Origin of the sequence: Novosphingobium sp. (genome assembly GCF_027486195.1) — a bacterium.
In the GTDB taxonomy this organism is placed as follows: domain Bacteria; phylum Pseudomonadota; class Alphaproteobacteria; order Sphingomonadales; family Sphingomonadaceae; genus Novosphingobium.
Map to the genome: position 1 here is coordinate 56250 of NZ_JAIXPP010000129.1, position 46411 is coordinate 102660.

General features: G+C 65.6%; 40 protein-coding genes, 3 tRNA genes and 1 pseudogene (1 of these 44 running past the window's edge). 13 read left to right on the top strand and 31 right to left on the bottom strand.

All coding sequences use genetic code 11. From position 1 onward, the window contains the following. The 6 genes from metG to Q0071_RS22305 form a co-directional block, all read right to left on the bottom strand. Window positions 1–1106, bottom strand: the 5' portion of a protein-coding gene (metG, locus tag Q0071_RS22280; protein ID WP_298174768.1) for a methionine--tRNA ligase. It extends 457 nt beyond the left edge of the window; only the first 1106 of its 1563 coding nucleotides appear in the window; it begins with the start codon at window positions 1104–1106; its stop codon lies beyond the left edge, outside the window. Between the two features lie 49 nt (window positions 1107–1155). Further along, window positions 1156–2112 (bottom strand): DNA polymerase III subunit delta', encoded by a 957-nt coding sequence (locus Q0071_RS22285; RefSeq protein WP_298174804.1) that lies wholly within the window; start codon window positions 2110–2112, stop codon window positions 1156–1158. Further along, a complete protein-coding gene (tmk, locus tag Q0071_RS22290) occupies window positions 2109–2735 on the bottom strand; it encodes a dTMP kinase (protein ID WP_298174769.1) in 627 nt (208 codons plus the stop codon). The genes Q0071_RS22285 and tmk overlap by 4 nt, the downstream gene beginning before the upstream one ends. 7 nt (window positions 2736–2742) lie before the next feature. Then, window positions 2743–3897, bottom strand: a complete 1155-nt coding sequence (locus Q0071_RS22295; RefSeq protein ID WP_366886988.1) for a D-alanyl-D-alanine carboxypeptidase family protein — start codon at window positions 3895–3897, stop codon at window positions 2743–2745. Between the two features lie 63 nt (window positions 3898–3960). Beyond that, window positions 3961–4962 carry an SPOR domain-containing protein gene (locus Q0071_RS22300; RefSeq protein ID WP_298174771.1) on the bottom strand — a complete coding sequence of 334 codons (1002 nt, stop codon included), beginning with the start codon at window positions 4960–4962 and terminating at the stop codon, window positions 3961–3963. Then, window positions 4946–5998 carry a lytic transglycosylase domain-containing protein gene (locus Q0071_RS22305; protein ID WP_298174772.1) on the bottom strand — a complete coding sequence of 351 codons (1053 nt, stop codon included), beginning with the start codon at window positions 5996–5998 and terminating at the stop codon, window positions 4946–4948. Before Q0071_RS22305 ends, Q0071_RS22300 begins: the two co-directional genes overlap by 17 nt. 166 nt (window positions 5999–6164) lie before the next feature. Here Q0071_RS22305 and Q0071_RS22310 point away from each other — a divergent pair. Further along, window positions 6165–6254, top strand: a tRNA-Ser gene (locus tag Q0071_RS22310). Between the two features lie 42 nt (window positions 6255–6296). Here Q0071_RS22310 and Q0071_RS22315 read toward each other — a convergent pair. Both Q0071_RS22315 and Q0071_RS22320 read right to left on the bottom strand, forming a co-directional pair. Beyond that, complete coding sequence (locus Q0071_RS22315) at window positions 6297–6938, bottom strand: 3-oxoacid CoA-transferase subunit B (protein WP_298174773.1); 642 nt, start codon at window positions 6936–6938, stop codon at window positions 6297–6299. Beyond that, a complete protein-coding gene (locus Q0071_RS22320; protein WP_298174805.1) occupies window positions 6935–7648 on the bottom strand; it encodes a CoA transferase subunit A in 714 nt (237 codons plus the stop codon). The genes Q0071_RS22315 and Q0071_RS22320 overlap by 4 nt, the downstream gene beginning before the upstream one ends. A 293-nt stretch (window positions 7649–7941) precedes the next feature. Between Q0071_RS22320 and Q0071_RS22325 the strand changes: the two are divergent. From Q0071_RS22325 to Q0071_RS22340, 4 genes and pseudogenes are all read left to right on the top strand, one after another. Then, window positions 7942–8055: pseudogene (locus tag Q0071_RS22325) on the top strand (LysR family transcriptional regulator); the annotation flags it as partial. Between the two features lie 208 nt (window positions 8056–8263). Then, window positions 8264–10570: a TonB-dependent receptor gene (locus Q0071_RS22330; protein ID WP_298174774.1), complete on the top strand. Its 2307-nt coding sequence runs from the start codon at window positions 8264–8266 to the stop codon at window positions 10568–10570. An 80-nt stretch (window positions 10571–10650) separates the two neighbouring features. Next, window positions 10651–12357, top strand: coding sequence for an amidohydrolase (locus tag Q0071_RS22335; protein ID WP_298174775.1), 1707 nt, complete (start codon window positions 10651–10653; stop codon window positions 12355–12357). 5 nt (window positions 12358–12362) lie between these two features. Next, on the top strand, window positions 12363–14306 hold the full coding sequence (locus tag Q0071_RS22340) for a pyrroloquinoline quinone-dependent dehydrogenase (protein ID WP_298174776.1): 1944 nt from the start codon (window positions 12363–12365) through the stop codon (window positions 14304–14306). On the opposite strand, the gene Q0071_RS22345 is transcribed toward Q0071_RS22340, so the two are convergent. Further along, on the bottom strand, window positions 14272–15318 hold the full coding sequence (locus tag Q0071_RS22345) for an AraC family transcriptional regulator (RefSeq protein WP_298174777.1): 1047 nt from the start codon (window positions 15316–15318) through the stop codon (window positions 14272–14274). The genes Q0071_RS22340 and Q0071_RS22345 overlap by 35 nt on opposite strands. Before the next feature lie 174 nt (window positions 15319–15492). Here Q0071_RS22345 and Q0071_RS22350 point away from each other — a divergent pair, with 174 nt between their 5' ends. Further along, on the top strand, window positions 15493–17220 hold the full coding sequence (locus Q0071_RS22350) for an amidohydrolase (protein ID WP_298174778.1): 1728 nt from the start codon (window positions 15493–15495) through the stop codon (window positions 17218–17220). Window positions 17221–17235: 15 nt separating this feature from the next. Here Q0071_RS22350 and Q0071_RS22355 read toward each other — a convergent pair whose 3' ends face one another. The 4 genes from Q0071_RS22355 to Q0071_RS22370 all read right to left on the bottom strand — a co-directional run bounded on the left by Q0071_RS22355 (window position 17236) and on the right by Q0071_RS22370 (window position 23495). Beyond that, complete coding sequence (locus tag Q0071_RS22355) at window positions 17236–19428, bottom strand: M10 family metallopeptidase (RefSeq protein ID WP_298174779.1); 2193 nt, start codon at window positions 19426–19428, stop codon at window positions 17236–17238. A 110-nt stretch (window positions 19429–19538) separates the two neighbouring features. Further along, on the bottom strand, window positions 19539–20732 hold the full coding sequence (locus tag Q0071_RS22360) for an NAD(P)/FAD-dependent oxidoreductase (protein WP_298174780.1): 1194 nt from the start codon (window positions 20730–20732) through the stop codon (window positions 19539–19541). A 4-nt stretch (window positions 20733–20736) separates the two neighbouring features. Then, entirely contained in the window at window positions 20737–22149 is a 1413-nt protein-coding gene (gene lpdA, locus Q0071_RS22365; protein WP_298174781.1) for a dihydrolipoyl dehydrogenase, read from the bottom strand. Window positions 22150–22229: 80 nt separating this feature from the next. After that, the gene (locus Q0071_RS22370; RefSeq protein WP_298174782.1) at window positions 22230–23495 is read right to left on the bottom strand and encodes a pyruvate dehydrogenase complex dihydrolipoamide acetyltransferase; all 1266 of its coding nucleotides are present in this window, start codon (window positions 23493–23495) and stop codon (window positions 22230–22232) included. Between the two features lie 245 nt (window positions 23496–23740). Between Q0071_RS22370 and Q0071_RS22375 the strand changes: the two genes are divergently transcribed. Next, window positions 23741–24250 (top strand): universal stress protein, encoded by a 510-nt coding sequence (locus tag Q0071_RS22375; RefSeq protein WP_298174783.1) that lies wholly within the window; start codon window positions 23741–23743, stop codon window positions 24248–24250. 118 nt (window positions 24251–24368) lie between these two features. Here the strand turns inward: Q0071_RS22375 and Q0071_RS22380 are convergent, their stop codons facing one another. The 12 genes from Q0071_RS22380 to efp all read right to left on the bottom strand — a co-directional run bounded on the left by Q0071_RS22380 (window position 24369) and on the right by efp (window position 37288). Continuing rightward, entirely contained in the window at window positions 24369–26666 is a 2298-nt protein-coding gene (locus Q0071_RS22380; RefSeq protein WP_298174784.1) for a VacB/RNase II family 3'-5' exoribonuclease, read from the bottom strand. Between the two features lie 37 nt (window positions 26667–26703). After that, the gene (locus Q0071_RS22385) at window positions 26704–28023 is read right to left on the bottom strand and encodes a M28 family peptidase (RefSeq protein WP_298174785.1); all 1320 of its coding nucleotides are present in this window, start codon (window positions 28021–28023) and stop codon (window positions 26704–26706) included. A 117-nt stretch (window positions 28024–28140) separates the two neighbouring features. Beyond that, complete coding sequence (locus tag Q0071_RS22390; protein WP_298174786.1) at window positions 28141–29691, bottom strand: aminoacyl--tRNA ligase-related protein; 1551 nt, start codon at window positions 29689–29691, stop codon at window positions 28141–28143. Window positions 29692–29756: 65 nt separating this feature from the next. After that, complete coding sequence (gene phaR, locus Q0071_RS22395; RefSeq protein WP_298174787.1) at window positions 29757–30317, bottom strand: polyhydroxyalkanoate synthesis repressor PhaR; 561 nt, start codon at window positions 30315–30317, stop codon at window positions 29757–29759. An 88-nt stretch (window positions 30318–30405) separates the two neighbouring features. After that, window positions 30406–31464, bottom strand: a complete 1059-nt coding sequence (gene alr / locus Q0071_RS22400; RefSeq protein WP_298174788.1) for an alanine racemase — start codon at window positions 31462–31464, stop codon at window positions 30406–30408. Then, window positions 31454–33079, bottom strand: a complete 1626-nt coding sequence (locus tag Q0071_RS22405; protein WP_298174789.1) for an MFS transporter — start codon at window positions 33077–33079, stop codon at window positions 31454–31456. The genes alr and Q0071_RS22405 overlap by 11 nt, the downstream gene beginning before the upstream one ends. A 198-nt stretch (window positions 33080–33277) precedes the next feature. Continuing rightward, on the bottom strand, window positions 33278–33709 hold the full coding sequence (locus tag Q0071_RS22410) for an iron-sulfur cluster assembly scaffold protein (protein ID WP_298174790.1): 432 nt from the start codon (window positions 33707–33709) through the stop codon (window positions 33278–33280). Beyond that, a complete protein-coding gene (locus Q0071_RS22415; RefSeq protein WP_366886979.1) occupies window positions 33706–34329 on the bottom strand; it encodes a CvpA family protein in 624 nt (207 codons plus the stop codon). The genes Q0071_RS22410 and Q0071_RS22415 overlap by 4 nt, the downstream gene beginning before the upstream one ends. A 12-nt stretch (window positions 34330–34341) precedes the next feature. After that, window positions 34342–35709, bottom strand: coding sequence for a DNA repair protein RadA (gene radA / locus Q0071_RS22420; protein WP_298174791.1), 1368 nt, complete (start codon window positions 35707–35709; stop codon window positions 34342–34344). 65 nt (window positions 35710–35774) lie between these two features. Next, window positions 35775–35858: transfer RNA gene (locus Q0071_RS22425), tRNA-Leu, on the bottom strand. A 35-nt stretch (window positions 35859–35893) separates the two neighbouring features. Further along, window positions 35894–36718, bottom strand: a complete 825-nt coding sequence (locus tag Q0071_RS22430; protein ID WP_298174792.1) for an inositol monophosphatase family protein — start codon at window positions 36716–36718, stop codon at window positions 35894–35896. A 6-nt stretch (window positions 36719–36724) separates the two neighbouring features. After that, window positions 36725–37288, bottom strand: coding sequence for an elongation factor P (gene efp, locus Q0071_RS22435; protein ID WP_298174793.1), 564 nt, complete (start codon window positions 37286–37288; stop codon window positions 36725–36727). A gap of 120 nt (window positions 37289–37408) precedes the next feature. Between efp and Q0071_RS22440 the strand changes: the two genes are divergently transcribed. Beyond that, window positions 37409–37810, top strand: a complete 402-nt coding sequence (locus Q0071_RS22440) for a hypothetical protein (RefSeq protein WP_298174794.1) — start codon at window positions 37409–37411, stop codon at window positions 37808–37810. Between the two features lie 5 nt (window positions 37811–37815). Here Q0071_RS22440 and thiE read toward each other — a convergent pair whose 3' ends face one another. From thiE to tkt, 6 genes are all read right to left on the bottom strand, one after another. After that, window positions 37816–38445, bottom strand: coding sequence for a thiamine phosphate synthase (thiE, locus tag Q0071_RS22445; protein WP_298174795.1), 630 nt, complete (start codon window positions 38443–38445; stop codon window positions 37816–37818). A gap of 166 nt (window positions 38446–38611) precedes the next feature. Next, entirely contained in the window at window positions 38612–39508 is an 897-nt protein-coding gene (locus Q0071_RS22450) for a fructose bisphosphate aldolase (RefSeq protein WP_298174796.1), read from the bottom strand. Between the two features lie 103 nt (window positions 39509–39611). Further along, entirely contained in the window at window positions 39612–40808 is a 1197-nt protein-coding gene (locus tag Q0071_RS22455) for a phosphoglycerate kinase (protein WP_298174797.1), read from the bottom strand. Then, entirely contained in the window at window positions 40805–41233 is a 429-nt protein-coding gene (locus Q0071_RS22460; protein WP_366886984.1) for an MOSC domain-containing protein, read from the bottom strand. Before Q0071_RS22460 ends, Q0071_RS22455 begins: the two co-directional genes overlap by 4 nt. A gap of 45 nt (window positions 41234–41278) precedes the next feature. Then, window positions 41279–42286 carry a type I glyceraldehyde-3-phosphate dehydrogenase gene (gene gap / locus Q0071_RS22465; protein ID WP_298174798.1) on the bottom strand — a complete coding sequence of 336 codons (1008 nt, stop codon included), beginning with the start codon at window positions 42284–42286 and terminating at the stop codon, window positions 41279–41281. A gap of 138 nt (window positions 42287–42424) precedes the next feature. Next, the gene (gene tkt, locus Q0071_RS22470; protein WP_298174799.1) at window positions 42425–44407 is read right to left on the bottom strand and encodes a transketolase; all 1983 of its coding nucleotides are present in this window, start codon (window positions 44405–44407) and stop codon (window positions 42425–42427) included. A gap of 181 nt (window positions 44408–44588) precedes the next feature. Between tkt and Q0071_RS22475 the strand changes: the two genes are divergently transcribed. The 5 genes from Q0071_RS22475 (at window position 44589) to Q0071_RS22495 (ending at window position 46402) form a co-directional block, all read left to right on the top strand. Further along, a complete protein-coding gene (locus Q0071_RS22475; RefSeq protein ID WP_298174800.1) occupies window positions 44589–44792 on the top strand; it encodes a hypothetical protein in 204 nt (67 codons plus the stop codon). A 10-nt stretch (window positions 44793–44802) separates the two neighbouring features. Further along, the gene (locus Q0071_RS22480) at window positions 44803–45144 is read left to right on the top strand and encodes a cell division protein ZapA (protein WP_298174801.1); all 342 of its coding nucleotides are present in this window, start codon (window positions 44803–44805) and stop codon (window positions 45142–45144) included. A 246-nt stretch (window positions 45145–45390) separates the two neighbouring features. After that, on the top strand, window positions 45391–45987 hold the full coding sequence (locus Q0071_RS22485; RefSeq protein ID WP_298174802.1) for a 5-formyltetrahydrofolate cyclo-ligase: 597 nt from the start codon (window positions 45391–45393) through the stop codon (window positions 45985–45987). Window positions 45988–45998: 11 nt separating this feature from the next. Next, on the top strand, window positions 45999–46223 hold the full coding sequence (locus tag Q0071_RS22490; RefSeq protein WP_298174803.1) for a DUF2842 domain-containing protein: 225 nt from the start codon (window positions 45999–46001) through the stop codon (window positions 46221–46223). 102 nt (window positions 46224–46325) lie between these two features. Further along, window positions 46326–46402, top strand: a tRNA-Asp gene (locus Q0071_RS22495). Window positions 46403–46411 lie beyond the last annotated feature (9 nt).

The following is a 46411-nucleotide window of genomic DNA, read 5'->3' on the forward strand; positions in this document are numbered from 1 at the left end:
TTCTTGAAAATCATGGAGAGCGTACGCTGCACCAGATTGCCGTAGCTGTTCGCCAATTCGGCGTTGCAGCGGGTCACGATCGCCTCGGGCGAATAGGAGCCGTCCTGCCCGAACACCACGTCGCGCATCAGGAAGTAGCGCAGGGAGTCGACGCCAAACCGCTCGGCCAGCGCCAGCGGATCGGTCACGTTGCCGAGCGACTTCGATTCCTTCTGCCCCCGGTTGAGCAGAAAGCCGTGCCCGAATACCTGCTTCGGCACCGCAAGGCCCGCACTCATCAGGAAGGCCGGCCAGTAGATCGTGTGGAAGCGGACGATATCCTTGCCGATGAGGTGGAGATCGGCCGGCCAGTACTTCGCGTAATCTCCTGATTCGTCGGGGAAACCGAGGCCGGTGATGTAGTTCGTCAGCGCATCGACCCACACGTACATGACATGGTTGTCGCTGCCCGGCACCTTGACGCCCCAATCAAAGCTGGTGCGCGAAACCGAGAGATCGCGCAGCCCCTGGCTGACGAACGCGATCATCTCGTTGCGCCGGCTTTCCGGGCGGATGAAATCGGCATTGTCGCGCATCAGCGCGAGCAGTGGCTCCTGATACTTCGACAGGCGGAAGAACCAGCTTTCCTCGACCGTCCACTCGACCGGCGTGCTCTGGGGCGAGAGCTTCTCCCCCCCTTCCCCGTCGATCAGCTCGCTCGCGTCGTAGTAGGCCTCGTCGCGCACCGAGTACCAGCCCTCATACCGATCGAGGTAGAGGTCGCCGTTCGCTTCCATGCGCCGCCACAGTTCCTGCGTCGCGGCATGGTGGCGCGGCTCGGTTGTCCGGATGAATATGTCGTAATCGACATTGAGAGCATCGGCCATCGCAATGAAATGACTGGTCATTTCATCTGCAAGCTCGGCCGGCGTCACGCCCATGTCGCGCGCCTTCTGCGCCATCTTCAGGCCATGCTCGTCGGTCCCGGTCTGGAAGCGCACGTCGCGCCCCATTGCCTTGTGGAAGCGCGCGATCACGTCGGCGGCGATCGCTTCATATGCATGGCCGATATGCGGCTTCCCGTTGGGATAGCTGATGGCGGTCGTGATGTAATAGGGCTCGCCCATGGGCTGCGACTGTCCTTGGCTGCGGGAGGGCTTGCGGGGTCGGAATCCCTCAGGCCGCGTTCTCCCTAGTGCGCACCACCGATGCCAGCAAGCCGCCGATTTCCAGAAGCAGCAGCGCGGGCTCGAAGTTGTAGGTCGGCGCCTGCGCTGCGAGCATCGCCAGTGCGGCATGCGCCTCGACGATCCGCAGACGCGTTGCGTCATCGCTGCCGGCCATCGCCGCCACCAGCACGCGCCGTGCCGCCTCGATCGCTGCCAGCAGGCGCTCGCGATCAGGCCGCTGGCCAAGTGCGGTTGAAAGCTCCCCCCGCAGCGAGAGATCGGGATCTCCTTCTGCGACAAGCCGGACCATGGTCTGCCAAGCCGCACCAAGCCCCATCTCGGCAAAGGCAAGCGCGGCACCGGGCGCGCCGCTTCCGGCGGAAATGGCGGCATCCAGCGCCGCTCCACTCAATTCCGGCGCGGCCCGGGTGAGCGCCCGCGCCATGTCGTCCGGCTCCAGCGGATGAAACCGCAGCACCGTACAGCGCGAGCGCACTGTAGGCAGCAGACGGCCGATCTGATGCGTCACCAGCAGGAAGAACGTGCCGGCGGGCGGCTCCTCAAGGCTCTTGAGCAGTGCGTTTACGGCGCCCTTTTCCAGATCATCTGCCGCATCGATGATGACCGCGCGCCGCGCCCCCAGCGTTGGGCGCGTCACCAACCGCCGCTGCACGCCGCGGATCTGGTCGACACTGATATTGCGCTTGCGGGTATAGGCCTTCCCGTCGTCGCGCTTTTTCACTTCGTCGTCATTGCTCGGCAGCGGCTCCAGCACGTGGATGTCCGGGTGCATTTCCGATGCGGGCTGCGGCACGCCCGGTTCGGCGACGAGTTCCGCCGCCGCCGCGCGGGCGAAGCTGGCCTTGCCCAGACCCTCGCGCCCCGCCAGAATCCAGCCGTGATGCATACGCTGCCCGGCCCGCGCTGCGCGCCAGACGCTCCAAGCCTCGTCGTGACCGATCAGGGACACAGGCTGTCCACCGCCGCCAGCACCCGCGCATGCACCGTCTCGGGCGCGCCGTTGGCCGCAATCACAGCAAAGCGCTCCGGTTCGGCCTCGGCGTAGCGACGGAAGGCATCGGCGACCCGCGCGTGATAGTCCGCCGCGCGCCCGCCGATCCGGTCGAGCTTGCCGGCATCGCGCTGCTCCACCCGCCTCGCGGCCTCGGCGGGATCGAGCGTCAGCAGCACCGTGCAATCGGGCAGCAGCCCCGCGCTGCCGATCCTGTGCAGCGTCAAGATATCGGAGTCATCCAGCCCGCTGCCGCCGCCCTGATAGGCGCGGCTGCTGTCCAGATAGCGATCGCACACCACCCAGGCCCCGCGTGCCAGTGCAGGTCGGATGAGCGTCTCGACATGGTCCGCGCGCGCCGCTGCAAATAGCAGCGCCTCGGCCCTGGTGCCCCAGCCAGGCCCGTCCTTGTCGAGCAGCAGCGCCCGGATCGCCTCCGCGCCCGGCGTCCCGCCCGGCTCGCGCGTGGTGACGATGTCCAGCCCCCGCGCGCACAGGGCCTCGGCCAGCAATCGGCTCTGCGTCGATTTGCCGACCCCTTCCCCGCCCTCAAAAACGATGAACCTGCCTGTCATTGGCCGGTCATTGCCCCAGCATCGCCAGCAGGCCGTTGCGCAGCCGCGCCAGCGTTCCTGCTTCGGGCACGGCTTCCGTCGCCACCAGCGGCAGGCGCGTCTCGCCCTCGCCCGGCACTCGCACGACGAGGGTGGCGACTTCATCGCCCTTGGCAATCGGTGCGCGCAGCGGCCCCTTGTAGCGCACGCTCAGCGCATAGCGCGCGCCAGCGCCCCTCGGCAGCGTCAGCGCCAGCGGGTGCGGCGCGGAGAGGCCGACACTGCGCACCTCGCCGCCCTGCACTTTTGCCGTGCCGATCCTGGCCCCTTGCGCGAACAGCGGATGCGCCTCGAACGCGGCAAAGCCCCATTCGAGAAATGCGCGGGATTCTCTGGTGCGGTCGGCCGGTCGGTCATAGCCACCAACCACCATCATCAGCCGCCGTCCGTCACGGATCGCCGAGCCGACAAGGCCATAGCCCGCTTCGTTGGTGAACCCCGTCTTCACCCCGTCCGCGCCATCGACATGGCCATAGAGCGGGTTGTGGTTTGGCTGTTCGATCCCGCGAAAGGAGAGCCTCTCGTGCCCGTAGAAGCGTGCATAGAGATCGGGATGCCGCGTGATCAGGGCGGTGCTCAGAATGGCAAGATCGGCGGCAGAGACATACGTCTCCCCCTCATCCATCCAGCCATTGGCGGTGTTGTAGTGAGTGTCCTTCATGCCGAGCTTCTTTGCTTCGGCATTCATCATCTCGGTAAACGCGCCGACATTTCCCGCGACACCCTCCGCCAGCACGACGCAGCCATCGTTGGCCGAAACCGTGACGATGCCCTCCAGCAATTCGGCAACAGATGTGTCGCTGCCATCGGCAAGGAACATCGTGCTGCCCACCCGGTGCCACTTGCGGAAGGCCTCGTGGCTCATCGTGAAGCGCTGGTCGAGCTTCAGCTTGCCCGCCTTGATCAGTTCGAAGGCGACATAGCTCGTCATGATCTTGGTGAGCGAGGCCGGCACGAAGCGCCGGTGCGACTGGCGCTCGAACAGCACCCGCCCGCCGTTGACATCGATCAGCAGGGCGATGGGCGCGGAAATCTGCGGCATGCCTGTCGCGGCTTGCGGTGCGGCTTCCGGCGCAGGAGCCGCCGCGCGCACGGGCAGAGCAGCCAGCGCAGCGATCAGCACAGCGGTCAAGATCCTCGATTTCAAGCGCCGTCCTCGTTTGGTGCGAGACCGCGCCGGACGAGACTAGTCGCGCACGATCCGGGCACCTGCATAGCCCGCAGCGCGCGCCTTCGCCAGTCCGCGCTCCGCCTCATCCCCGGCAGAAAACGGCCCGCTGCGGACACGCCAGAGTGATCCTGCCTGCACCAGCGATCCGCCCGCCTTGCGCGCGGCTGCCTCGGCATTCGAGCGCTGCGAAAACGCGCCGATCTGCACGTAGTAACGCCCTGCTGCCGCAGCCGGACGTTTCGGCGGTGCGGCCGGTATAGCAGGCTTTGGAGCAGGAGCGACGGCCTCCGGCTTCGGAGCGAGTTTGGGAAGAGGTTTCGGAGCCGACTTCTCGGAGACTGGGGGCGTCTTCGGGGCAGGCTTGGCCGGCGGCGCTGGCTTGGGCGTGGTTGCCCCATCGACTTGCGCCGGGCGGATCGTCACCGGCAGGTCCGCGACAGGCGGCTCCAGCCCCAGCTTGCGGCGCAGCGCGGCAAGCAGGCCCGCCGGCGTATCCATGCGCGGCGGCACCGCCTGGCCTGCGCGCAGCAGCGCCCGCTCGGGCTCAGGCGGATTGACCCGCCGCACCCGCACCGGCGCGGAGGCACCGCCTGGCAGGCCGAGTTGCGCCCAGGCAAGCGGAGAGAGCGAGACAAGCCCGTCGCCGCTCATTGGCCCGCGTCGGTCGATCCGCACAAGGATCGTCCGCCCGCTCGCAAGCGATGTCACTTCGACATAGCTCGGGACCGGCAATGTGCGGTGGGCGCCGTTGATACGCGGCGCAGCTCCTTCGTCCGCGCCCATCGGGACGGCCTTGCCCACGGCATCGTAGTTCAGCGTGTCGGCCGGCGTGTAGGTGACGCCGTCGACCACGAAGGCATCGCCCAGCGTTACCGGATAGTCGCCCGCCGGGCCCATGACATCGGGCGCCGCCGCTTTGCGCTCGCGCGCCGCCACGTCGGTCGCGCTGCTGGCTCCCAGCGCCAGCACCAACGCCAGCGCCAGAACCGCATTGTTCCTGTTAACGGGCAATTTCATCAGCCAGAAGTCCCACCGAGAGGGCGTAGAGATTCGAGCAGTTGTAATCGAGGATGACTCGATAATTTCCGGTTAGCAGGTAGGCCGTCTGGCCGGGGCCATCCGGCTCGAGCAGGCTGGCGAGCGTATCGTCCGCCAGGGTGGGTGCGCGCGGCACCACACCGAGCGCCTTCCATTCCCGCACCGTCTTCCACCGCGAATGCCGCGCAAAGACTTGCGGGCAGCGCGGGCTGGCCAGCGCCGTGCCCAGCGCGGGACGGTCGAGCGGGAGCGTCACGTCCGCTGCCACGCCCCAGGGCTCTCCTGCCCGCCATCCGGCATCGCGGAAGTAATTGGCGATCGAGGCAAGCGTGTCCGGCTTGCTTGCCCAGATATCGGCAAACCCATCGCCATCACCGTCCTGCGCCACTCGCAGATAGACCGAGGGCAGGAACTGCGGATTGCCGAACGCACCGGCCCAGCTACCCACCAGCTTGGCGCGCGGCACACCGCGGTCGACCATCTTGAGGAGCGCAATGAACTCCTCCGCAAACAGCGCCCGTCGCCGCCCCTCGTAAGCCAGTGTGGCAAGCGAGCGCGCGAGATCGAAATCGCCGGTATAGGAGCCGTAGTTCGTTTCATGCCCCCAGATCGCCAATACGATCTTGGGCGGCACGCCGTAGCGCTGCTCGATGCCGGCAAGCGTCTCGGCCGAGGCGAGATACTGCCGCCGCCCTCCGGAAATCCGCGCAGCATCGACATGCGTGCGGCGGTAGCCGGCAAAGGTCGGGATCGAGGACGACGTCCCCGGCTGCGCACGGTCCAGCGCGATGACACGGGGGTTTTCGGTGAGCCCGGCCATCACCGAGGCAATGGTCTCCTCACGCACACCGTCTGCCCGCGCTTTGGCCGCAAGGTACTGGAGATAACCCTGAAATCCTGCCGCCGCCTCATCGCCCTGCGCCCCGGCGGGGCCAGCCAGAAGCGACAGCACCAGCGCGGCAAGCGCAGCGCGGATGAGGCCAGGCGTGCGTGGAACATGAAAAAGGAATGGCATTGGCATCGTGCCATGACAGTCGCACAGCGCGGCGGCGCTGGGAATCCCTCAATCGATGAATCGCGTGGGAAGCGCCGCAAGGCACCGCGCTCAGGCCGTGGCATGCAAAATCGCTTTGCGAGGCCCCACCGGCCCGCTATCGGCATGCCGACGCGCATGGCGCTGCGGACAGGTGGCCGAGTGGTTTAAGGCAGCGGTCTTGAAAACCGCCGTGGGTGGAAGCTCACCGTGGGTTCGAATCCCACCCTGTCCGCCAATCATGCTTCCATATGGCATCGCAGTTGAATGAATCAGCCATTTACATCCCCACCGTGAGCGGCGCGCCAGTACGCGCGAGGACCTCTTCGGCGGAGATGCCGGGCGCACACTCCAGCAGGGTCAGCCCTCCCGCCTGCTTGTTCACCGCTATGACGGCCAAGTCGGTAATGATCAGATCGACGACCCGCCGCCCAGTCAGCGGAAGCGAGCATTGCGGCAGGATCTTGGGCTCACCGCTTTTGGCGCAGTGATCCATGACCACCACGATACGCTTGACGCCCGCGACAAGGTCCATTGCCCCGCCCATACCCTTCACCATCTTGCCGGGGATGGTCCAGTTGGCCAGATCGCCGTTCGCTGCCACCTCCATTGCGCCCAGCACGGCCATGTCGATGTGCCCGCCGCGGATCATCGCAAAGCTGTCGGCGCTGGAAAAGAAGCTGCTGGTGGGCAGGGCCGTGATGGTCTGCTTGCCGGCGTTGATCAGGTCCGGGTCCGCTTCACCCTCAAAAGGGAATGGCCCGATTCCCAGCATGCCGTTTTCGCTCTGCAGCGTTACCGTGATGCCTTCCGGGACATAGTTGGCCACCAGCGTCGGTATGCCAATGCCAAGATTTACATAGTAGCCATCGCGCAGTTCCTGGGCAGCGCGCTGTGCCATTTCATCGCGGGTCCTGCTCATGCCTGCATCTCCCTCGCGCGGGTTGTAAGCTTTTCAATCCGCTTCTCGTTGATCGTCGACAGTACGATCCGGTCGACAAAAATGCCTGGCGTGTGGATCGCGTCCGGATCGAGGGTCCCTTCAGGCACGATCTCCTCGACCTCGACCACAGTTACCCGGCCTGCCGTCGCCATGTTCGGATTGAAGTTTCGAGCAGTCTTGCGATACATCAGATTGCCCGCAGGATCTGCCCGCCAGGCCTTGATGATCGAAAGATCTGCGCGCAGCCAGGTCTCGCGGACATACTCCTCACCTTCGAAGACTTCGGTCGGCTTCCCTTCGGCCACGACTGTCCCGACACCGGTCTTGGTAAAAAACGCCGGAATCCCTGCGCCCCCCGCCCGGATGCGCTCGGCCAGCGTACCCTGAGGGGTCAGCTCCAATTCCAATTGGCCTGAAAGATACTGCTGCTCGAACAGCTTGTTCTCACCCACGTAGGACGAGATCATCTTCTTCACCTGCCGCGTTTCCAGCAGCATCCACAAGCCAAAGCCATCCGCTCCGGCATTGTTGGAAATGACCGTCAGATCCATCACGCCGGCTTTGCGGATTTCAGGGATCAAGCTTTCCGGATTGCCTGACAAACCAAAGCCGCCGGACATGATCGTCATGCCGTCAAACAACAGGCCATCTAGCGCTGCCGAAGGATCAGGGAATATCTTGCTGGTCATGCGAGTTGCCTTTTGACCAAGATCGCCTCCCGCCACAGGCAGGATCGATCCGGTGATGTAGGATGCCTCGTCTGAGGCAAGGAAAAGAATTGGCGCGACCTGTTCAGCCACCGTTCCATGGCGAGGACATGCGGACGGAATGTCGGCCAATCGACGATGATGGTCCCAATCCTCGCTTGACGCGCCATGCTGCGCCTCGCTCCGCTCTGCTTCGTGTTGGCCGGGTAAACCAGCCTTGCCGCTGGAAATCCAAGATCGTTGCGGTCTGAATTGCATACCTCCAAGGTATCAAAATGGATCTCCATCAGCTCCGCCATTTTGTAACTGTCGCTAACGAGCGCAATTTCACACGTGCTGGCGCAAAGCTGAACATCGCTAAGCCTCCGCTCAGCCGGCAAATCCAGCAGAGTGATCTCGGCTGAACGATCCCGGCAGGCACCTTGGCAAATGTGGCCAACCATGGGCGAACCGCCCAGCAATATACCGAAGCGTGCATATGCGCCGTGCATTGCCGGTTCCGGTCAATGCCAATCCCTCTCCAGCCCATAGCCTGTTGTGCAGATGGGAATGCGCGTCGCTCAAGGCAGGCGCGGGCCATGACAGGGGAGTTTCGACATGAGCACGAGGCGCAGCGCCAAGTTTTTCGCAGCAGGCACGGCCCTTGCCGCGCTGGTAATGGCTGATGCCGCACTGGCGCAGGCAGCGGGGACCGAAGGCGAAACCGCTGCGGAGAGCAGCGGCGAGATCATCGTCACCGCAACCCGCAAGAGCGAGAGCATCAACAAGGTTCCCCTCAGCGTCAGCGCGCTTTCCCGCGAAGCGCTCGACAGCCGGGGCATTCGCAACTTCAGCGACGTGATCCGCCAGACTCCGGGCGTCAGCTTCGAGAAGTCGAACACCACGACCAACATCGCGATCCGCGGCGTGAACTCGTCGGTCGGCGCCGCCACCACCGGCATCTATATCGACGATGTGCCGATCCAGATCCGTCAGCTCGGCTACGGCGGCGGCAATGCCTACCCGGTGGTCTTCGATCTGGACCGCGTGGAAGTGCTGCGCGGACCCCAGGGCACGCTGTTTGGCGCAGGCTCGGAAGGCGGCACCGTGCGCTTCATCACGCAGCAGCCCAGCCTCGATACGCTCAAGGTCTATGGCCGCGCCGAAGCGAGCGCGACCCAGCATGGCGCGGCGAACGGCGAAGGCGGCGTCTCGGTGAGCGCGCCGCTTGTCGCGGGCAAGCTCGGCATCGCGGCGAGCGGCTACTACCGCCGTGATGGCGGCTACGTGGACCGGATCAGCTCGTTCACCAACAAGGTCGTGCAGAAGAACGCCAACTCGACCGACAGCTATGTCGCGCGCGTGGCCCTAACCTGGCAGCCGGTCGACAACGTCAAGATCACGCCTGCCGTGTTCTACCAGAACGTCGAGGCGGCCGACAGCGGCGAGAGCTGGGAGAAGTATTCGAACTACGACAAGCACGTGTTCCGGAATGCCAACCAGCTCCCCGAAACCAGCAAGGATCGCTTCACGCTCACCTCGCTCAACGTCAGCGTCGGCCTCGGGGCGGTGGACCTCATCGCGGTCGGCTCCTACTTCGATCGCCGCCAGTCCTTCGTGCAGGACTACACCAACTTCGACCAGACTCTGTTCACCGGGGTCAATGCGCTCCCGTTCTTCCCCGAACAGAACGCCCCGTCAGACTTCGTCGTCGCGCAGAAGAACTGGACCGGCGAGCTTCGCCTGCAATCGAGCAATGCGGCCAGCCCGCTGACCTGGGTGCTCGGCGGGTTCTACTCGCACGCGAAACAGACCTCCATCCAGGTCGTGACCGATCCCTATCTGCCCGTCTACCTGTTCGGCGGCCCTTCGCCGGTCGCGGGCTTCTCGGTCTATGACCAGAACGCGGTCTCGACCGACGAGCAGGCGGCGCTGTTCGGGCAGGTCACCTACAAGCTTACCGACAAGCTCTCGGTGCTTGCGGGCCTGCGCTACAGCCACACCGTGTTCACGATCCGCTCGATTGCGCAGGGCTTTGTGGTTGGCCCGCTGGTCGATGACCGTGGCCGCCAAAGCGAGAACCCGATCACGCCCAAGTTCGGCATCAACTTCCAGGCGACGCCCGATACGCTGCTCTATGCCTCGGCCTCGCGCGGATTCCGCGTCGGTGGCTACAACCCGCAGGTGGGCACGTTCTGCGGGTCGGAACTTGCCAGCATCGGCTATCCGGGCGGCCGCCCGACCAACTTCAAGTCGGACTCGGTGTGGAGCTACGAGGTCGGCGTGAAGAGCCGGTTCGGCGGGCTCGGCAGCGTGCAGGCGAGCGTCTACCAGATTGACTGGAACGACATCCAGCAGGCCGTCGCGCTCAACAGCTGCGGCTTCCAGTTCACCAACAACCTCGGCAAGGCGCGCAGCCGCGGCTTCGATCTCCAGCTCGAAGTGCGCCCGACCAACCGCCTGACGCTGCAGGCCGAAATCGGCTACGTCGACGCCAAGTTCCGCGATACCGTGTTCGGCGGCCCTACTGCGGCGGCGCCCTTCGTGAGCAAGGGGGATGCCGTGCTCGGCGCACCGTGGACAGCCTCGTTCCACGCGCAATACGATTTCGACGCGTTCCGCGCGAAGGGTGGCTATATCCGGTCCGATTTCGACTACCGCTCGAAGCAGAGCAAGCTGCCGCCCTACCTCAACCCCGGCAATGGCGCGATCGATCCTGCGCTCACGCTGCCGCCCGCGGTCGCCTTCTGGTCGGCGCGGCTCGGCGTGAAGCCGGGCAACTTCGATATCTCGCTTTTCGTCAACAACATCCTCGACAAGTCCACCTGGACCCGGCGCGAGCGGGCCTCCAACCCGTTCGAATTCTTCCGCCGGGAAACGCTGCGGCCGCGCACCTTCGGCGTGACGGCGTCCTACCGCTACTGAGGAAAACCGGGCGCGCCGCCTTGCCGGGCTGGCTGGCGGCGCAGCCAAATGGCGAAAGCCGAATGGGGGAGAATGCCGGTATGAAGATCTCACGCCACGTGTTTGCGCTCGCCGGGCTTATCGCTGCCGCCTGCGCCCTGCCCCATCCCGCACAAGCAGCGCCAAGGCCGGTGCTGCGCTTCGTCAATGGCCATATCTACACCCCGCAGGGCTGGCGCAGCGCGATGGACGTGCGCGGCAACCGCATCCTGCGCATCGGCTCGCAGGCGCAGGCAAGGGGCTGGCCGGGCACCGGCGTGAAAGTCATCGACCTCAAGGGACGCACGGTCCTCCCCGGCCTTTACGACATGCACGTCCATCCCGTGCTCCAGGCCAAGGGCGATGAAGGCCGCTGCCGCGTGCCCCAGGATGCCGGCCCGCAGCGCCTGATCGAGCTCGTCGCCGCCTGCGTCAAGGCGGCTAAGCCCGGCGAATGGGTCAGCGGCGGCCAATGGCAGTCCTCGCTGATGACCGGCACGCCGATCACCGCCGCCACGCTCGATGCAGTCTCGCCGGACAATCCGGTCATGCTCTTCGATGTCAGCGGCCACAGCGTCTGGGCCAATTCGCGCGCGCTGGCGCTTGCCGGGATCGGCCCCGGCACGCCCAATCCCGAAGGCGGCATCATCGAGCGCGACGGCGCGGGCAACCCAACGGGTATCCTGCGCGAGACGGCGGGCCGCCTGCTCACCGTCAAGGTCCCGCCGCAGCCGCAGGCGGAGACGGAGCGCCAGCTTTCCGCGCACCTCGCGATGCTCGCCGGGTTCGGCGTCGTCGGCTACGTAGAAGCCATGGCCTACCGCGACGACCTCGAAGTCTATGCGGCGCTGGCGGACAAGGGCGTCCTGAAGCAGCGCGTGCAGGCCTGCATCGCCTATTCCGAATCCGGCCGCCCCAATCCCGCCTTCGAGCAGACGCTGACGGACCGGGCGAAGTTCGCGCGCGCCACCTTCAACGCCAATTGCGTCAAGGTCTTCGCTGACGGCGTGCCGACTGAAAGCCACACCGGCGCGATGCTGGCGGATTATCAGGCCGGCCAGCCCAATGCCCCCGCGCGCGGCCTGCTGCTGTTCGATCCGCAGGCCATGGCGAAGAACCTCGCGGCATGGGACAAGCTCGGCGTCACCGTGCTGTTCCACGCCGCCGGAGACCGCGCAGTGCGCGCCTCGCTCGATGCCATCGAAGCCGCGCGCAAGGCCAACGGCATGGGCGGTCCGCTGCATCAGGTCGGCCATTCCACTTTCGTCGATCCCGCCGATCTGCCGCGCTTCAAGGCCCTGCACGCCGCGGTCGAATTCTCGCCCTATCTCTGGGATCCGCAGCCGATCAACGATGATATCACCACCGCCGTCGGTTCCCCGCGCATCGATCGGGTCTGGCCGATCCGCGAAGGCTTCGCCTCGGGCGCGCTGGTCGTTGCCGGGTCGGACTGGGCGGTTGTCCCCTCGCCCAATCCGTGGATCGGCATCGAAACCGCCGTCACCCGCCGCAACCCCGGCGGCGGCGCGCGCAGCTATGGCCTCGCCGAGGCGATCACCTTGCCGCAAGCGATCACCATGTTCACGATCAACGCCGCGCAGCGCATGGGGATCGCCGACAAGGCGGGCTCGCTCGAAGTCGGCAAGTTCGCCGATTTCCTCGTGCTCGACCGCGATCCCCTCGCCATTCCGGTGACCGAGATCCACAAGACCACGGTGCTTGAGACCTGGGTCGGCGGGCAGAAGATCTTCGCGCGGGCCAAGGGCTGAACGCCATGTGGCGGCATCTCGTCAGCGTCGCTCTGCTCGCCGCCACCACTGCCTGCCATCGCAGTCCCGACTTGCCCGCCGCCGCCGCCCGTGCAGATATCGCGGCCGTGGAGGCCGATGCCGCCGGTTGGCCGAGCTACGGCGGCCAGCCCTCCTCCACCAAATTCTCCTCGCTTGAGCAGATCAACCGCACCAATGTCGCCAGTCTTCGCCGCGTCTGGACCTGGCATTCAGGCGAAGTCTCGGTCGGCACCGAACAGGTTGACGCCACGGTCGGGGAAATGACGCCGATCTACGTCAATGCCCGGCTCTATGGCTGCACGCCCTTTGGCCGCGCTGTCGCGATCGATCCTGCCTCGGGCCGCGAGCTGTGGTCGTTCGATCCGAAGAAGCCGCGCACCGGCAACATGTACCACGAGAACTACTGCCGCGGCGTCGCCTACTGGCAGGCCGATATGCCGGCAGCCCGCGCACAGCCTTGCGGCAAGCGCGTCCTCTACGGCGCGCAGAACGCCGTGCTGCACGCACTCGATGCCGATACCGGCCGCGTCTGCACCGGCTTCGGCCAGAACGGCCGCGTCGACCTCGGCGCGATGGACTACAAGGGCGAAGGCAAACCCGCCAACACTTCGCCTCCCGCCGTATGGGGCAATATCGTGGCCTTGGGCACGGCGGTGCAGGACAACATGTACCGCAATTCGCTGGATGGCATCGTTCGAGCTTTCGACGTGGTGACCGGCAAGCCGCTGTGGACGTGGAACCCGATCCCGGACGATATCTCCGCTGTCACCGGCGCGGCCAATGCCTGGGCACCGCTCTCCGTCGATGCCAAGCGGGGCTGGCTGTTCCTCCCCACCGGCAGCGCCAGCTGGGATACGCTTGGCATCAACCGCCTGGACCGCATCCCCGATGCCAACGCCGTCGTCGCGCTCGATATGCGCACCGGCCGCAAGGTGTGGTCGTACCAGACCGTCCACCACGATCTGTGGGACTACGACCTGCCCGCTGCGCCCACTCTCGCCACCATCGACCACGATGGGCGCGCCGCCGAAGCAGTGATTCAGGCGAGCAAGACCGGCAATATCTTCGTGCTCGACCGCGAGACCGGCAAGCCGCTGTTTCCAGTCGTCGAACGCCGCGTGCCTGCCAGCGACATGCCGGGAGAGCGCGCCTCCCCCACCCAGCCCATGCCGCTCCTTCCCCATGCCGTCACATCGCAGCGCCTGCGCCCGGAAGACGCCTGGGGCCTGCTCGGCTATGATACGGCAGCCTGCCGCACCCGCATCGCCGGTTTGCGGAATGAAGGCTTGTTCACCCCGCCCAGCGTACGCGGCTCGCTGCTTCACCCCAGCTTTCTCGGCGGCACCAACTGGGGCGGCCTTGCCTATGATCCCGGAAGCGGGCTTGCGGTGGTCAATTCCTCGAATCTCGCCGCCTCGGTTCGCCTCGTCCCGCGCGCCAAGTTCGATGCCAAGCGCGATCTGAAGCCCGGTGTCTCCTACTACGAGATGCAGGGCTCGCCCTATGTCATGCTGCGCGAGGTGCTGATGTCGCCGCTTGGCGTGCCGTGCAATCCGCCGCCGTGGGGCCGCCTCACTGCCATCGACATGAAGACCGGGCAGACCCGCTGGCAAGTTCCTTTCGGCCGCCTCACACTCTCCAGCGGGATCACGTCCCCCGCCGCGTGGGGCGCGCCCAATCAGGGCGGCCCCATCGTCACGCGCGGCGGCCTTGTCTTCATCGGTGCCAGCCTCGATAGCCGCCTGCGCGCCTACGATATCCAGACGGGGCGCGAGCTCTGGCAAGCCTTCGTTCCCGCGCCCGCCACCGCCACCCCGATGACCTTTCGCCACACCGATGGCCGCCAGTATGTCGTCGTCTCCGCCGGAGGGCACGGCGGCTTCGGCACCCGGCTCAGTGACGCGATGGTGGCGTTTGCCTTGCGCTGAAGTCCTCACCGGCTGCGCGGCGATAAGCCTGCGGGGTCATCCCGAAATGGCGACCGAAGCGGCGGATGAAGCTCGCACTTTCGGCAAAGCCGACCGACAGCGCGATCTCGGCGACATCCCGGCGGCTCTGGCGCAGCAGCCGCGCCGCCGCCTGCATGCGCCGTTCGTTGACGAGATCGCGCCAGCGCAGCCCTTGCGCGCGAAGCCGCCGGCTCAGCGTCGCCGCCGAAACGCCCATGGTCTCGGCCACTTCCTCCAGCTGCGGCGCGTGGTCGAGCGGACTGGCCTCCAGCGCCCGGACCAGCGCGCCGAGAGACGTTCCGCGCCGGGCACTTTCCGCCGCGCGGCGGCGCAGATGCTCCTCCACGATCGGAAAGAGCTCCGGATCGATCACCGGGCTCGTGCACTCAAGAAAACGCGCCTCGAAGCAAAAGGCATTGGTTTCCTGATCGAAAAACACCGGGCAGCGGAAAAATTCCCGGTAGACCCGCTCGTCGCCCTCGCAGGAATGCTCGAAGCGCACCTCGACCACTTCGAACTCGCCGCCGACGTAGTTGCGGCACATGTTGTGCATCAGCGCGATCGAGAATTCCGCATCCTGCCGCCGCGATTGCAGCGTCTGGTCGGTGATGAGGTACTCGAACGTGGCAAGGCCCTCATCCGCGCTGAAGCGGTTGCGCACCGCGTCCTGGATCGTCGCGAGATAGGCCGCAAAGCCGGTGAAGGCTGCACGCAGCGATGGCGCGCTGAGGAACAGAAAGCCGAGCGCGCCCAGACTGTTGAGCGCACCCAATCGCCCCGCCTGCAGCCCGAGATAGGGATTGCCCGCCTCACGCGCCGCGCATTCCAGAAAGCCGAGGAACGCCTCGAGCGGCATGACAGCGCGCGCGTTGTCGAGGTCGTCACGCCGCAGGGCGATGCGCGCCAGCATCGGTTCGGGATCGCAGCCGACAAGGTCGAGGCAATTGACCACGTGGCGCAGCACGAGGACCGAGATCGTTGGCTTCAGCATGCCCGCCCGTGTCCCATGCGCAAAGACCCCGCGTTTGCCTCCGGATCGGACCATCCCGCATGGTGCGGGGCACGGGCAAGGGGGCTGCGCCAGTTTGGCCGCATCGGCCAAGCCGCACCGCGCCCAGTGCAGGCCTATTCGCTCCCGTCTCCCCATGGTGAAAGTTCGCGAAGCATGATCCGATTTGAAGCTCCGACGCTCCGTGCTGCCCTCCTGGCCGGGGCGCTCCTTGGCTGCGGCCCCGCCTTGGCGCAGCCCGCGTCGGTCGATCTGGTCTTCCTGCACGGCACCGTGATCACCCCCTCCGGCGCGGCGCAGGCCCTCGCCGTTTCAGGCGGAACCATCGTCGCGACCGGCACCGATACCGAGATCGCCGCGATGGCCGCGCCTTCCGCGCGCACGGTCGATCTGGCCGGCCGCACCGTGATGCCCGGCCTCTACGACATGCACGTCCACACCTACTTCGCCGGGCGCGACAAGCTTTCCTGCCGTTTCGCGCAAGGGGCCGATGCCAAGGCCATCGCCTTTGCGGTCAAGGCTTGCGCGGCCAAGGCGAAGCCCGGCGAATGGATCACCGGCGGCAGCTGGGTCGGCGCCGCGTTCAAACCGGGCGAGCAGAACAAGCGCCTGCTCGATGCCGCCGCACCGAACAATCCGGTCATGCTGAATGACGAGAGCCTGCACAGCGTGTGGGTCAATTCCCAGGTCCTGCGCATCGCGGGCATCACCCGCGCCACCAAGGACACGCCCGGCGGGGTGATCGACCGCGATGCCAAGGGCGAACCCACTGGCGTCCTGCGCGAAGTCACCGCGCGCGATATCGAACGCTTCATGCCCAAGGCCTCCACCGAGCAGCAGGTGCAGGCGATCAAGGTCGCGACCGACGAGATGCTGTCCTACGGCATCGTCGGCTTCACCGATGCCGCCGTGCGGCGCGAGATGATCGAGGGGCTTTCCGCCTATGCGAGGTCGGGCGGGCTCAAGCAGTACGCGCGCGGCTGCATCGTATGGGGGCCCAATTCGGGCGACAGCGAGGGCCTGATCCCCCAGCGCCAGGCATGGAGCGCGGGCCGGCTCCAACTCGATTGCGTCAAGATGTTCCTCGATGGCGTCCCACTCGAAGGCCGCACCGCCGTCATGCTTTCGCCCTATGCGCACCGCGGCGGGCCGCACGATGATCAGGGCCCCGGCGAGGGGCGCGGCCTCAAGCTGATCCCCGAGAACACGCTCTTCCCCGCCGTCGCCGCGTTTGACCGGCAGGGCATTCAGGTCAAGTTCCACGCGGCCGGCGACGGCGCAGTGCGCGAGGCGATCGAGGCTATTGCCGCAGCGCGGATGGCCAATGGCGATGCGGGTCCGCACCACGAAATCGGCCACAACACCTTCATCGATACCGCCGATGTCCCGCGCGGGCACGAACTGCATTTCACCTGGGAACTCTCGCCCTACATCTGGTGGCCCACCCCGATCACCTCGGTCGATATCGCCAAGGCAGTCGGCGCCGAGCGGATGAAGCGGCTCTGGCCGATGCGCGACGTGCTGGAGAGCGGTGCCAATGTCGTCACCGGTTCGGATTGGCCGGTGGTCCCCTCGGTCAATCCGTGGCTCGCCTTCGAGACGCTGGTGACGCGGCAGGTCCCCGGCGCGACCGGCGATCCGATCAACGAAGGCCAGCGCATCACGCGCGAGCAGGCCCTGGCCGTGTTTACGCGCAATGGCGCAGCGGAAATGGGCAGGCTCGACAAGGGCGGCACGCTGGAGTCCGGCAAGCTCGCCGATCTCATCGTGCTCGATCGCAACCCGCTGACCGTGCCGGTCGGCCAGATCCACGATACCCGCGTGCTGTCGACCTGGATCGCCGGTGAGCAGGTCTACGCCGCCCCGGCGGAAGGCGGCAGATAGCCGCCTCGTCCCGGATCAGAGAACGAAGTCGCCTGCCGCCAGCGCCGGCGCGCCATTGCAGCGGATCCAGAAGTCGGCAAGCCCGTCGCCGTTGGTATCGCCTTGCACGATGCTGAGGCCGGATATCACCTCCACGCGCAGCTGGCCGGCCACCTTGCTGAAGGCGCTGCTGCCGATGAAGGCAAAGGCATCGTTGCCGGAGCCGTTGGCGCTGTTGGCATCGACGGCAGAAAGATCGATCCGGTCGCCATCCGTGCGGCTGAAATCGCTGATGAGGTCGCAAGTCCAGATGGCGAGACCCCCGAAGTCGCCACCGGCAAATCGGAAGGTGTCCGCACCGGCACCGCCGATCATCACGTCGCGCGCCGCCCCGCCAATCAGGATATCCGCGCCTCCACCGCCCTGCAGCTGATCGTTTCCGTCGAGGCCCGAAAGCACGTTGTTCGCGGAATTGCCGTTGATCAGATTCGCCAGCTCGTTGCCCGTGCCGTTGATCGCCGCCAAGCCGGAAAGCGTCAGGTTTTCGACATTCGCGCCAAGCGTCAGGCTGATCCACGAAACAATCAGGTCGCGCCCGGCATCATTGGCCTCGCTCACGACGTCTCCGGCATTGTCGACAGCGTAGATATCGTTGCCAAGGCCGCCCGCCATGGTGTCGGCACCGGCATAGCTGTTCAGCACGTTGTTGCCGCTGTTGCCGGTCAGGGTATCGTTGAAGGCCGATCCGGAGAGATTCTCCACAGCCGTCAGCGTATCCCATCCGGCGGCTCCGGTGTTCTGCGCGCCCGTCAGCGCAAGGTTCACCGTGACCGGCCCGGTTGCCGAGGTATAAAGCACCGTATCGATCCCGCCGCGGCCATCGATCACGTCGTTCCCGGCACCGCCCACGAACACGTCATTCCCGCCGCTCCCGAGCAAGGTGTCGTTGAACGCGCTGCCGATCACGGCCTCGACTGAAACGAGTGTGTCCGATCCAACCTTCGCCACGTCTCCGGCAGCCGTACCCGAGGCAGTTCCTGCCGTCAGATCGACGGTGACGGCCGCCAACGCCTTGCCAAAGTTGACCGTGTCCTGCCCGCTACCGCCGTCGAAGCTGTCCTTGCCGCCATCGGTCCCGGCGTTGAAGGTGTCATTGCCGTCACCGCCCGCCTCGGTATCGTCGCCGGACCCGCCGTCCAGCGTATCGTTGCCCGCCCCGCCAGTCAGCGTGTCTGCCCCGCCATTGCCGGAAAGCACGTTGGCCGCATCGTTGCCGGTGATGGTGTCTGCGCCCGACCCGCCGCGCGCGTTCTCGATCGTGCAGCCAAAGGCAATGCCGATATTGGCATCGAGCAGGGTGTCGGAATACGTCAGCTGCGAATAAGTCCCCGGCACCAGCGTGACCGTGCAGCCCAGGCTGAACGCACTCACATCCAGCGTATCGGTTCCGCCCGCATCCCAGATCGTCTGGTAGACCGGCTGGCTCGGCGTGAATGCGTAGACGTCGTTGCCCGTGTGGTACGACATGTTCGCACCGTAGATCTTCTGCACCGCCGCGATGTCGTAGACCATCGGCGTGATGACGAGATATTGCGCCTGGGTCGATCCGGGTTTGAAGTAGAAGTTACCTGCAGGCTGGGTGTACGACATGATCGTGTAGCGCGCGTCGTCATAGCCCGCCGGGATCACATTGCCCTCGAACGGATGATCTAGCCCCAGCGCGTGGCCGATTTCGTGCATCATCGCGAGGAAATCGTAGGTGTAAGGCTGGAACGTCCCCGTCGTGACCCCCGGCTCGATCCAGATGTCGCCGTGCGCCGGGCCGGCCCCGTTGGAGATCCACTGGCAATAGCCCCAATAGTCCGGGCTTACGGCAGAGGAGTAGCCCACGCGGATGTCGCCGACATTGCCCGCAGCGTCTTCCGTGATCTTCGTGAACTTCACGTTGGCGACATCGGCCCAGCGCTGGAAGGCAAGGTCGATCCCCGGAATCTGCGCGCCAGTCACGCCGAAATGCTGGGTCGCGGTCGGTTCCGGGCCATAGCCGGTCACGAATTTCGAGGCGAATCCGTTCAGGAAAACGAAGCTGTAGCTGATCTGCGTCGAGCCGCCCGCCTGCCCGGCCCACTTCGTGCGAAACGCAGCGTCAGGTGAAAAGAGCGAATCGATGAATGCGTCGCCGGAGAGGGCAAAGGAGCCTACGCTGCCGTTGGATGTGTACTGCGTCATGACGCTCTCCCTCGGCTGGAAGTCCTGAATGGCCGAGCATGCATCATCGCGCACCGGACCTTGCCGAATAGTTCCACCGTAAGCTTAATCCCGCAAGTGCCGGGTAACTTTCATGAAACCTCCGCCAACGCTGCCGCAGCGGCGTGCGCGCTCGCCCAGGCCCACTGGAAGTTGTAACCGCCGAGCCAGCCAGTCACGTCCACTGCTTCGCCGATGGCATAGAGCCCCGGCACGGCATTCGCGCCCATCGTGCGTGAGGAAAGCCCCGCCGTGCTGATCCCGCCCGCCGTCACTTCCGCCTTGGCAAAGCCTTCGCTGCCGCTTGGCGTGAAAATCCATTGCCGCAGCCGCGCTTCTGCCGCGCGCAGCACCTTGTCCTGCGTCTGGCCAAGCTCGCCCGCCACGCCCACGCTTTCGGCGAGCCGCCCCGCCAACCGCTCGGGCAGCGCAGCGCCCAGTACCCGCGCCATCGCTGCACGCGGCCGCTCGCGCTTGGCCGCCAGCAGCCAGTCCGGCGCCTGATCGGGCAGGAAATCAATCGCCACGCTTTCCCCCGGCCGCCAGTACGACGAAACCTGCAAGATCGCAGGCCCCGACAGCCCCCGATGCGTGAACAGCGCCGCCTCGCGAAATGCCGCCTTGCCTGCGCGCGCAACCACGTCGGCTGAAACCCCGGAAAGCTCGCGAAACAGCACGTCCTCGCCGGAAAGCGTCAGCGGGACCAGCGCCGGGCGCGGCTGCACGACCTTGAGCCCGAATTTGCGCGCCAGATCATAGGCGAATCCGGTCGCGCCCATCTTGGGGATCGAGGGCCCGCCAGTCGCGATCACCAGTGCTGGCGCGGACAGGGTTTGAGCGCCAAATTCCACGCGGAACAGCCCATCACCATGCTCCACCGCGCCCACTGGCTCGCCGCAGCGCAAGTCCACCCCGCCCGCGCGGCATTCCTCCACCAGCATCGCCACGATCTGCTTGGCTGAGCCATCGCAGAACAGCTGCCCCAGCGTCTTCTCATGCCACGCAATGCCATACCGCTCGATCAGCGCGATAAAGTCCGCCGGCGTATAGCGGCTCAGCGCCGAGCGCGCGAAATGCGGGTTTTCCGACAAATAGCGGTCCGGCGCGGTATGGAGGTTGGTGAAATTGCACCGCCCTCCCCCCGAAATCAGGATCTTCTTGCCCGGCGCATCGGCATGATCAAGCAGCGCCACACGCTTCCCGCGTTGCCCTACAAGGCCCGCGCAGAACAGCCCCGCTGCACCCGCGCCCAGCACGATCACGTCATGCGCGGGCACGGCGGCCACTGGATCAGATATGGATCGCGCGCCCGTACGCCGCGAGCACGCTCTCATGCATCATTTCCGAAAGCGTCGGATGCGCGAAGACGGTGTGCATCAGTTCGGCCTCGGTGGTCTCGAGGGTCTTGCCCACAACGTATCCCTGAATCAGCTCGGTCACTTCCGCACCGATCATGTGCGCGCCGAGCAGTTCGCCGGTTGCCGCATCGAACACGGTCTTGATGAAGCCCTCGGCCTCGCCCAGCGCAATCGCCTTGCCGTTGCCGATGAACGGGAACGTGCCAACCTTGAGCTCGTAGCCCGCTTCCTTGGCCTTGGCCTCGGTCAAGCCCACGCTCGCCACCTGCGGGTGGCAATAAGTGCAGCCGGGGATGTTGAGCCGGTCCATCGGGTGCGGGTGCACTTCGGTGTTGCCCAGCGCCTGCGCGATGGCTTCCGCCGCAATCACGCCCTCATGGCTCGCCTTGTGCGCCAGCCACGGACCCGGCGTCACATCGCCGATAGCCCACACGCCGGGTACATTGGTGCGGCCATAACCGTCGATAGCGATGATCCCGCGCTCGGCGGCAACGCCCAGCGTTTCAAGGCCGATGTTCTCGGTGTTGGGCACGATGCCCACCGCCACAATCACATGGCTGAAATCGTGTTCGGCTGCCGCGCCATCCTTGCCCTTGATCTTCGCCTTCACGCCGCTCGCGCTGGTGGCAATGCTTTCCACGCCTGCGCCGGTCAGGATCTTGATCCCTTGCTTGGTCAGCGATTTCTCGAGGAAGGCGGAAACGTCCGCGTCCTCTACCGGCACGATCCGGTCCATCATCTCGACGACCGTAACATCCGCGCCCATATCATTGTAGAAGCTCGCGAATTCGATCCCGATCGCGCCCGAGCCGATCACCAGCAGCTTGGTTGGCATCGCGGGCGGCACCATGGCGTGGCGGTAGGTCCAGATGCGATCCCCGTCCGCCTTGGCAAACGGCAGATCGCGCGCGCGCGCACCGGTCGCCACGATCACGTGCTTGGCGGAGAGCACTTCCGTGCCCTTCTCACCCGTCACTTCGACCGCGCCCGCACCCTTGAGCACGCCCGTGCCCATATGCACGGTGATCTTGTTCTTGCGCATCAGGTGCGTGACGCCCTGGTTGAGCTGCTTGGCCACCCCGCGCGAACGCTTCACCACCGCGTCGATATCCGCGCGGATATTGTCCGCCGCCAGACCATACGAAGCGGCATGCTTCATCTGGTTGAACACTTCAGCCGAACGCAGCAGCGCCTTGGTGGGAATGCAGCCCCAGTTGAGGCAGATGCCGCCCAGCAGTTCGCGCTCCACGATGCCGACCTTGAGGCCCAGCTGCGCAGCCCGGATCGCCGCGACATAACCGCCGGGGCCCGAGCCGAGCACGAGAAGATCGTATTGGTCAGCCACGCAAATGCTCCTTGATGTCGGCGTCTGGTTTAGCCTGCTCGTGCAGGCGCGCCGCTCTCAATATGATCAGGCCCGGTTGTTCAGGCGACGAGCGCCAGCGGCGCTTCCACCAGCGTCTTGAACGCCTGCATCAGCTGCGCGCCTTCCGCCCCGTCGATGGCGCGGTGGTCGAAGCTTCCGGTGGCGGACATCACGGTGGCGATCCCCAGCGCATCATCGATCACATAAGGCCGCTTCTCGCCCGCGCCGATCGCCATGATCATGCCCTGCGGCGGATTGATCACCGCCTCGAACTGCTTGATGCCGAACATGCCGAGGTTCGAAAGGCTGGCCGTGCCGCCCTGATACTCGTGCGGCGCCAGCTTGCCCGCTTTCGCGCGCGCAGCAAGGTCGGCCATATCCTTCTGGATCGCCGAGATCGACTTGACGTCAGCCCCCGTCACGATCGGCGTGATCAGCCCGCCGGGGATCGAGACCGCGACGGCAATATCGGCGCGCGAATAGCGGATCAGATTGTCGCCTGCGAAGCTCACGTTCGCATCGGGCGCTAGAATCAGCGCCTTGCCCAGCGCCTTGATCAGGAGGTCGTTGACCGAGAGCTTGACGCCCTGGCCCGCCAGCGCCGAGTTCAGCTCCGCACGCAGCTTGAGCAGCTTGTCGAGGTTGATATCGACCGTCAGGTAGTAATGCGGGACGGTCGCCTTGGCTTCGGTGAGGCGGCGCGCAATGGTCTTGCGCATCGAGGAAAGCTTGACCGCCTCGTGCGGGATATCGGTGCTGAACGGCGCAGTCGCGGCAGCAGGTGCCGGAGCTGCCACAACCGGCGCAGCCACGGCTGCAAGCGTTGCCACTGCCGGAGCCACATCCAGATCGGCCTTGATGATCCGTCCGTGCGGGCCGCTCCCGGTCACCGTGTTGAGGTCAATGCCCTTCTCGCCGGCGATGCGCTTGGCCAGCGGGCTCGCCACGATGCGATCACCCGCAGGTGCCACCGGAGCAGGTGCAGGAGCAGGCGTCGCCGCAACTGGCGCCGGCGCAGGAGCAGGCACCGGTACAGCCGCTGCCACAGGTGCCGCGGCTGCTGCCGGAGCCGCATCACCCTCATCCTCGCCCACGATCGTCGCGATCACAGTGCCGACCTTCACGCCCTCGGTCCCTTCGGCCACGTCGATGGCCACCACGGTGCCCTCGTCGACTGCCTCGAACTCCATGGTTGCCTTGTCGGTCTCGATCTCGGCCATGATATCGCCCGAGGAAACCTTGTCGCCAACCTTCACCAGCCACTTGGCCAGCGTGCCTTCCTCCATCGTGGGTGACAGCGCGGGCATCTTGATCTGGATCGGCATGGGCAGCTCTTTTCCCTTATGGTTACCGGGCCTGGTTTGCGAGGCCTTGCGCCGGGAGGAGCCATCTGGCCTCCCCCGCCTTGCGCGCGCCTCTTGGCACATGGCGCGCCATTTCGCCACCCGGGCAAGGCCGGTCAAGTCTCTTGGCGCTTGCCCCGCATACGAATTAGGCCAATACGCATTACCCTGCGGTATAAGCGACATACGATCGGCGTGGACAATGACCATTTCGCAAGGGGGCAGGCATGGTTGGCATGGCAAGCGAGGCTGAGGGCACGCCGGGCGCTGCAGCGCGCGCGACCAGCCGCGTCTATCTCGTCATCATGGACGATACCGAGGAAGCCGCCCGCGCATTGCGTTTTGCTGCGCGCCGCGCCGTGCGCACGGGCGGCACCGTCCACATTCTTGCGCTCGTGCCCCGGCAGGAGTTCGTCGTGTTCGGCAGCATCCAGGCGACGATCGAGGCCGAAGCGCGCGAGCGTGCCGAAGATCTCGCCCGCGCCGCTGCTGGCAGTCTCGCCAGCGAATCAGGCCTCCAGCCCGCCGTTGCCGTACGCACCGGCAGCGGCCCACAGGTTGTGCGCGAATACCTCGGCGAGCATCCCGAAGTCTCCGCGCTGGTGCTGGGCGCAGCGGCCGATGGCAATCCCGGCCCCCTCGTCACCCATTTCACCTCGCACCTCGGGCAGCTCCCTTGCGTGCTGATGATCGTGCCCGGCGGCATCGACGAACGCGGCATCGATTCGTTCAGCTGACGGGCGCCGTTAGAGGCCCCCTCCCCCAGACCGCTCGTGCTGAGCTTGTCGAAGCATCTTGCACCACGGTCGCTCCAGCACCCTTCGACAGGCTCAGGGTGAGCGGATATGGAGAGAGCTACTTGCGCCGCCCCTGATGCCGGATATTGCGTGGCCGCCCTCGCGGCCCCAGCATGAAGCCGCCGGCTTTTTTCGGTCCACGGTCATGCGGCCGCCCCCCGCGCGGCTCGATCCGCCCGGCGCCATCGGGCAGTTCCACCGGCTCGAACTTCAGCGCGCCTGTCAGCGGATTGGCCTCGGCAAGCCGCAGTTTGAGGATCATTCCCATGGCAAAGGTCTCACCGGTCTCCTCGCCCACCAGCACCTGCCGCTTCTCGTCATGGGCGAACCGCTCGGATCCCAGCGTCGAGACCGGCACCAGCCCATCCCCGCCGAGCCCGATGATCGTCGCAAACAGGCCGAATTTCTGCACGCCAGTGATCCGCGTATCGAACACCTCGCCCACCCGGCCCGAAAGCCACGCCGCGACATAGCGGTCGATCGTCTCGCGCTCGGCTTCCATCGCGCGCCGCTCGGCCTTGCTGATCACATCGCTGATCCGCGCCAGATCGCTGCGGTCCTGGTCCGATAGCCCGGAGGTTGCCGGTATCTCGCGCGCTTCGGGCCGCGGCTGCTCCAGATGCCAGCTGTCCACCAGTGCGCGGTGGACCAGAAGGTCCGAATAGCGCCGGATAGGCGAGGTAAAGTGCGCATAGCTGCCAAGTGCCAACCCGAAGTGCCCAGCGTTGCGCGGACCGTAATAGGCCTGGGTCTGGCTGCGCAATACCGCTTCCATCACGAGCGCCTTTTCCGCCTCGTCGGTCACGTCCTTCAGCATCCGGTTGAACAGCCCCGGCGTGATCACCTGCCCCAGCGCCAGCTTTCGCCCAAACGTCGCAAGATAATCCTTCAGCGCCACCAGCTTCTCGCGGCTCGGCGGCTCGTGGATGCGGTAGACGACCGGCGCGACCTTGGCCTCCAGCGCCTTGGCCGCAGCTACGTTCGCCGCGATCATGAAGTCCTCGACCACGCGGTGCGCATCGAGCCGCTCGCGCAAGGCGATCTCGGCAATCTTACCATTCTCGTCGAGCATCACCCGCCGTTCGGGCAGTTCGAGCTCCAGCGGATCGCGGTTGGTGCGGGCCTTTTCCAGAAGCCGCCACGCCGCCCAAAGGTTCTGCAAATGCGGCGCAGCCTCGCGCGCATCGATCCGCCGCTGCGCTTCCTCATAGGCGATCACCTCGGCGATCCGCACCAGCGCCCGGGCGAAGCGCCAGCCCGTCACCCGGCCCTCAGCGTCAATGGTCAGGTGGCAAGCCATCGCCGCCCGGTCCGCGCCGACCTTGAGTGAGCAGACATCCGAGCTCAGCACATGCGGCAGCATCGGCACCACGCGGTCGGGGAAATAGACCGAATTGCCGCGCTTCCTTGCCTCGCGGTCCACAGCCCCGCCCGGCCGCACGTAGAAACTCACGTCCGCAATCGCGACGACGGCGCGGAAGCCGCCCTCGCCATCGGGCTCAGCCCAGATCGCATCGTCATGGTCGCGCGCGTCGGTCGGGTCGATGGCCACGATCGGCAGCGCGCGCAAGTCCTCGCGCCGATCTTCGGATAGCTCCATGCCCGCCGCCAGCGCCGCTTCGTCCTGCGCCTCCTGCGGGAATACGAATGGTATGCCGTGCTTGTGGATCGCGATCAGGCTGAACGCGCGCGGTGCCAGCGGATCGCCCAGCACTTCGGTCACCTTCAGCCCAGCGCGCGGGCTCTTGCTGACGGGCTCGCCCAACACCAGTTGGCCTTCCGCCGCCCCGCCCAAGTCGGCGATAGTCACAGCGTTGCGCACACGCTTGTCCACAGGCGCGAGCCACGGCTTGCCGGCCCCGTCGAACTCGACAACACCCAGCACCTGCTCGGTCCGCGTCGGCAGCTTCTTCATTACATGCGCAATGAGGCCCCGGCCCGCTTCCTCGGTCCGCGCCAGCACCCGGTCGCCCACTTTGAGTGCAGCCTGCGCGCTCTTTCCCTTGCCGCGCGGCTCGATGATCCGCACGCGCGGCGGCGGCGCGCCGTCATCGGGCTGCCATGTGTCGGGGATCGCCAGCGGCTGCCCGTCTTCGATTTCCAGCACGCGCAGCACCGTCACTTTGGGCACCCCGCCCATGCGGTGAAACGCGCTGCGGTTTCCGTCGATCAGGCCTTCTTCGGCCATGTCCTTGAGCAGCGCTTTCAGCGCGATCTTCTCGGTGCCCTTCAGCCCGAACCCCTTCGCGATTTCCCGCTTGCCTGCCGGTTCCTCGCTCGCGGCGATGAAGTCCAGCACTTGCTGGCGCGAAGGCAGGCCGTCTGGCCCGGTGGGTGTCTGCTTGCGAATTGCCATCACAAACCTGTGAGCGCTGCGCGGCTCAATAGCAAGGTCAGGGCTTGGCTGCGGCTTCCGGCAGATAGGCCCCGCCCGGCACCGCAGAAGCCACCGGGCTTTCCGCCCCGTCCGCGCTCACCGCACTCACGCCGAAGAACCAATCATCCCCGCGCACGCCTTCAAGCCGGATATGCGTCTCCGCCGTCTCGGCCAAAGGCTTCGGTTCCCAGGCCGGCGCATCGGTCCTGCGCTGCCATACGCGGTAGCGCGCTGCCCCCGGCACTGACGTCCAGTTAACCTCGGTAAAGGTCTGCACGGCCGCCATGACCTTGGCCACTGGCGGCATCGGGGCTCCCGCCAGCGCCGAAAGCGCGCGCACGTTGAGCTTCGTCACCTTGGCGAGATAGGGAAAGTCCATAGCCTCGGGCAGATCGCCGAACGGCCGCCCCGCCTCGGTCCGCACGTTCTGGTGCTGCCGCTCGTAATTCTCGACCGCCACGGTAAACCGCACCGCCGGATAGCCGAGCGCCTGAAACGGCAGGTGATCCCCGCCGCGCCCCATCCGGTCCGCACGCCAGACCTGCCGCACCGCCAGCCCGCTATCGCCGAGCCCCGCCAGCCAGCGCGAGAGATTGCGCGAGGGGCTGTCGTTCTCACCGCCGATGGAACGCTGCGCATCGCGCGCCTTCTCGCTCGCATCATCGCGCGGCCCTTCGGAAAACACGCGCACATGGGCGTCGTCCACCAGCCCGTCAGACCCGCGCGAATTGCCGACGATATCGTTGTTGAGCACGGCCTTGACGGTCCAGCCCTGCTGCTTCGCGTAGTCCGCCAGCAAGTTGCCGCCATAGAGCCCCTGCTCCTCGCCCGAGAGCACGGCATAAACGATCGTTCCGGCATACTTCTGCTTCGAAAGCACCCGCGCCGCTTCCAGCACCAGCGCGGTGCCCGAACCATCGTCGTTCGCGCCCGGCGCAGTGCCTGTGGCATCGAGCGGATCGGAGTTGCGGCTGTCGATGTGCCCTTGCACGATCACGACCTCATTGGGCCGCTCCGTCCCGCGCTGGATCGCCACGACATCGACAAGGCGAGTCGGCGAGGGCACACGGTCGCCCTGCACCACGGTCTCGGGCAGCACGATCTCGAGGCACCCGCCGCAAGCCGCGCCGGTCTTGCGAAACTCCGCTTCCGCCCACTTGCGCGCCGCGCCGATCCCGCGCTTGGTATCATCCTGCGAGGAAAGGGTATGCCGCGTGCCGAATGCGACAAGCCGCGCGATATCGGCTTCAAGTCGAGCCTGCGTGACGCCGTCGTCCGGTGCCGCAAAAGCAGCGGTTGGCAGGGTGGCGAAAAGAAACGGGAGGAGCTTTTTCATGCTCCAACCCATACCCCAACCTCCGTTCGTGTCGAGCCCATCGACTTCGCTCTGGATGAACTTCCGGCCCTATGGGCCGGAAGTCGAGACACCGAGCCCCCGACCCCGCCCCAAAGTTCAGTACGCGCGCGCCACCAGAATGCGCTCCACTGCCGGCTCGCCGGTAAACGGACACAGACCCTCAACCGGCGCCGCGTCCATTGGCGTGTTGCGGATCGTGAGCTTCAGGGACTTGAGCTGCTCCACCACCTTGTCGAGCGCCGCGCCGGTAGGCCGCGACCAGCACAACTCCACCCAGCCCGGAAACGCCTTGTCCTCCGAGAAATAGGCTTCCAGCCCCGCCAGATCGCTGATCCCGCGCTCGATCTGCGCATCGCGCCGATCCCGCGCCTCAAGGAACAGCGCGCTCTGGATCGCCTCCAGTTCTTCCACCGCCGAGGAGACGAAATCATCCTGCGCCATGCCGACGAAATTGGCCTTGCCATCCTCGCGCCACAGCCGGTCGCGGCGCAGCACTGAAACCTGCCCGCCTTCCGCATCGCGCCCGCCGATCTCGAGGATCAAGGGCACGCCCTTCTTGACCCAGCCCCAGCGCTTGGCGGTCGCCTTGCCCGGCCGCTTGTCGAGCAGCACGCGCACCTTCTCGTCAAACGCCGTGAGCGCCGCCAGCTTCGCCCGCAGCCCTGCGCAGTATTCCAGCAGCGCCGCATCGCCATCGTTGTCGCGCAGCATCGGCAGGATCACGATCTGCTGCGGGGCAATGCGCGGCGGCGTGCGCAGCCCGTCATCGTCGCCGTGCGTCATGATCACGCCGCCGATCATGCGCGTCGAAACGCCCCAGCTCGTGGTGTGGCACAGCGTCTGCTGGCCTTCCTTGTCCTGATAACGAATGCCGGCGGCTTCGGAGAAAGTGGTGCCGAGGTAGTGCGAGGTGCCCGCCTGGAGCGCCTTGCCATCCTGCATCATCGCCTCGATCGAGAAAGTCTCGACCGCGCCGGGGAAACGCTCGTTCTCGGGCTTGGGGCCCGCCACGACCGGCATCGCCAGCACGTCCTCGGCAAAGCTGCGGTACATTTCGAGCGCGCGCAGCGTTTCGGCCATCGCATCCGCCTCGTCGGCGTGCGCGGTATGGCCTTCCTGCCAAAGGAACTCGCTCGTGCGCAGGAACATGCGCGTGCGCATTTCCCAGCGCACAACGTTGGCCCACTGGTTGGTCAGCATCGGCAGATCGCGCCAAGACTGAATCCAGCGCGCCATGGCTGCGCCGATCACTGTTTCGGAAGTCGGCCGCACGATCAGCGGCTCTTCGAGCTTCGCCTCGGGATCGGGTACCAGTCCGCCCTTGCCATCACCGATCAGCCGGTGATGCGTGACGACCGCCATTTCCTTGGCAAAGCCTTCAACGTGCTCGGCCTCGCGCGCGAAATACGAAAGCGGGATGAACAGGGGGAAGTAGCAGTTCTCGACGCCCGCTTCCTTGATGCGTTCGTCCATCAACTTCTGGATGCGTTCCCAGATGCCGTAGCCCCAAGGCTTGATCACCATGCAGCCGCGCACGCCGGATTCCTCGGCGAGTTCGGCTTCGGCGATGACCGCCTGATACCACTGGGCGAAATCATCCTGCCGCAGGACGGGCAGGGCGTGCTTGATCGTTGCGTTCTGGCTCATGCTGGCCGGTTAGGGCGCAAACGGGATTCGGGCAATCCTCGTATCACGAGGATGCCCGGCCCTCTTCAGCCCGCGAGCTGGTCCAGCTTCTTCTGCATGTCGGCCATCTGCTTGCGCAGCGCGGCCAGTTCATCGTCAGCCGGTGCGGCCGCGGCTTTCTCCGCTTCGGCCGCCTGGACCGCGCCGGGCACGAATGCGGCGGTTGCGGCCTTGAACAATTCCATGTTGCGCTGCGCGATTTGCGCGAGCGGATTGGCACCGATGCTCTCCTCGATCGCCTTCCGCAGCTTGACCTGGTTCTCGCGGAAATGCTCCATCGAGGCTTCGAGATAGCCCGGAAGCAGCGCCTGCATGGAGTTTCCATACATGGCAATCAGCTGGCGCAGGAAGCTCGTAGGCAGCATCTGCTCCCCGCTGGCTTCTTCTTCCATGATGATCTGGGTGAGGATGGTATGCGTCAGATCGGCACCGGTCTTGGCATCCAAGACTTTGAATTCGATGTTTTCTTTGACCATCTGGGCAAGGTGGTCAAGCGTGATGTAGCTCGAGGTGCGCGTGTTGTAGAGCCGCCGGTTGGCGTACTTCTTGATGATGACGGTATCGCCGTCCTTGCCTGCGTTTGCCATTTTTATCTGCGCCCTGTTGGGATTATGCATTTGCTTTTAGCAGATGCGGTATGTGCAGCGCAATAAATCTTGGCGAGATAACGACAAATCATTCGTTGCGGGCAAATCTTCGCCCCATCAACGTCAGCAGTTCATATTGCGAAAGTCCGCTCGTCGCCGCAGCCTGCGGCAGCGCGTATTCCAGCCCCAGCCAGTCGCCTTCCCCGCAGTTTTCTGCGGTGGAGAGGTCTACGATCGTCATGTCCATCGAGACGCGCCCGAGCACCGGCAGCCGCCGGCCTTCCCAGAGCACATGCCCCCGGCCAGACCAGCACCGCAGATAGCCATCCGCGTAACCCACAGAAATTACACCCACACGCATCGGTGCTGGTGCAATGAAGGTCGCGTTGTACCCAACCGAGTCGCCTGCTGCGAGTGTGCGCACCTGGATCACTGCCGCCTCAGGCCAGGCCACTTGCGCGATCTGCCCGGCAAAGTCGCCGCGCGGCACCCCGCCATAGAGCGCAAGGCCGGGACGGGTAAGGTCGAAATGATAGTCACCGCCCAGCGCAATCCCGGCGCTATTGCACAAGCTGTAGCGTTCAGCCCGCACCGCACTCGTGACCTCGCGAAAGCGCGCGAGTTGCGCCGCATTCTGCGCGCAATCCTCGTCCGCACTCGCCAGATGGCTCATGCAGGTCTCGATCTCCAGCGCACTCACCGCCGCATCGCCGATTTCGCCGAGCGCCAAGCCTAGCCGGTTCATGCCGGTATCGACCATCAGGTCGCAGGGGCCGCCGCCCGTTGCCAGCCAGCGGCGCACTTGCGCCAGCGAATTGAGCACCGGCCTTGCGCCGAGCGCCCGCGCATAGGCCGCTTCCGCGTCATTCATCGGCCCATGCAGCACCGAGATCTGCCCCGCCTGGACAAGCCGTGCCGCTACCGCTGCTTCCTGCCAATGCGCAACAAACCAGTCGCGACAACCTGCCGCCGCCAGCACAGGCACAGCGGCTGCCACGCCCAGCCCATAGCAATCCGCCTTGATCGCCGCACCGGCCCGCGCCCCGCCGGACAGTGCATCGAGCGCCGTCCAGTTCGCCGCCAGCGCCGCGCTGTCGAGCCGCAGCCGCAGCGCAGCAGGTAGCGGCGGCACGTCTTCAGGCATCATCGTGGGCGAAGTCCTTCGGAGGACCGCCCTTCAGGCCCCATATCCCGACCACGAGCGCCACCAGCACCACGACCCAGGTGTACCACAACCCGGCATAGGGATCGCCGGTCTTGGCCACGATCAGTGCCGAAATCAGCGGCAGGAACCCGCCGAGATAGCCCGTGCCGATGTGATAGGGGATCGACATCGAGCTGTAGCGGATGCGTGCGGGGAACATCTCCGCCAGCACCGAAGCTGCAGGTCCATACGTCGCCCCGGTCAACGCCATCAGCACGACAAGGCCCAGCACGATGATCGCGCTGCGGCCAAAGTCCGGCTTCACCTTGGCAAAGTCATAGCCCGCTTCGCCCAGCATGGCCTGCAGCACCTTGCCGCGCGCAGCGCTCTTCTCGGCCCACGGATAGGCATCGAGCGCGGCCGGCTTCGCGCCGATGGTCATGGCCAGCGCGCTCGCTTCGCCCAGCGTGTAGCGCACGCCCGAGGCGGACAGGTCTGCCAGCAGCTTGCCGCAATTGGTCGCCTGCTCGGCCGCGAAGGGATTGTAGCCGCAATCGGGGCCGCTCACCGCCACCGGCTCGCGCCGCGCCATGTCGGCAAGGCCCGGATTGGCCGCCGCGCCGATCATCCAGAACACCGGAAACACCAGCGCCAGCATCGCGAGGTAACCGAGCACGATCGGCAGCTTGCGCCCCACCTTGTCCGAAATGTAGCCAAACAAAACGCTGAACGGCATGCCGATCACGCAGGCCAGGCCCACGATCAGCTCGGCGGTCATATCATCGACCCGCATCGGCCCTTTGAGGAACGACAGGCCCGTGAACATCGCGGTGTAGAAAATCACCGTCAGCCCCGCCGCCACGCCGAACAGCGCCACAAACAGGCGTTTGGCGTTGCCGGGATAGGTCATGCTCTCGATGAACGGATTGCCGGCGATCTCGCCGCTGTCCTTCATCGCCTTGAACACCGGGCTTTCCGAAAGCTTCAGCCGCATCCAAAGCGAAACTGCAAGCAGCGCAAGGCTCAGCAGGAACGGCACGCGCCAGCCCCATGCCTCCCAGATCTCCTTGCTCATCACGCCCTTGCACACCAGCACCACGGCAAGGCTGAGCACGAAGCCGCCGACCACGCTCGACTGGATGAAGCTGGTGAAGAACCCGCGCCGCTCCGGCCCGGCATGCTCGGCCACATAGACCGCCGCGCCGCCATATTCGCCGCCCAGCGCCAAGCCCTGCAGCACGCGCAGCAGGATCACGAGCGCGGGCGCTGCGTAGCCGATCGAGGATGCGGGCGGGATCAGCCCGACCCCCGCCGTGGCAATGCCCATCAAGGTGACGGTGACGAGGAACGTATACTTGCGGCCCAGCTTGTCGCCGAGATAACCGAAAAGCACCGCGCCCAGCGGACGGAACCCGAAGCCCACCGCGAAAACGAGCCAGAACAGCAGCATTTCGAGCGTGGCGTTGCCCGTCGGGAAGAAGGCCTTGGAGAGGATCGCGCCCAGCGTGCCGTAGATGAAGAAGTCGTACCACTCGAACACTGTGCCGACCGACGAGGCCGCAACCACCAGGCGGATTTCCGCGGCAGTCGGTTCGGGTGCGCCATTCACCTCATGCATGCCCAAGTTTTTCCCATCCCCTTGCCGGCAACCTTGAGACCGCCCGGCACTTCACCCTGAAACGCGGGCTGTAGCGAAGCCAGGGCCGCTGGGAAAGTGCGCCAATACAAAGAAATCTTGCCGTTCCGTCTCGTCATTGCGAAGAGCGCATCGACGAGGCAATCCAGAGCGGCAAGCGCTGCGGGACGGCGCCCCACATCACTCCAGCGCCGCCAACGCCGCATCCCAGGGGAGCATGATCGCGCCGTGCCGCGCGGGGTAGCCCAGCGCAGGCTCGACCAAAGCGATGCCCGGCCAGTCCGGCCTATCGCCAGTCCCGGCCAGCCAATCCGCCAGCGCGCGGCGCGCTTCGGCAATTTGCTCCCGGCTGCGGCCCTTTGCGGCGCTCGCAAAGGCAAAGGCCGCTGCCTGACCTATGGCACAGGCGTGCGGGCGCAGACCCAGCGCGCTGATCCGCCCTTCGGCATCCACCGCCAGCCCGAGCGCCAGCGTGCTCCCGCAGCGCCGGGAGCGCGCCTCGCCCCTCAGCGGCAGGCTCTCATCCCACGCGAAGTCGGCGAGCGCAGTCGCCGCACCAAGGATTTCCGGCGTGTAGAGCGTGCGCGTCGGCGCCTTTCCGGGCGCGTTCATTCGCCGTTTGCCGCCTTGCTGATGCGCCGCTGCAATTCCCGCCGCGCCGCTTTCTTTGCCGCGTCCCGCGTCGCCTTCTCAAGCTCGCTGTCCTTGTCGGCTTCCGCCTTCTTCGCCGCCTCGGCGGCTTCCGTGCGGCGATCGTCGATGATCGTCATCAGTTCCTCGCTCGCGGCGTTGAGGAACGGATAGGTCCGCGCGGCGGTAATCCATGTCGGCCGCCCGTCCGGCCCCCACACGATGTCATAGCCGAAGATGAGCAGCGAGAAGCCCAGGACCATGATCACAAAGCCCTTGATCGCCCCGAACCCGAAGCCGAGCACCCGGTCAATCGGCCCCAGCACCGAACTGCGGCTGGCGCTGCCCACCGAGGAGGCGATCATCTTCGCGGCAAAGAAGGGCACGATCGTCAGGATTGCAAAAGCGAGCACGCCCGCGCCAGTCTCGTTCTTGAGGTGCGGCGCAAGCAGGTGCGTCAACGGCTCGTGGCCATAGCGTATGGCGAAGAGCCCCACGCACCACGCCAGCAGCGAAAGCACTTCCTCGACAAAGCCGCGAAAGAACCCGCCGATCGCGCAGACCGCAACGATCAGGAATACAACATAATCGAAGCCGGTCATCGTAAGCGAAATCTACGAGCCGCCCATCACGCGGTCAACCAGGTTCGGCAGAAGTGTTATCGGGGCATAGGCGATCCCCGGCACCTTCTCCTGCGTACCGGCGGGACCGTGCGCCTTGTCGAACCCCAGCTTCGCTGCCTCGCGCAGCCGGATCGAGGAATGCGCCACTGGGCGTACTTCACCGGCGAGCGAAATCTCCCCGAACCACGCCGACGCGCCGGAAAGCGGCCTGTCCGAAAGCGCCGAAATCAGCGCCGCCGCCACTGCCAGATCGGCCGCCGGATCGGTCAGCCGGTACCCTCCAGCGACGTTGAGGTACACTTCCGCGCTCGAAAAATTGAGTCCGCAGCGCGCTTCCAGCACCGCCAGCAGCATCGCAAGCCGCCCGCTGTCCCAGCCCACCACCGCACGGCGCGGGGTTGCCCCGCTCTGAAGCCGCACCGTCAGCGCCTGAATCTCGACCAGCACGGGCCGCGTCCCTTCCAGCGCCGGAAACACCGCGCTCCCCGGCACCGGGCTCTCTCGCCCTGAAAGAAACAGCAGCGAAGGGTTGCTCACTTCCTCCAGCCCTGCCCCCGCCATCGCGAATACGCCGATCTCATCCACCGCGCCGAAGCGGTTCTTGAGCGCGCGGAGGATGCGGTACTGGTGGCTGCGCTCGCCCTCAAAGCTCATCACCACATCGACCATGTGCTCCAGCACGCGCGGCCCCGCGATCGTGCCGTCCTTGGTCACGTGCCCCACCAAGACCAGCGCCGCCCCGCTCGCCTTGGCATAGCGGATCAGTTCGAACGCACAGCCGCGCACCTGGCTCACGGTGCCGGGCGCGCCTTCGATCTGGTCGGAATACATTGTCTGGATCGAATCGATCACCACCAGCGCCGGCGGATCCATCGTGTTGAGCGTGGTCAGGATGTCTCGCACCGAAGTCGCCGCCGCGAGCCGGATCGGCGCTCGGCCAAGGCCAAGCCGGTCCGCCCGCAGCCGCACCTGATCCGCCGCTTCCTCACCGCTGATATAGACCGCATCGCCGCCTGCCGCCGCGACCCGCGCCGCCGCCTGCAGCAGCAGTGTCGATTTGCCGATCCCCGGATCGCCGCCCATCAGGATCGCCGAGCCGGGCACAAGGCCCCCGCCCAGCGCCCGATCAAACTCCGCCAGCCCCGTCTTGCGCCGCTCGGGCAGCTTTACGGGTTGATCGAGCGCCACGAATGCGACTGGCCGTCCGCCGCTCGACAAATCATGCTTGGAGGAAAACACCGTCTCCGGCGCATCTTCCTGCAAGGTGCTCCATTCCCCGCAATCGGGGCACTGCCCTTGCCAGCGGGGCGAAACCCCGCCGCAAGCCTGGCAGACATATCGGCGTTTGGGCTTGGCCATGGCAAAGGCCTAATGTGAACATAGCGAGAACGCAAGTCCTGCCTTGCTCTCAGTTCACTCGAAAATGGTGCCCCTGGCCAGACTCGAACTGGCACATCTCTCGATAACCGATTTTGAGTCGGTCGCGTCTACCATTCCACCACAGGGGCACTGCGCGGGGGTTTAACCGCCCCCGCTTGGGGCATCAAGCCGTCTTGATCGCCCCCACCACCAGCTTGTGCAGCTTGGAATGCAGCGCATCGTTGCCGGCCAGCACCGTCTCGTCGCAAATCGGCTGCGAACGCCCGCGATAGTCCGAAACGAACCCGCCCGCTTCGCGCACCAGCAGGCATCCCGCCGCTGTATCCCAAGGCTGCAGCGAACTCTCCCAGAACCCGTCGAACCGGCCCGCAGCGACCCACGCAAGGTCAAGCGCTGCCGAGCCATGGCGCCGGATTCCCGCCACGCGCGGCCCCAGCTCGTGATAGATCCGCGTCCACTCGCCCATGTCGCCACGTCCGGCGAACGGAATACCGGTCGCGATCAGGGCCTCATCAAGATAGCGCCGCGCCGAAACGCGCAGGCGGCGGTCCTGCAGCCATGCACCGCGGGCTTTCTCGGCCCAGAAGCTCTCGTCGGTGATCGGCTGATAGACGATCCCAGCGGTCACTTCGCCCCAGCCCTTGCCATCCAGCGTCGGCTCCTGCACCGCGATCGAGATCGCGAAGTGCGGAATGCCGTGGAGGAAGTTGCTGGTGCCGTCGAGCGGATCGATGATGAAGCGCGGCTTGCCCGGCTCCCCCTCGATCGTGCCGCCTTCCTCGAGCACGAAGCCCCAACCGGGCCGCGCCGCACGCAGCTCGTCCCACAGCGTGCGCTCGGCAGCCTGATCGGCCTTCGAAACGAAGTCCGCCGGCCCCTTGCGGCTCACCTGGAGATGCTCGACCTCGCCGAAATCACGGCGCAGCCGCTGGCCGGCCTTGCGGGCCGCCTTCTCCATCACCCGCATCAAGCCGGAAACTGCTGACATGATCGCTCAGCCCACCTTGCTGACGTACGAACGCTCGTAGACGTCGACGACAATGCGCGTCCCGCTCGCAATATGCGGCGGCACCATCACGCGCACACCATTGTCGAGGATCGCAGGCTTGAAACTGGACGAGGCGGTCTGCCCCTTCACCACGGCGTCGGCCTCGACGATCGTCGCCTCGACCTGCTCGGGCAGCTGCACCGAAATCGGGCGCTCTTCCCACATTTCAAGCAGCACGGTCATGCCGTCCTGCAGGAAGGCCACGGCTTCGCCAAGAAGGTCGGCCGGCAGCGTGATCTGGTCGTAGGTTTCCACGTCCATGAAGATCAGGTCGTCACCTTCCTTGTAGAGGAACTGGAAGTCCTTCGTATCAAGGCGCACACGCTCGACCGTGTCGGCGCTGCGGAAGCGGACGTTGGTCTTGCGGCCATCGATCAGGTTCTTCATCTCGACCTGCATGAACGCGCCGCCCTTGCCGGGCTGGGTATGCTGGGTCTTGGCAACTTTCCAGATGCCCTTTTCGTATTCCAGGATATTGCCCGGACGGATGTCCACGCCGCTGATCTTCATGATGGAAAGAGCCCCAGTGAATGGAGGAATTGGGATGCACGCCGAAAGGGTGCGGGAGCGCGGCCCTTAGCGCCAAGCGGCGATTGCTTCAAGTCGCCGTCGCATGCTAGCCACGCCGCCATGATCCGCGTTGCCACAATCGCCGCTCTTTCCGCTTTGAGCTTCCTCGCCGCCGCGCCAGCCATGGCCGCGCCGGGCGGCACGATGTTGACGGTGGCGCTAGGCCGCTGGACCTGCGAGCTGCCGGGGGACGCCACCACGCCGCCCGTCCCGCAGCCGGAAAACAACTTCAGCATCGTGCCCGATTCCAGCTACGTGGTCGGCGGGGTGCGCGGCACTTACCTGCTGCTCGGCACCAAGTTCACGATGACATCCGGCCCATTCGCAGGTCGCCGGTTCGACAAGGTCGGCCTCTCGCTCCTCAAGCTCGGCCCCGATGGCAAGCGCGAGGGGCTGCGCTGCGTTCGCGCCGGTGCGGTGCGCGATGAATACAGCGCGGGCGAAGGCGCGCCGGCGGAGTAAACCTTTCAGCCCGCGGCCCTGGCAATCGCTTCGTTCAAGGCGCGCACGCCCGCAGCCTCGTCTCCGCCCCATACGGCGTGGCTCACCGCAAGGAAGTCCGCGCCCGCCGCAACCAGCGGCCCGCAATTGGCTGCCGTGATCCCGCCGATCGCCACGCAGGGCAACTCGAACAGCCGCGACCACCATTGCAGCAATTCGGGCTCGGCTACGTGCTTGGTGTCCTTGGTCGAACTCGGGAAAAACGCCCCGAAAGCGACATAGTCCGCCCCCGCTTCGCCTGCTTCCATCGCCAGGTGCCGGCTCGCATGGCAGGTCACGCCGATCTGCGCCGCCTTGCCAAGCCGCGCGCGCGCATCAGCGACCGAGCCGTCGTCCTGCCCCAGATGCACGCCATCCGCGCCGAGCCGCTTGGCAAGGCTGATCGAATCGTTGACGATGAAGGCCACCTCGCGGTCGGCACAAATGCGCTGCAACGGCTCCGCCAACCGCGCCGCATCATGCTCGGCCACGTCCTTCACGCGAAACTGGAACGCCGCGACCGGCCCCGCATCAAGCGCGCAGGCAAGCCGATCAGGAAACGAACCGCCGACATCAAGCGGCGAGATCAGGTAAAGCTGGCAGGCAAGATCAGACATGTCGGGGCCTTAGCGGCCAGCGCGCCACAGCGCAAACCTCTCCCAAGACATCGTCATTGCGAGGAGCGCAGCGACGAAGCAATCCAGAGCGTTCGTACACAGCCGCTCTGGATTGCTTCGCTTCGCTCGCAATGACGAAAATTGGGGAGGACTTGAAGAGCCAGCCTCAGGCCGTCTTAACCGTCGATCCGTGATGGATCTCGTGGATCGCCGTGCCCAGCACCGCATCGAACTCGTCGTCGCTCATGTGCGCGCGCAGGTCTTCGAGCAGCGCGCGGCTGAAGCTCGCGATGATCCCGTGGTTCTTCGCCAGTTCGATCACCGCATCGCCGCGGCTGTAGCCACCAGAAAGCGCGACCACGCGCAGCACTGCCGGATGCGTGGTCAGCGGCGAAAACAGGCCCGGCTGAAGCGGCAGCGAGAGCTTGAGCATGACCTGCGTGCCATCGGGCAGCGCGTCGAGCGCCTTGGTCAGTTCATCGAGCAGGATCGCATCGCATTCGCTGCGCGTTTCGCTCTTGATGTTCACTTCAGGCTCGATGATCGGCATCAGCCCGTGCGCCAGAACCTCACAAGCCAGTTCAAACTGCTGCGCCACCACGGCGGCGATCCCCGTGGGGCTCGCCGAATTGATCACCGAGCGCTCCTTGGTGCCGAACACGCCGAGCGACTTGGCGTGGGTGAGCAGCGTATCCAGCCCCAGAATCGGCTTCATCAGCTGCACGCCGTCCGCCTCGGCCTCCAGACCCTGATCGATCTTGAGGAACGGCACCACACCTTGCTCGATCAGCGCAGTCGGCACCGGCATGCCATCGACATTGCCATTCATCGTGCGCTCGAACAGAATCGCACCGATCACTTTCTCGCCGCTGAACGCGCCCGAACGGATGATCCGGCAGCGCATGTCGTGGATCAGCCCGAACATTTCCTCGTCAGAGCTCCAGGCACCTTCCTCGATTCCATAGCCCTTGAGCGCCTTGGGCGTGGAACCACCGCTCTGGTCCAATGCCGCAATAAAGCCCTGTCCCGCAGCGATCTTGGACTTCATATCGGCAAAGTTCATGGTGTGCCCCTCTGGTGTGCGCATTCGTATGCGCGGCCCATAATGCGGTTCCTCCCGCACTGCAATATCGCAGCGCGGGACCATTGCGTTTTATTCGGTTGGGTTAGGCTTCGAGCGCTGCCACGCCCGGCAGCACGCGGCCTTCCATCCATTCCAGGAAAGCGCCGCCCGCAGTCGAGACATAGGTGAAGTCGCCCGCCACACCCGCATGGCTCAGCGCCGCGACGGTATCGCCGCCGCCTGCCACCGAAACGAGCGAGCCTTCGCGGGTGAGCGCTGCCGCCGTGCGCGCGAGCGCAACGGTCGCGGTATCGAACGGCGGCGTCTCGAACGCGCCCAGCGGCCCGTTCCACACCAGCGTCTTGCAGACCTTGAGCACATCGGCGAGCGCCTCGGTCGCCGCCGGCCCTACGTCGAGAATCATCTCGTCCGCCGCCACTTCATGCACGTTGCAGGTGCGCAGGGAGGGCGGATTAGCCGCGAATTCCTTCGAGACCACCACATCATACGGCAGATGCACCGTGCAGCCGGAAGCATCCGCCGCATCGAGAATCGCCTCGGCGGTGGATGCCAGATCGTGCTCGCACAGCGACTTGCCGACATCGACCCCGCGCGCGGCGAGGAACGTGTTGGCCATGCCGCCGCCGATGATCAGGTGATCGACCTTGCCGACCAGATGCTTCAGCACATCGAGCTTGGAGGAAACCTTGGCCCCGCCGACGACGGCTGCAACCGGATGCTCGGGATGATCCAGCGCCTTGCCCAGCGCCTCAAGCTCCGCCTGCATCGAACGGCCCGCATAGGCCGGCAGCACATGCGCCAGACCCTCGGTCGTCGCATGCGCGCGGTGTGCGGCGGAAAAGGCATCGTTCACATAGATGTCGGCGTGCTCGGCAATCGCTTTCACAAGCTCCGGATCGTTCTTTTCCTCGCCCTTCCAGAACCGCGTGTTCTCAAGGCAGGCGATCCCGCCTTCGGGCAGGATGCCGACCACTTGGCTCACCACCGGACCGGCAATCTCGGAAACGAACATCACCTCGCGGCCAAGGACTTGCTTCACCGCACCGATCACCATGCTCAGCGACTGGGTCGAGACGCGCTCGCCCTTTGGCCGCCCGAAGTGCGCCAGCAACAGCACCTTGGCGCCCTTGTCGGCGAGTTCGAGGATCGTGGGCTTGGCCGCCTGCACGCGGGTGTCGTCGGTCACCGCGCCGTCCTGCATGGGGAGGTTGAGGTCGACGCGCACCAGCACGACCTTGCCTCGCACATCACCGATATCGTCCAGCGTACGGAAGCTCATGTCTCGATCCTCACTTCATCGCCCAAGGCGATTTCGCCTTCGCTGATTACTCGCCCGCAAATGCCGCCGCGCCAGTCCGGCGTGAGTGCCGCGCGCAGTCCGTCGCGCAAGGCATCCATGCGGCTGCATGGATCACATTCGCAGCGCACCTCGATGCGCAGGCTCTTGCCGATGGCGATCACCCCGCCCGCCTCGCGCGGCAGGCGCACGCCCGAAACCAGCAGATTGGCGCGGCGATCAGACCAGACGAGGCCATTTGCACCGCCAAGGTCTTCAAGCGCCGCTGCCCAGCTCTCGGCCTCGATCACGGTGATCTGCCGATTGCCCTTCTTGCCTTCGGGCACCGGCCCACGGCAGTCGCCCTCCAGCCCCCGATCTGGGGTCACGGACGCGCGGTCCAGCGTCTCCATGGGCCCGCGGGACACCTTGTGCCGGGCAATCCCGTCAAGCCGTCCCGCAGCAGCCATGGCTTAGAGCAGCCCGCCCATCACGCCGGCGGTATCGACCATGCGGTTGGAGAAGCCCCACTCGTTGTCGTACCACGAAAGCACGCGCACCAGCTTGCCGTCGATCACTGCCGTTTCCAGGCTGTCGATGGTCGAGCTGTGCGAATCGTGGTTGTAGTCGATCGAAACCAGCGGCTCATCGCTGAAGCCAAGCACCCCCTTGAGCGCGCCTTCCGAAGCCGCCTTGAGCAGCGCGTTGACTTCTTCCTTGGTCGTGTCGCGCGCAGGCTGGAACGTGAGGTCCACCACCGAGACGTTGGGGGTCGGTACGCGGATCGCAGAGCCGTCAAGCTTGCCCTTCAGCTCAGGCAGCACTTCACCCACAGCGCGGGCGGCGCCCGTTGTGGTCGGGATCATGCTCATCGCGGCAGCGCGGGCGCGGCGCGGATCGTCGTGGATCTGGTCGAGGATCTTCTGGTCGTTGGTATAGGCGTGGACCGTGGTCATCAGCCCGCGCACGATCCCGATCTCGTCGTTCAGCACCTTGGCAAACGGCGCGAGGCAGTTGGTGGTGCACGAAGCGTTCGAGACGATGGTGTGCTCGGCGGTCAGCTTGTCGTGGTTCACGCCGTAAACGACCGTGAGATCGACATTCTTGCCCGGCGCCGAGATCAGCACCTTCTTCGCGCCCGCCGCAATGTGCTTTTCGCACGAGGCGCGGTCGGTGAAGAAGCCGGTGCATTCGAGGACGATGTCGATCCCCTGCGCGCCGTGCGGCAGGTTGGCAGGGTCACGCTCGGCGGTCACGGCGATGCGCTTGCCGTTGATCACGAGATCGTTGCCCTCCACCTCGACCGTGCCCGAAAACGCGCCGTGCACGCTGTCGCGCTTGAACAGCAGGGCATTGGCCTTGGCACTGGCGAGATCGTTGATCGAAACCAGCTCCAGCCCGCAGTCCGGACGCTCGAGGATGGCGCGCGCCACATTGCGCCCGATGCGCCCGAAACCGTTGATCGCAACCTTCGTCGCCATTGAACTAACTCCTTTGCAACAATCAGCTACCCGCCTTCGTCATTGCGAGGAGCGAAGCGACGAAGCAATCCAGAGCGTCATGCTCTTCAGCTCTGGATTGCTTCGCTGCGCTCGCAATGACGAAACACGGAACAAAACTTAGCCAAGCCGCGCGCGGATGCGCGGCAGGATCTTCTCGGCGGTCAGGCCGAAGTGGTCATAAAGCACCGGTGCGGGGGCCGATGCGCCAAAGCTGTCGATGCCGATGGTGAGCCCGTCGCCGACATACTTCTGCCAGCCCAGCGTGACGCCTGCCTCGATCGACACCTTGAGCGCGTCCGCCGGCAGCAGGTCGGCGCGGTAGGCCGCTTCCTGCTCGTCGAACAGCTCCCAGCACGGGAACGAAACGACATCCGCACCCACGCCTTCGGCTTCGAGCGCCTTGGCCACATCCATGGCAATCGCCACTTCTGAACCCGTCGCCATGAGCACGACCTTGCGCGGCGCGGACGCCGCCACAAGGCGATAGGCGCCCTTCGCGCTCTTCATCTCGGCATCGAAGCGTACCGGCGGGAGGTTCTGCCGGGTCAGCGCCAACACGGTCGGGCGGTGGGCATTGGCCAACGCTAGGCTCCAGGCCTCTGCCGTCTCGATCGCATCCGCCGGGCGGAACACAAGGAGATTGGGGATCATGCGCAGCGACATGACATGCTCGACCGGCTGGTGCGTCGGCCCGTCCTCGCCCAGCCCGATCGAATCATGCGTGAACACATAGACCGCGCGCACGTGCTGCAACGCAGACATGCGCACAGCATTGCGGCAATAGTCCGAAAACACGAGGAAGGTGCCGCCATAGGGGATCACGCCCCCGTGGAGTGCCATGCCATTCATCGCGGCGGCCATGCCGAACTCGCGGATGCCGTAATAGACATAGCGTCCGCCGTAGCTGTCCTTGGTCAGCGGACCCGTCGACTTGGTCTTGGTATTGTTCGAACCCGTGAGGTCCGCCGAACCGCCGACCATTTCGGGGATCACTGCGGTCATCGCCTCCAGCGCCATTTCGCTCGACTTGCGCGTCGCCACCGTCGGCGGATTGGCGATCAAGCTCTGGATGTAGGCATTCTGCGCGCCGACATCCGCAGGAAGCTCGCCCGCCATGCGCCGTGCCAGTTCGGCGCCCTGCGGATGCGCAGCCGCCCGCGCTTCCCACGCAGCCCGCGCTGCCGAACCCTTTGCGCCAGCAGCGCGCCAGTTCGCCAGAATATCTGCCGGGATTTCGAACGGCGCCGAAGTCCAGCCCAGATATTCGCGCGCCGCCTCGATCTCGCTCTTGCCAAGCGGAGAGCCGTGCACGTTGTGGCCGCCCTGCTTGTTGGGCGCGCCCTTGCCGATCACCGTGCGGCATGAAACCAGCGAAGGCCGCGGATCAGCGGCGGCTTCGGCCAGCGCGCGGGCGATATCGGCAAAGTCATGCCCGTCGCAGCTTGCCGTGTGCCAACCGCTCGCGGCATAGCGCGCCAGAATGTCTTCCGAGGTCGAAAGCGAAGTGTCACCGTCGATGGTGATCTTGTTGTCGTCCCACAGCACGTTGAGGTGGCCAAGGCCCAACGTGCCCGCAAGGCCGACTGCCTCGTGGTTCACGCCTTCCATCAGGCAGCCGTCGCCCGCGATCACCCAGGTCTTGTGGTCGACCAGTTCGCTGCCAAACGTTGTATTGAGGTGCCGCTCGGCAATCGCCATGCCCACCGCCATGGCAACACCTTGCCCCAGCGGACCGGTGGTGCACTCGACGCCTTCGAGCATGTCGTTCTCGGGATGCCCGGCGCAAGGGCTGCCCAGCTGGCGGAAATTGCGGATGTCGCCAATCGTCGGCGCGGCATAGCCAGTCAGGTGCAGCAGCGCGTAAATCAGCATCGAGCCGTGACCGGCCGAAAGCACGAAGCGGTCGCGGTCAGCCCACTTGGGCGCGGCGGGATCATACTTCAGGAACTGGCTGAACAGCACGGTCGCCACATCGGCCATGCCCATCGGCATGCCGGGGTGCCCCGAATTGGCGGCCTCGACCGCGTCCATCGCCAGCGCCCGGATGGCATTCGCCATCGGCGCCAGTACGGCCTGATCCCGTTCCCCAGCCAACGTCATCGTCTGTCCTAGCCTTCGATCCTGCGGCACGGGCCGCTTACGCGCGCGGCCGATTCGGCAGCGGGCTCTCTTTGGGAGCGACACTCTGTAGCGTCAAGGCTGGGGCCCTGGCGTCAAGGTTGGGGAAAGGCGGGCAGTTCCCGGCTTGCGGGCCTAGGCAATTGTGCTAGCGAAGCAGGCCATGACGACCGAGGCGCAGGATTCCCCGCTCGATGCGGCGCTGGACAGGATCGAGCAGGCGATTGCCCGGCTCGAGGCTGCCGTGGCCGCAGCCCCCGCCCCTGCTGAAGTGGCCGAGCTGCGCAGCCGCCACCGCAAGCTCAAGGAACGGGTGAGCCAGGAAATCCAGCAGCTTGATCTCCTGCTGGCCAATCTCCCGCAATGACCGCTATCTCATGACCAACGTCACCCTCACGATCGGCGGCCGCCCCTACACCGTCTCCGCGCCGGATGGCGAGGAACCGCATATCGAGATGCTCGGCCGCATGGTGGCCGAGCGCGTCGCGAACGGCGGCGGCGGCGCGGGGCAGAGCGAGACACGCATGCTGCTCTTTGCAGCACTCATGCTGGCGGACGAACTGCACGAACTGCATCGCCAGATGCCGCCCCCGCAGGAAGAAGCAAAGGCAAGCGTGCCCGAGGCGGCTCCGCCGTCTGCAGAAGTCCTCGCCCGGATCGAAACGCTCGCCGCGCGCGTCGAAAAACTCGCGGCCCATCTGGAAGAAACTGAAGGTTAAGACCGGCACTTGAGAAAGTGCTGCGCATTCCCTAGATAGGGAGCGACGGGTACTGCCCGGCACGTGCCACATGAAATCCCTGAGGCTATAAGCAAAATCCTTGGGGGCTGTCCCTGCTCGGGCCCTGGCCCTGGTATATGGTCCCCACCTGACGTGAACGCGTCAGAGGATTCTCCTGGAAACGACCCATGGTGGTCCCGTCACCCCGGCACGGTGCCCTTCTACCAAGGCCAGAAACTGCAACAGATGACCTTGGAACCTTCTGATATCGTCCGCGCCAAGGCTGCCCTGCGCAAATCGCTGCGCGCCACCCGGCGCGACCACGTCGCCGCGCTCGAACCGCGCATCAAGGCGCTGCTGTTCATGCGGCCGCCCGCAGCGCTTGGCGATCTGATCCCGGCCGGTGCCACTATCGGCCTGTATCATGCGATTGGCGATGAAGCCCCCACAGCGGCATATGCCCGGCATTTCCACGATGCGGGGCACAAGCTTGCCATGCCCTTCTTCGCCCGCCGCGGCGCGCCGATGGAATTCCGCCACTGGGCCTCGCCCTATCACGACGAGCTTCTGGAGCCCGATCCCTACGGCGCCCAGCAACCGCTTTCCGATGCGGAGCCGCTGGCACCCGATGTTCTGTTCGTCCCCCTCATCGGCTTTACCGCCACCGGCCATCGTCTCGGGCAAGGCGGCGGCTACTATGACCGTTGGCTTGAACAGTACCCCGATGCGCCCGCCATCGGCATGGCGTGGGACAGCCAGCTTGCCGAAAACCTGCCATTAGAGGCGCATGACAGGCCGCTCTCCGCGGTGGTAACGCCCACCCGGCTATACGGCCCCTTCTGAACGGACGCACGATGAACGAACCCGAAAGCTACAAGCCCACCTGGCGCAAGCCCTTCGGCATCCTCGCGCTGGTTCTGGGGCTGTTCGGCTATGCATTGATCGTGGCGGGCCTTGCTGGCCCCATCGGCAAGATGCCGGTGCTCGTGCAGACGCTGGTCTACGTGATTCTCGGAACCGTGTGGCTCCTGCCCCTTCGCCGCTTCCTGATCTGGATGGAAACCGGCCGCTGGGGCTGATTTGAAACGATTTTCCCCTGACGCAAAAATAGCCGCATTTTTGCCGATCTAGGGCGTTGACAGCCAGAGACTCCTCCCATAAATGCGGCGCTCCCAAGGCGAGCGGGTGTAGCTCAGTTGGTTAGAGTATCGGCCTGTCACGCCGAGGGTCGCGGGTTCAAGTCCCGTCACTCGCGCCATTGGGAAGA

Bases quoted from the DNA above. Each gene is read 5' to 3' on its own strand.
- Q0071_RS22485 (WP_298174802.1), top strand. From the start codon at position 45,391: ATGACCTTGGAACCTTCTGATATCGTCCGCGCCAAGGCTGCCCTGCGC.
- Q0071_RS22320 (WP_298174805.1), bottom strand. From the start codon at position 7,648: ATGACCAGCAAGATATTCCCTGATCCTTCGGCAGCGCTAGATGGCCTG.
- Q0071_RS22480 (WP_298174801.1), top strand. From the start codon at position 44,803: ATGACCAACGTCACCCTCACGATCGGCGGCCGCCCCTACACCGTCTCC.
- thiE (WP_298174795.1), bottom strand. From the start codon at position 38,445: ATGTCTGATCTTGCCTGCCAGCTTTACCTGATCTCGCCGCTTGATGTC.
- Q0071_RS22450 (WP_298174796.1), bottom strand. From the start codon at position 39,508: ATGAACTTTGCCGATATGAAGTCCAAGATCGCTGCGGGACAGGGCTTT.
- Q0071_RS22385 (WP_298174785.1), bottom strand. From the start codon at position 28,023: ATGAAAAAGCTCCTCCCGTTTCTTTTCGCCACCCTGCCAACCGCTGCT.
- Q0071_RS22375 (WP_298174783.1), top strand. From the start codon at position 23,741: ATGGTTGGCATGGCAAGCGAGGCTGAGGGCACGCCGGGCGCTGCAGCG.
- Q0071_RS22370 (WP_298174782.1), bottom strand. From the start codon at position 23,495: ATGCCGATCCAGATCAAGATGCCCGCGCTGTCACCCACGATGGAGGAA.
- radA (WP_298174791.1), bottom strand. From the start codon at position 35,709: ATGGCCAAGCCCAAACGCCGATATGTCTGCCAGGCTTGCGGCGGGGTT.
- Q0071_RS22415 (WP_366886979.1), bottom strand. From the start codon at position 34,329: ATGACCGGCTTCGATTATGTTGTATTCCTGATCGTTGCGGTCTGCGCG.
- Q0071_RS22405 (WP_298174789.1), bottom strand. From the start codon at position 33,079: ATGCATGAGGTGAATGGCGCACCCGAACCGACTGCCGCGGAAATCCGC.
- Q0071_RS22430 (WP_298174792.1), bottom strand. From the start codon at position 36,718: ATGTCAGCAGTTTCCGGCTTGATGCGGGTGATGGAGAAGGCGGCCCGC.
- Q0071_RS22340 (WP_298174776.1), top strand. From the start codon at position 12,363: ATGTGGCGGCATCTCGTCAGCGTCGCTCTGCTCGCCGCCACCACTGCC.
- phaR (WP_298174787.1), bottom strand. From the start codon at position 30,317: ATGGCAAACGCAGGCAAGGACGGCGATACCGTCATCATCAAGAAGTAC.
- Q0071_RS22315 (WP_298174773.1), bottom strand. From the start codon at position 6,938: ATGAGCAGGACCCGCGATGAAATGGCACAGCGCGCTGCCCAGGAACTG.
- Q0071_RS22380 (WP_298174784.1), bottom strand. From the start codon at position 26,666: ATGGCAATTCGCAAGCAGACACCCACCGGGCCAGACGGCCTGCCTTCG.
- Q0071_RS22300 (WP_298174771.1), bottom strand. From the start codon at position 4,962: ATGAAATTGCCCGTTAACAGGAACAATGCGGTTCTGGCGCTGGCGTTG.
- Q0071_RS22345 (WP_298174777.1), bottom strand. From the start codon at position 15,318: ATGCTGAAGCCAACGATCTCGGTCCTCGTGCTGCGCCACGTGGTCAAT.
- Q0071_RS22410 (WP_298174790.1), bottom strand. From the start codon at position 33,709: ATGAACGCGCCCGGAAAGGCGCCGACGCGCACGCTCTACACGCCGGAA.
- Q0071_RS22390 (WP_298174786.1), bottom strand. From the start codon at position 29,691: ATGAGCCAGAACGCAACGATCAAGCACGCCCTGCCCGTCCTGCGGCAG.
- tkt (WP_298174799.1), bottom strand. From the start codon at position 44,407: ATGACGTTGGCTGGGGAACGGGATCAGGCCGTACTGGCGCCGATGGCG.
- Q0071_RS22440 (WP_298174794.1), top strand. From the start codon at position 37,409: ATGATCCGCGTTGCCACAATCGCCGCTCTTTCCGCTTTGAGCTTCCTC.
- gap (WP_298174798.1), bottom strand. From the start codon at position 42,286: ATGGCGACGAAGGTTGCGATCAACGGTTTCGGGCGCATCGGGCGCAAT.
- Q0071_RS22330 (WP_298174774.1), top strand. From the start codon at position 8,264: ATGAGCACGAGGCGCAGCGCCAAGTTTTTCGCAGCAGGCACGGCCCTT.
- efp (WP_298174793.1), bottom strand. From the start codon at position 37,288: ATGAAGATCAGCGGCGTGGACATCCGTCCGGGCAATATCCTGGAATAC.
- Q0071_RS22335 (WP_298174775.1), top strand. From the start codon at position 10,651: ATGAAGATCTCACGCCACGTGTTTGCGCTCGCCGGGCTTATCGCTGCC.
- Q0071_RS22490 (WP_298174803.1), top strand. From the start codon at position 45,999: ATGAACGAACCCGAAAGCTACAAGCCCACCTGGCGCAAGCCCTTCGGC.
- Q0071_RS22350 (WP_298174778.1), top strand. From the start codon at position 15,493: ATGATCCGATTTGAAGCTCCGACGCTCCGTGCTGCCCTCCTGGCCGGG.
- Q0071_RS22455 (WP_298174797.1), bottom strand. From the start codon at position 40,808: ATGAGCTTCCGTACGCTGGACGATATCGGTGATGTGCGAGGCAAGGTC.
- alr (WP_298174788.1), bottom strand. From the start codon at position 31,464: ATGATGCCTGAAGACGTGCCGCCGCTACCTGCTGCGCTGCGGCTGCGG.
- tmk (WP_298174769.1), bottom strand. From the start codon at position 2,735: ATGACAGGCAGGTTCATCGTTTTTGAGGGCGGGGAAGGGGTCGGCAAA.
- Q0071_RS22355 (WP_298174779.1), bottom strand. From the start codon at position 19,428: ATGACGCAGTACACATCCAACGGCAGCGTAGGCTCCTTTGCCCTCTCC.
- Q0071_RS22305 (WP_298174772.1), bottom strand. From the start codon at position 5,998: ATGCCATTCCTTTTTCATGTTCCACGCACGCCTGGCCTCATCCGCGCT.
- Q0071_RS22475 (WP_298174800.1), top strand. From the start codon at position 44,589: ATGACGACCGAGGCGCAGGATTCCCCGCTCGATGCGGCGCTGGACAGG.